63 protein-coding genes, 2 pseudogenes and 2 riboswitches (1 of these 67 cut by a window edge) are annotated in these 54901 nt (G+C 45.1%); of the genes and pseudogenes, 50 read left to right on the top strand and 15 right to left on the bottom strand.

Annotated elements, in window-relative coordinates:
- The 4 genes and pseudogenes from ACM6JA_RS06800 to ACM6JA_RS06785 form a co-directional block, all read left to right on the top strand.
- Window positions 1-534, top strand: the 3' portion of a protein-coding gene (locus ACM6JA_RS06800) for a sensor histidine kinase (protein WP_414851705.1). 468 nt of this gene lie to the left of the window's left edge; 534 of the gene's 1002 nt are visible here — the last part of the coding sequence; the start codon falls outside the window, past its left edge; its stop codon occupies window positions 532-534.
- An 85-nt stretch (window positions 535-619) separates the two neighbouring features.
- Window positions 620-1303, top strand: a complete 684-nt coding sequence (locus tag ACM6JA_RS06795) for an ABC transporter ATP-binding protein (protein ID WP_414851704.1) — start codon at window positions 620-622, stop codon at window positions 1301-1303.
- The gene (locus tag ACM6JA_RS06790) at window positions 1300-3897 is read left to right on the top strand and encodes an ABC transporter permease (protein WP_414851703.1); all 2598 of its coding nucleotides are present in this window, start codon (window positions 1300-1302) and stop codon (window positions 3895-3897) included. Before ACM6JA_RS06795 ends, ACM6JA_RS06790 begins: the two co-directional genes overlap by 4 nt.
- Before the next feature lie 92 nt (window positions 3898-3989).
- Window positions 3990-4136 (top strand): annotated as a pseudogene (locus ACM6JA_RS06785) (winged helix-turn-helix transcriptional regulator); the annotation flags it as partial.
- Between the two features lie 85 nt (window positions 4137-4221).
- On the opposite strand, the gene ACM6JA_RS06780 reads toward ACM6JA_RS06785, so the two are convergent.
- A complete protein-coding gene (locus tag ACM6JA_RS06780) occupies window positions 4222-4749 on the bottom strand; it encodes an isochorismatase family protein (protein ID WP_414851702.1) in 528 nt (175 codons plus the stop codon).
- Window positions 4750-4866: 117 nt separating this feature from the next.
- Here ACM6JA_RS06780 and ACM6JA_RS06775 point away from each other — a divergent pair, with 117 nt between their 5' ends.
- From ACM6JA_RS06775 to ACM6JA_RS06710, 14 genes are all read left to right on the top strand, one after another.
- On the top strand, window positions 4867-5508 hold the full coding sequence (locus ACM6JA_RS06775; protein WP_414851701.1) for a hypothetical protein: 642 nt from the start codon (window positions 4867-4869) through the stop codon (window positions 5506-5508).
- Between the two features lie 104 nt (window positions 5509-5612).
- A complete protein-coding gene (locus ACM6JA_RS06770; RefSeq protein ID WP_414851700.1) occupies window positions 5613-5972 on the top strand; it encodes a YmaF family protein in 360 nt (119 codons plus the stop codon).
- 129 nt (window positions 5973-6101) lie between these two features.
- Window positions 6102-6803: a YjjG family noncanonical pyrimidine nucleotidase gene (locus tag ACM6JA_RS06765; protein ID WP_414851699.1), complete on the top strand. Its 702-nt coding sequence runs from the start codon at window positions 6102-6104 to the stop codon at window positions 6801-6803.
- 73 nt (window positions 6804-6876) lie between these two features.
- Window positions 6877-8706 (top strand): UbiD family decarboxylase, encoded by a 1830-nt coding sequence (locus ACM6JA_RS06760; protein WP_414851698.1) that lies wholly within the window; start codon window positions 6877-6879, stop codon window positions 8704-8706.
- Window positions 8707-8922: 216 nt separating this feature from the next.
- A complete protein-coding gene (locus tag ACM6JA_RS06755) occupies window positions 8923-10893 on the top strand; it encodes a BglG family transcription antiterminator (RefSeq protein WP_414851697.1) in 1971 nt (656 codons plus the stop codon).
- A complete protein-coding gene (locus ACM6JA_RS06750) occupies window positions 10853-11998 on the top strand; it encodes an amidohydrolase/deacetylase family metallohydrolase (RefSeq protein WP_414851696.1) in 1146 nt (381 codons plus the stop codon). Before ACM6JA_RS06755 ends, ACM6JA_RS06750 begins: the two co-directional genes overlap by 41 nt.
- Before the next feature lie 104 nt (window positions 11999-12102).
- Complete coding sequence (locus tag ACM6JA_RS06745) at window positions 12103-12360, top strand: hypothetical protein (RefSeq protein WP_414851695.1); 258 nt, start codon at window positions 12103-12105, stop codon at window positions 12358-12360.
- A gap of 32 nt (window positions 12361-12392) precedes the next feature.
- Complete coding sequence (locus ACM6JA_RS06740; protein ID WP_007727312.1) at window positions 12393-12755, top strand: glycine-rich SFCGS family protein; 363 nt, start codon at window positions 12393-12395, stop codon at window positions 12753-12755.
- A 3-nt stretch (window positions 12756-12758) separates the two neighbouring features.
- Window positions 12759-13097, top strand: coding sequence for a DUF4312 family protein (locus ACM6JA_RS06735; RefSeq protein ID WP_069844825.1), 339 nt, complete (start codon window positions 12759-12761; stop codon window positions 13095-13097).
- 21 nt (window positions 13098-13118) lie between these two features.
- Window positions 13119-13907, top strand: coding sequence for a DUF4311 domain-containing protein (locus ACM6JA_RS06730; protein WP_017249035.1), 789 nt, complete (start codon window positions 13119-13121; stop codon window positions 13905-13907).
- Window positions 13907-14557, top strand: coding sequence for a DUF4310 family protein (locus tag ACM6JA_RS06725; protein WP_007727318.1), 651 nt, complete (start codon window positions 13907-13909; stop codon window positions 14555-14557). Before ACM6JA_RS06730 ends, ACM6JA_RS06725 begins: the two co-directional genes overlap by 1 nt.
- A 40-nt stretch (window positions 14558-14597) precedes the next feature.
- Entirely contained in the window at window positions 14598-15713 is a 1116-nt protein-coding gene (locus tag ACM6JA_RS06720) for a DgaE family pyridoxal phosphate-dependent ammonia lyase (RefSeq protein WP_414851694.1), read from the top strand.
- 5 nt (window positions 15714-15718) lie between these two features.
- Window positions 15719-16441: a KDGP aldolase gene (locus tag ACM6JA_RS06715; RefSeq protein WP_414851693.1), complete on the top strand. Its 723-nt coding sequence runs from the start codon at window positions 15719-15721 to the stop codon at window positions 16439-16441.
- Between the two features lie 33 nt (window positions 16442-16474).
- Window positions 16475-16732, top strand: a complete 258-nt coding sequence (locus ACM6JA_RS06710) for an HPr family phosphocarrier protein (protein ID WP_409174101.1) — start codon at window positions 16475-16477, stop codon at window positions 16730-16732.
- A gap of 68 nt (window positions 16733-16800) precedes the next feature.
- Here ACM6JA_RS06710 and ACM6JA_RS06705 read toward each other — a convergent pair whose 3' ends face one another.
- Window positions 16801-17487, bottom strand: a complete 687-nt coding sequence (locus tag ACM6JA_RS06705; protein ID WP_414851692.1) for a DUF4386 domain-containing protein — start codon at window positions 17485-17487, stop codon at window positions 16801-16803.
- Window positions 17488-17726: 239 nt separating this feature from the next.
- Complete coding sequence (locus tag ACM6JA_RS06700) at window positions 17727-18071, bottom strand: YkgJ family cysteine cluster protein (RefSeq protein ID WP_414851691.1); 345 nt, start codon at window positions 18069-18071, stop codon at window positions 17727-17729.
- Window positions 18072-18832: 761 nt separating this feature from the next.
- On the opposite strand from ACM6JA_RS06700, the gene ACM6JA_RS06695 reads away from it, so the two are divergent.
- Window positions 18833-21844, top strand: coding sequence for a hypothetical protein (locus ACM6JA_RS06695; RefSeq protein ID WP_414851690.1), 3012 nt, complete (start codon window positions 18833-18835; stop codon window positions 21842-21844).
- Window positions 21845-22374: 530 nt separating this feature from the next.
- Here ACM6JA_RS06695 and ACM6JA_RS06690 read toward each other — a convergent pair.
- From ACM6JA_RS06690 to ACM6JA_RS06680, 3 genes are all read right to left on the bottom strand, one after another.
- On the bottom strand, window positions 22375-22698 hold the full coding sequence (locus ACM6JA_RS06690) for a GNAT family N-acetyltransferase (RefSeq protein WP_414851689.1): 324 nt from the start codon (window positions 22696-22698) through the stop codon (window positions 22375-22377).
- Window positions 22699-22775: 77 nt separating this feature from the next.
- Window positions 22776-23267: a GNAT family N-acetyltransferase gene (locus ACM6JA_RS06685; RefSeq protein WP_414851688.1), complete on the bottom strand. Its 492-nt coding sequence runs from the start codon at window positions 23265-23267 to the stop codon at window positions 22776-22778.
- Between the two features lie 173 nt (window positions 23268-23440).
- Window positions 23441-24115 (bottom strand): O-methyltransferase, encoded by a 675-nt coding sequence (locus ACM6JA_RS06680; RefSeq protein WP_414851687.1) that lies wholly within the window; start codon window positions 24113-24115, stop codon window positions 23441-23443.
- A gap of 615 nt (window positions 24116-24730) precedes the next feature.
- Between ACM6JA_RS06680 and ACM6JA_RS06675 the strand changes: the two genes are divergently transcribed.
- Window positions 24731-25183: a YhcN/YlaJ family sporulation lipoprotein gene (locus tag ACM6JA_RS06675; RefSeq protein WP_414851686.1), complete on the top strand. Its 453-nt coding sequence runs from the start codon at window positions 24731-24733 to the stop codon at window positions 25181-25183.
- A 135-nt stretch (window positions 25184-25318) separates the two neighbouring features.
- On the opposite strand, the gene ACM6JA_RS06670 is transcribed toward ACM6JA_RS06675, so the two are convergent.
- Window positions 25319-25555: a hypothetical protein gene (locus ACM6JA_RS06670; RefSeq protein ID WP_414851685.1), complete on the bottom strand. Its 237-nt coding sequence runs from the start codon at window positions 25553-25555 to the stop codon at window positions 25319-25321.
- A 178-nt stretch (window positions 25556-25733) separates the two neighbouring features.
- Here ACM6JA_RS06670 and ACM6JA_RS06665 point away from each other — a divergent pair, with 178 nt between their 5' ends.
- Window positions 25734-26708: a bile acid:sodium symporter family protein gene (locus ACM6JA_RS06665; RefSeq protein WP_414851684.1), complete on the top strand. Its 975-nt coding sequence runs from the start codon at window positions 25734-25736 to the stop codon at window positions 26706-26708.
- 309 nt (window positions 26709-27017) lie between these two features.
- A complete protein-coding gene (locus ACM6JA_RS06660) occupies window positions 27018-27266 on the top strand; it encodes a YolD-like family protein (RefSeq protein WP_238543336.1) in 249 nt (82 codons plus the stop codon).
- Window positions 27267-27482: 216 nt separating this feature from the next.
- Here ACM6JA_RS06660 and ACM6JA_RS06655 read toward each other — a convergent pair whose 3' ends face one another.
- The gene (locus ACM6JA_RS06655) at window positions 27483-27716 is read right to left on the bottom strand and encodes a hypothetical protein (protein WP_414851683.1); all 234 of its coding nucleotides are present in this window, start codon (window positions 27714-27716) and stop codon (window positions 27483-27485) included.
- 175 nt (window positions 27717-27891) lie between these two features.
- On the opposite strand from ACM6JA_RS06655, the gene ACM6JA_RS06650 reads away from it, so the two are divergent.
- On the top strand, window positions 27892-28446 hold the full coding sequence (locus ACM6JA_RS06650) for a GNAT family N-acetyltransferase (RefSeq protein WP_414851682.1): 555 nt from the start codon (window positions 27892-27894) through the stop codon (window positions 28444-28446).
- A gap of 190 nt (window positions 28447-28636) precedes the next feature.
- Here ACM6JA_RS06650 and ACM6JA_RS06645 read toward each other — a convergent pair whose 3' ends face one another.
- Together ACM6JA_RS06645 and ACM6JA_RS06640 are read right to left on the bottom strand one after the other, a co-directional pair.
- A complete protein-coding gene (locus ACM6JA_RS06645) occupies window positions 28637-28822 on the bottom strand; it encodes a hypothetical protein (RefSeq protein WP_015891438.1) in 186 nt (61 codons plus the stop codon).
- Between the two features lie 72 nt (window positions 28823-28894).
- On the bottom strand, window positions 28895-29902 hold the full coding sequence (locus tag ACM6JA_RS06640; protein WP_414851681.1) for a glycerophosphodiester phosphodiesterase family protein: 1008 nt from the start codon (window positions 29900-29902) through the stop codon (window positions 28895-28897).
- 165 nt (window positions 29903-30067) lie between these two features.
- Between ACM6JA_RS06640 and ACM6JA_RS06635 the strand changes: the two genes are divergently transcribed.
- Window positions 30068-30313 carry a hypothetical protein gene (locus tag ACM6JA_RS06635; protein ID WP_007727153.1) on the top strand — a complete coding sequence of 82 codons (246 nt, stop codon included), beginning with the start codon at window positions 30068-30070 and terminating at the stop codon, window positions 30311-30313.
- 19 nt (window positions 30314-30332) lie between these two features.
- Entirely contained in the window at window positions 30333-30683 is a 351-nt protein-coding gene (locus tag ACM6JA_RS06630) for a DUF952 domain-containing protein (protein ID WP_414851680.1), read from the top strand.
- A 3-nt stretch (window positions 30684-30686) separates the two neighbouring features.
- On the opposite strand, the gene ACM6JA_RS06625 is transcribed toward ACM6JA_RS06630, so the two are convergent.
- Window positions 30687-30902 (bottom strand): hypothetical protein, encoded by a 216-nt coding sequence (locus ACM6JA_RS06625; RefSeq protein WP_106780456.1) that lies wholly within the window; start codon window positions 30900-30902, stop codon window positions 30687-30689.
- Window positions 30903-31026: 124 nt separating this feature from the next.
- Here ACM6JA_RS06625 and tlp point away from each other — a divergent pair, with 124 nt between their 5' ends.
- The 4 genes from tlp (at window position 31027) to ACM6JA_RS06605 (ending at window position 33400) form a co-directional block, all read left to right on the top strand.
- Window positions 31027-31245, top strand: a complete 219-nt coding sequence (tlp, locus tag ACM6JA_RS06620) for a small acid-soluble spore protein Tlp (RefSeq protein WP_007727168.1) — start codon at window positions 31027-31029, stop codon at window positions 31243-31245.
- A 139-nt stretch (window positions 31246-31384) separates the two neighbouring features.
- On the top strand, window positions 31385-32497 hold the full coding sequence (gene mnmA, locus ACM6JA_RS06615) for a tRNA 2-thiouridine(34) synthase MnmA (protein WP_414851679.1): 1113 nt from the start codon (window positions 31385-31387) through the stop codon (window positions 32495-32497).
- A gap of 21 nt (window positions 32498-32518) precedes the next feature.
- The gene (locus ACM6JA_RS06610) at window positions 32519-32848 is read left to right on the top strand and encodes a hypothetical protein (RefSeq protein ID WP_007727172.1); all 330 of its coding nucleotides are present in this window, start codon (window positions 32519-32521) and stop codon (window positions 32846-32848) included.
- A gap of 39 nt (window positions 32849-32887) precedes the next feature.
- Window positions 32888-33400: an ACT domain-containing protein gene (locus tag ACM6JA_RS06605; protein ID WP_414851678.1), complete on the top strand. Its 513-nt coding sequence runs from the start codon at window positions 32888-32890 to the stop codon at window positions 33398-33400.
- A 31-nt stretch (window positions 33401-33431) separates the two neighbouring features.
- Here ACM6JA_RS06605 and ACM6JA_RS06600 read toward each other — a convergent pair whose 3' ends face one another.
- Window positions 33432-34253 carry an alpha/beta hydrolase gene (locus ACM6JA_RS06600; RefSeq protein ID WP_414851677.1) on the bottom strand — a complete coding sequence of 274 codons (822 nt, stop codon included), beginning with the start codon at window positions 34251-34253 and terminating at the stop codon, window positions 33432-33434.
- Window positions 34254-34421: 168 nt separating this feature from the next.
- Window positions 34422-34622: riboswitch (cobalamin riboswitch) on the top strand.
- A 160-nt stretch (window positions 34623-34782) separates the two neighbouring features.
- Between ACM6JA_RS06600 and nrdI the strand changes: the two genes are divergently transcribed.
- From nrdI to ACM6JA_RS06560, 8 genes are all read left to right on the top strand, one after another.
- Window positions 34783-35142 carry a class Ib ribonucleoside-diphosphate reductase assembly flavoprotein NrdI gene (gene nrdI / locus ACM6JA_RS06595; protein WP_414851676.1) on the top strand — a complete coding sequence of 120 codons (360 nt, stop codon included), beginning with the start codon at window positions 34783-34785 and terminating at the stop codon, window positions 35140-35142.
- Window positions 35129-37213 (top strand): class 1b ribonucleoside-diphosphate reductase subunit alpha, encoded by a 2085-nt coding sequence (gene nrdE, locus ACM6JA_RS06590; protein ID WP_414852223.1) that lies wholly within the window; start codon window positions 35129-35131, stop codon window positions 37211-37213. Before nrdI ends, nrdE begins: the two co-directional genes overlap by 14 nt.
- Window positions 37214-37268: 55 nt before the next feature.
- Window positions 37269-38219 (top strand): class 1b ribonucleoside-diphosphate reductase subunit beta, encoded by a 951-nt coding sequence (nrdF, locus tag ACM6JA_RS06585; RefSeq protein ID WP_414852222.1) that lies wholly within the window; start codon window positions 37269-37271, stop codon window positions 38217-38219.
- Window positions 38220-38305: 86 nt separating this feature from the next.
- A riboswitch (cobalamin riboswitch) is annotated at window positions 38306-38505 on the top strand.
- 144 nt (window positions 38506-38649) lie between these two features.
- Window positions 38650-40932 (top strand): 5-methyltetrahydropteroyltriglutamate--homocysteine S-methyltransferase, encoded by a 2283-nt coding sequence (metE, locus tag ACM6JA_RS06580; protein WP_414851675.1) that lies wholly within the window; start codon window positions 38650-38652, stop codon window positions 40930-40932.
- A 14-nt stretch (window positions 40933-40946) separates the two neighbouring features.
- Entirely contained in the window at window positions 40947-41444 is a 498-nt protein-coding gene (locus ACM6JA_RS06575; protein ID WP_414851674.1) for an acyl-CoA thioesterase, read from the top strand.
- Between the two features lie 86 nt (window positions 41445-41530).
- Window positions 41531-41953, top strand: coding sequence for a MarR family winged helix-turn-helix transcriptional regulator (locus ACM6JA_RS06570; protein WP_414851673.1), 423 nt, complete (start codon window positions 41531-41533; stop codon window positions 41951-41953).
- 171 nt (window positions 41954-42124) lie between these two features.
- Entirely contained in the window at window positions 42125-42499 is a 375-nt protein-coding gene (locus ACM6JA_RS06565; protein WP_414851672.1) for a YybH family protein, read from the top strand.
- Window positions 42396-43169: a nitroreductase family protein gene (locus ACM6JA_RS06560; protein WP_414851671.1), complete on the top strand. Its 774-nt coding sequence runs from the start codon at window positions 42396-42398 to the stop codon at window positions 43167-43169. The genes ACM6JA_RS06565 and ACM6JA_RS06560 overlap by 104 nt, the downstream gene beginning before the upstream one ends.
- On the opposite strand, the gene ACM6JA_RS06555 is transcribed toward ACM6JA_RS06560, so the two are convergent.
- Window positions 43166-43303, bottom strand: a complete 138-nt coding sequence (locus tag ACM6JA_RS06555) for a hypothetical protein (protein WP_414851670.1) — start codon at window positions 43301-43303, stop codon at window positions 43166-43168. The genes ACM6JA_RS06560 and ACM6JA_RS06555 overlap by 4 nt on opposite strands.
- A gap of 286 nt (window positions 43304-43589) precedes the next feature.
- On the opposite strand from ACM6JA_RS06555, the gene ACM6JA_RS06550 reads away from it, so the two are divergent.
- From ACM6JA_RS06550 to ACM6JA_RS06525, 6 genes are all read left to right on the top strand, one after another.
- Window positions 43590-44060 (top strand): DinB family protein, encoded by a 471-nt coding sequence (locus tag ACM6JA_RS06550; RefSeq protein WP_414851669.1) that lies wholly within the window; start codon window positions 43590-43592, stop codon window positions 44058-44060.
- 211 nt (window positions 44061-44271) lie between these two features.
- Window positions 44272-44826, top strand: a complete 555-nt coding sequence (locus ACM6JA_RS06545) for a GNAT family N-acetyltransferase (RefSeq protein WP_414851668.1) — start codon at window positions 44272-44274, stop codon at window positions 44824-44826.
- A gap of 307 nt (window positions 44827-45133) precedes the next feature.
- The gene (locus ACM6JA_RS06540; protein WP_414851667.1) at window positions 45134-46021 is read left to right on the top strand and encodes a MurR/RpiR family transcriptional regulator; all 888 of its coding nucleotides are present in this window, start codon (window positions 45134-45136) and stop codon (window positions 46019-46021) included.
- A 39-nt stretch (window positions 46022-46060) separates the two neighbouring features.
- Window positions 46061-47362 carry a CapA family protein gene (locus tag ACM6JA_RS06535; RefSeq protein WP_414851666.1) on the top strand — a complete coding sequence of 434 codons (1302 nt, stop codon included), beginning with the start codon at window positions 46061-46063 and terminating at the stop codon, window positions 47360-47362.
- A 46-nt stretch (window positions 47363-47408) separates the two neighbouring features.
- The gene (locus tag ACM6JA_RS06530) at window positions 47409-48668 is read left to right on the top strand and encodes an MFS transporter (RefSeq protein WP_414851665.1); all 1260 of its coding nucleotides are present in this window, start codon (window positions 47409-47411) and stop codon (window positions 48666-48668) included.
- A 63-nt stretch (window positions 48669-48731) separates the two neighbouring features.
- On the top strand, window positions 48732-50240 hold the full coding sequence (locus ACM6JA_RS06525; protein WP_414851664.1) for a fatty acid--CoA ligase family protein: 1509 nt from the start codon (window positions 48732-48734) through the stop codon (window positions 50238-50240).
- Between the two features lie 346 nt (window positions 50241-50586).
- Here the strand turns inward: ACM6JA_RS06525 and ACM6JA_RS06520 are convergent.
- Window positions 50587-51453: pseudogene (locus ACM6JA_RS06520) on the bottom strand (IS110 family transposase); the annotation flags it as partial.
- Between ACM6JA_RS06520 and ACM6JA_RS06515 the strand changes: the two are divergent.
- Complete coding sequence (locus ACM6JA_RS06515) at window positions 51427-51648, top strand: HD-GYP domain-containing protein (RefSeq protein ID WP_414851663.1); 222 nt, start codon at window positions 51427-51429, stop codon at window positions 51646-51648. The pseudogene ACM6JA_RS06520 and the gene ACM6JA_RS06515 sit on opposite strands and share 27 nt — an antisense overlap.
- A gap of 121 nt (window positions 51649-51769) precedes the next feature.
- On the opposite strand, the gene ACM6JA_RS06510 is transcribed toward ACM6JA_RS06515, so the two are convergent.
- Window positions 51770-51886, bottom strand: coding sequence for an MBL fold metallo-hydrolase (locus ACM6JA_RS06510; RefSeq protein ID WP_414851662.1), 117 nt, complete (start codon window positions 51884-51886; stop codon window positions 51770-51772).
- 199 nt (window positions 51887-52085) lie between these two features.
- On the opposite strand from ACM6JA_RS06510, the gene ACM6JA_RS06505 reads away from it, so the two are divergent.
- From ACM6JA_RS06505 to ACM6JA_RS06480, 6 genes are all read left to right on the top strand, one after another.
- Window positions 52086-52400, top strand: a complete 315-nt coding sequence (locus ACM6JA_RS06505) for an integrase (RefSeq protein ID WP_414851661.1) — start codon at window positions 52086-52088, stop codon at window positions 52398-52400.
- Between the two features lie 73 nt (window positions 52401-52473).
- Window positions 52474-52719 (top strand): spore gernimation protein GerQ, encoded by a 246-nt coding sequence (locus ACM6JA_RS06500; protein ID WP_414851660.1) that lies wholly within the window; start codon window positions 52474-52476, stop codon window positions 52717-52719.
- 13 nt (window positions 52720-52732) lie between these two features.
- A complete protein-coding gene (locus tag ACM6JA_RS06495; RefSeq protein WP_414851659.1) occupies window positions 52733-53101 on the top strand; it encodes a spore coat protein in 369 nt (122 codons plus the stop codon).
- A 17-nt stretch (window positions 53102-53118) separates the two neighbouring features.
- Window positions 53119-54255: a zinc-dependent alcohol dehydrogenase gene (locus ACM6JA_RS06490; protein ID WP_414851658.1), complete on the top strand. Its 1137-nt coding sequence runs from the start codon at window positions 53119-53121 to the stop codon at window positions 54253-54255.
- A 31-nt stretch (window positions 54256-54286) separates the two neighbouring features.
- Entirely contained in the window at window positions 54287-54481 is a 195-nt protein-coding gene (locus tag ACM6JA_RS06485; protein ID WP_414851657.1) for a hypothetical protein, read from the top strand.
- 16 nt (window positions 54482-54497) lie between these two features.
- Complete coding sequence (locus ACM6JA_RS06480; RefSeq protein WP_414851656.1) at window positions 54498-54791, top strand: spore coat protein; 294 nt, start codon at window positions 54498-54500, stop codon at window positions 54789-54791.
- Window positions 54792-54901 lie beyond the last annotated feature (110 nt).

The following is a 54901-nucleotide window of genomic DNA, read 5'->3' as shown; positions in this document are numbered from 1 at the left end:
AATCAGTTGAAGCGTATTGAATGGCTCGTGACTTCATTGCTCAAGCTGTCCAAAATCGAAGTGCAGAGCGTTATTTTCAAGAAGGAATTCGTATCTGTCAAAAAAATGATAAACAAGGCATTAGAACCACTCCTTGTCCCCATAGAATTAAAAAATCAGGAGCTTTCTTTTTCCTGTAAAGAAGACCTTTTCGTGTATGGAGATGAAAACTGGACGGTAGAAGCCATTTTGAACGTAATTAAAAACGGGATTGAGCATACGCCGGTCGGGGGACGTATTACTATTTCGTGTGAGGAAACAGCATTGTATACACAAATTGTCATTGCCGACAGTGGCAAGGGGATTAGCCCGGAAGATGCTCCACACATTTTTGAACGTTTTTATAAAGGGAAGAATGCTGGAGCGGATAGTATTGGAATAGGGCTAGCCATGTCTAAAACAATCTTGCAAAGTCAAAACGCCGATGTGTTTATGGAAAGCCAGATTGGTGTAGGAACAACATTCAAAATCAAATTCTACAAGCAAATGATTTAGATGACAAAATTGTAAGATTGAATGTCACCGACGAGACATCTTTGGCAGCTATTCTATACGTAATAACGAATCTAGGAGGATCATGATGGAGATTTTACGAGTAGAGAACCTGTCAAAGACGTACGGTGATGGCGAAACAGCTGTTACTGCACTGAACGATATCTCGTTTTCCGTACAAAAAGGGGAGTTTGTGGCGATCATTGGACCATCTGGTTCAGGTAAGTCTACCCTTCTGCATATTCTGGGGGGCGTTGATACGCCCACATCCGGTAAGGTGATTGTTGACCAGACTGATATATACGCGATGGATGAAACGGCACTGGCCATCTTCAGACGCAGACAGATTGGACTTATCTATCAATTCTACAATCTAATCCCTGTCCTTACTGTAGAGGAAAATATTACCTTACCATTGCTGTTGGACGGTAGAGAAGTAAATCAAGAAATCTTTTCCGGTATCGTAGAGACTCTAGGTCTTCAACAGCGATTAAAGCATCTGCCAAACCAGCTTTCTGGAGGTCAGCAGCAGCGTGCGTCCATTGGCCGTGCCTTGATTAGCAGTCCCGCCATTGTATTGGCTGACGAGCCTACGGGGAATCTAGACAGCAAAAACAGTGCTGAGATTGTGAAGCTCTTGAAAAAACTACACAAAGAACGGCATCAAACCCTGATTGTTATTACACATGACGAAAACATTGCCTTACAAGCGGACCGTATTATTGGCATTTCGGATGGCAGGATTTCTAGAGATGAGGTGATCCGGCGATGAATATCGTAAATCAGCTCACATTACGCTATATGAAGCAGAATAAGAGCCGTACCCTTGTTACAATCATTGGGGTTGTCATTTCTGTCGCAATGCTTACAGCAGTATTTTCGATTAGTAGTTCTTTCATGGATATGATGCAGAGAAACGCGATTGCCTACTCTGGTAAATGGCAGGCAGCTTTTCTTGATGTTGCAGGAGAAGATGTTGCGGTTATTACAAATACAGAAGCGATTGAAAGATACGACATTGACCAGAAGCTCGGATTTGCACGACTTTCTAACTCTCCAAACAGCGTGAAGCCCTATTTGTATATTACTGGACACAGTAATCACGATGTAATAGGGGTGAGCCTAATTGATGGGCGTTTGCCTCAGAATGAAAATGAACTGGCACTTTCATCGCAGTATCTTCGAACCGCTGGTGTAAGCTTGAAGGTTGGAGAGGTAGTCACATTAAATTTTGGTAAACGTAGCTTGAATGTGGATGGGAAGAGCGAGACGTTGGGCAACAATGATGTCTACCAATCAAAGGAAGTCTTTACGCCTACAAAGACGAAAACATACACGATTACCGGGATTGTTCAAGCACCAGATAAAGAGCAGGAAGTAATGGCTGCATACCGTGCATTTAGTGGTCTTTCCGAGGGTGATTTAGCGGAGGGTTCTCCCTATACGGTAAGTGTTGAATATAAGGATTTTAAAGGTTTAGGGAATGACATTTACGAAACGAGTGACACGATTGCTAGTAAGGTAAGCGGAGTAAAGGATCAAGTTAAATCGAATGGAGTAAAAATCAAGTACAATCGGGACCTGTTGCTTTATTCCGGGATTTCGAATGATTCCCACTTTCTTAACACGATGTATCTGGCAGTTCTTACCGTTGGAATTATCATTCTGATTGGATCTGTCTCACTAATCTACAACGCGTTTGCGATCTCGCTTTCAGAGCGTAGTCGAACTTTAGGGATGTTATCTAGCGTAGGGGCGACTAAACAACAAAAAAGGGCTTCTGTATTTTTTGAAGCTGCTGTGATCGGGGTCATAGCTATTCCAGCTGGGTTGTTTTTTGGGTCCATTGGCATTGGTGTTACTCTCCATTTGCTCAGCCCATTCATTCAAAAAATGTTTGTAGTTAGTGAACCGATGCGATTGGTGATAGAGCCGTACAGTATGATTGCTGTCATTTTGTTTTCCATTTTGACACTGCTCATTTCTGCATGGTTTCCAGCAATGAGGGCATCGAGAATTACGCCGATAACTGCGATCCGCCAGACAAAGGATATCGAAATAAAAGAAAAAGAAGTTCGTACATCCCAAATGACCCGTAAGTTGTTTGGATATGAAGCGGAACTAGGATTAAAAAATCTGAAAAGGAATAAACACCACTATCGCTCAACTGTCTTTTCTCTTGCGATCAGTGTAATCTTGTACCTAGCAGCTTCTTCCTTTTCGTTGTATATGGATAAGTCCTATAATATGGCACAAGCACCGCTACCATATGATCTGTCAGTATACGCAAGGGGAGCCGATCTGGAAAGGGTAAGGTCATTAACAATTGAATTGATGTCTGTCCAAAACGCAACAACAAAAGTGAAGACCCAAAATATCGGTGCTGATCTATTCCTCAACGAAAACGAGGTTACCACAGACATCTCCAGTCGCCATACTCTTAATCCAGATGGGAAATACTTCATGTCTGCAAACATTGTTTCTCTTGATGAAGCCTCTTTTGCAGCGTACCTGCAATCTGCGGGGATTGATACAAAGAAATTGGAAGGTGACGAGATTTCTGCAATACTTGTCAATCAGTTCACCTTGAAGGAAAAACATAATTTTACAGATATCTCTCAACTCACAGTCCAAGAGGGATCAGAACTACCTCTCACTTTGATTGAAGGAGCTAAAGTCCGAATTGCTTCTATCACGGATAAACGTCCACCTTTTATGCTACGCTACCAGGAAGATGCTTTTATGGTGACATTTGTTGTTTCTGAACGAGGCTTTGACAAGCTACGAGAACGAGGTAACGCTATGCTGTCTGAGCAAGTTACCAGCGAGGTTCAATTTACAACAGAGCAGTCTGCGGCATTGGAAAATGAAATAAACCAGATTATTAACGAATATCCAGATGTACATGTCTATACTACCAATCTGATTGAGGAGCGTCAGGATGCAATGAATCGCGCCACAGTCACATCCGTATTCCTTTATGGGTTTGTGGTTCTCATCGGACTCATTTGTATGGCAAATATTATCAACACGATTTCGACAGGGATGGCCTTGAGAAAACGTGAGTTTGCGATGTTGGCTTCCATTGGCATGACGCCAAAGGGCATGAAGAAAATGCTACGCTTCGAAGGATTCTTTTATGGAATGAAGTCGCTTATTTACGGTTTACCGATTAGTTTATGTGTGATGTTTTTCATCTACATGAGCCTTAGCCGTAATTTTGAATTTGCTTTTACGGTGCCTTGGGCGGATCTCATAATTGCAGGGATAGGTGTATTTTTCATTGTGGGTACATCAATCCTCTATGCGACTAGAAAACATAAAGAACAGAATATCGTTGAATCGCTGAAGAACGAAAATATCTAATTTAGAGCACAAAAACAGCTGGTTTACACGATATGGTGTAACCGGCTGTTTTTAGACTAAATCCGGGAACATGGTGTGCAAAAAGGTACCAAACCAATCGGGAAGATGGATTAGTCAGCCGAGCCGTCTATCATCAGGTTCCTTTAAAAGTCGAGTATTCACTTAGTGAGGAAGGTGAGAGCTTGCGGACGATCTTGAATCTGATGTGTGAGTGGGGGGTAGCGCGTATCCATAAATAAAATGACATATATGAAAAACTCGCCATTTAATCCCCGTTGGGAAATCGACGGCGAGTCCTCGGATAAAAGGTACAACCTGCTCACATCATTTGTATTTTTCAGCGTACTCGGCGTAGTTTACTACTTCAATGACACTCGACCAACGGAGAACGGTTCCTACAAACTGTTTAATGTCTAATCCTTGCATGCCGTATGATTCGGCAGTATTGGTTGTACCAGTCGCGTCCTTAATGAAAGTCACTTTATATCCGCGATCATAGGCAGCGATCGCCGTAAACATACAACAAAATTCCGTTTCAAAGCCAATGATAAAAAGATGATCGACCCCTAACTTTTCTAAAGTCTGTGTGAGTTCAGTTTGGAAGAAGGAACTAGGGGTTTGCTTCTCGATCGAGTAATCGGAATAGTCTTTTAATGAAGGGTGTATTTCAGAACCGATAAAGCTTCTATTCAGTGGACTTTCTTCTGCATCATCGATATGTCTGATAAAAATGACAGGACGATTGCTCTCTTTAAAATCTTTGATCACCTGTTCCATCAAAAAAAGTGCCTCTTTGTATTCCCCACAACTCACAATTCCGTTTTGCACATCAATCACTAAGAGTGCGTTCATTGCTTCACCTTCCTTCTACCATGTAGAGAGATAATTCGGAAGGAAAGAGTGTACTTCCTGCAAGGTAAATACCATGAGATAATGGAGGGAAGGAAATAATAGGAAAGGTTGAATTAGATGAGAGTTTCATTTTACTATGCATTCATACTTGTTGCCTTTATTCTCGTTACAGGATGTGGTTCAAACAATTCAAGTACTTCATCCGTGTTTTCCAATTTAGCCACGCAAGGCTCTTCTTCCACGAGTGAAGGTACAGAGGCAATTGCGGAATCAGAAAATAATGCCGCTACGTACCTTTCGTTGGCTGTACTCGCCTTACATGAAGTGAATGGCTTTGAAGCTGGAGAAGAATTTCCACCGGAATCCAAAGCGTTTTTGGCAAAGCATGCTCATCTGTTTCCGGCAACCGGGGATAAGGTGAAGGAAGCCCAGCAATTAGTCGATCAAAATGTACAACCGAAACATATCAATAAAAATATTTCCAAGTATCATGCCTCGATGATTCAAGATAAAGGAACGGTGTTGAGCATCGAAGAGGAAGAAATACCAGAAATCGGGACTTTTTCTGTCTTGCATGTCGTCAATGACGAGGAGGATAGCTACCAAGTTGTTTACCTAGGTGCATTAGATATCTATGAAGATGATACGGTTGAATTTGTGGGGGTCCCAACCTTGCTCTCTGGCTTCGATAATGTAAGTGGGGGATACACGAATTCGATCATCATTGCAGGGAGCTATGTAGGAAAAAGCGCGAATTAAGCTAGGGTAGTATGGATTTTCGTAGAAAACAAGCTGTTGACCAGTTCACCTCCTTGTCTACCTGAATATTGTGGTAGCAAGCCAAGGGTGGAAGGATGGAATAAATGGCGAAAAAAAATAGGATGAAATGGAAGTTAAAACGAAAAAGTACAACGCGAGTTCAAAGACATGTTCATGAGTTTTTAGGTAGTACGCAGCTTGCAGAACAAGGAGCAGATCGACATAATCACCGTTTTGCTGGCGTCACCGGTCAAGCAATCCCGAGAGGAAACAGCCACGTTCATGTCATTCGATCTAGCACAGATTTCTTTAATCATCTGCATGGTGTGAGAATTGTTACTGGACCTGCCATTCCGGTTGGGAATGGAAAACATGTTCATTTCGTACGTGGATCGACCACGTTTAACGATGGTCATGTTCATCGATTCAAATTCGCGACGTTGATCCAGAAGCCGCTCCTCTAAAAATCTTTTACGGCCTCGAATGATACAGTTCGAGGCTTTTTGTATGCAGTTTGGCCTTCTGTTTTTGATATGATAGAAAGGTGTTAGTTTGTACGAATACTTGATCAGTAAAGATTTATGGAGGGTGACATGCGCTATCAAGTCATATTATTCGATGTAGATGATACACTTCTCGACTTCAAAACGACAGAAGAAAATGCACTGCAAAAGACGTTTTCCCAGTTTGGACTTGCCACGGGATCGTCGGATTATGGAGCGACTTACAAAGAGATCAGTAAAGGATTGTGGGAGGATTTAGAAAAGGGGCGAATCACTCTAGCAGAGCTGGGTGTAGAGAGATTTCGAAGACTTTTCAATGCTGTTCAACTAGACGTCGATGCTGCGGCGTTCGGCAGCGCCTATCTCGAATCATTGGGCAAAGAAGTGCATTTGATACCGGGAGCGGTTGAGTTGTGCAACAGTTTGGAGGATTGCCGCTTGGGGATCATTACGAATGGGTTCGCCTCTGTGCAAACGGCAAGAATTGCCGCTTCACCGCTTTGTAACTCTTTTGAGTACTTGATTATTTCCGAAGAGGTCGGCTACAAAAAGCCGGATCGGGAGATTTTTGAATACGCGTTTTCCAAACTGCAATTGACAGAGAAGGCGAACGTATTGATGGTGGGAGATTCGTTGACCTCCGATATACAAGGGGGAGCCCATTACGGGATCGATACGTGCTGGTTCAACCCTCTGGGCAAGGAAAATCAGACGAGCATTCAGCCAACGTACGAAATCAGAGAACTGAGCGAGCTTCAAGAAATTGTGCGGAAGGGTAACGTGAATTTGTAGGATCTTTCCTGTATGATTAGAGGGTATTGATCTACAGGTAAATCTAGAATCTAGTGATTGGAGCCCTATAGATATGTATCAGAATTTAGAAGAGTGCATCCTGGACTTGGAAAGGCACGGACATTTGGTCCGTATTCGCGAAGAAGTAGATCCCTATCTGGAAATGGCCGCGATTCACTTGAAGGTGTACGAAGCTGGGGGACCAGCATTGCTGTTTGAAAATGTAAAAGGCTCAAAATTTCGTGCGGTATCCAATCTTTTTGGCACAATCGAGCGCAGCAAGTTTATTTTCAGAAGCACCTGGCAAGCCGCTGAAAATATAATTGCCATGCGCAATGGTCCGATGAAAGCGCTAAAGCAGCCATTTAAAAATATCGAGAACGGCTTTGCTGCTTTGAAAGCATTGCCTGCCAAAAAATCCACTAGCATGCCAGTAACTGCGCAGGAAATCAACATAACCGACCTTCCACTCATCCAAAGCTGGCCAATGGATGGCGGAGCTTTTGTCACGCTGCCCCAAATCTATTCGGAAGATCCGGACAAGCCTGGAATCATGAATTCCAATTTGGGTATGTACCGTGTGCAGTTGACTGGTAATGAGTATGAAGTAAACAAAGAAATTGGCTTGCACTATCAAATCCATCGTGGAATCGGTGTCCACCAAGCCAAAGCGACCAAAATGGGGATGCCGCTAAAAGTAAGCTGTTTCGTTGGCGGGCCGCCAGCACATACTTTATCGGCTGTCATGCCGTTGCCAGAAGGCTTAAGCGAAATTACTTTTGCAGGCTTGCTTTCTGGGCGTCGTTTTCACTACAGCTATATCGATGGTTACTGCATAAGCAATGATGCGGATTTTGTCATCACAGGAGATATTTATCCTGGAGATACGAAACCAGAAGGACCATTCGGCGACCATCTCGGCTATTACAGTCTGATCCATCCATTCCCTGTGATGAAGGTAAAAAAAGTGTATGCCAAGCCGAATGCCATCTGGCCATTCACAGTTGTGGGACGACCGCCACAAGAAGATACGTCATTCGGTCAACTGATTCACGATTTAACGGGCGATGCGATCAAGCAAGAAATCCCAGGTGTAAAAGAAGTCCATGCTGTAGATGCTGCCGGTGTGCATCCGCTGCTGTTTGCCATCGGAAGCGAGCGATATACGCCTTATCAGCAAGTCAAACAGCCGACGGAGATGCTCACCATAGCCAACCGCATTTTAGGGACTGGCCAATTGAGCTTGGCCAAGTATTTATTCATTACCGCAGAAGAAAATCGACCATTGACGACGCATGATGAAGTTGATTTTATGACCTATATTTTGGAGAGAATCGATCTGCATCGGGATGTTCATTTTTATACGAACACGACTATTGATACGTTGGATTATTCGGGAACAGGCTTAAACAGCGGCAGTAAGGTTGTCCTCGCTGCTTACGGCGATCAAAAACGAGACCTGTGCAAAGAGGTGCCGGATGAGCTGAAGGATTTGCGAGAGTTTGAGAATGCACGCTTGATCATGCCAGGTGTGGTGTCGATCCAAGGTCCTGCTTTTACCGATTACACCAGTGCGCAGCAGCAATTACAGAATCTGTGTGACGCGATTCAAGCGAGAGGGCCGATCCCGTCTTGCCCGATGATCATCCTTTGTGATGACAGTACCTTCATGAGCGCGTCTCTTCAAAACTTCCTGTGGGCAACCTTCACACGCAGTAATCCATCCCACGACATTTACGGCGTGAACAGCTACTACGAGAACAAACATTGGGGTTGCGATAATTTGATCATTGATGCACGTACCAAGCCCCATCAAGCACCACCATTGGTACCAGATCCAACTGTCGAGAAAAATATCGAACGACTGTTTGTCAAAGGTGCGAGCTTGGGAGGAATCCTTTAAGTAAGCTCTTTCTAAAAGTAGAGGTCCGTAACCTTTCGTTGCGGGCTTTTTTTCCTATTTTCATCAGGGTCATCTTTTTCATTCATGTCGAATCGAACTGATAATTGCAAAGATTGCACGATCGATGGGGAAAGGAATCGTTCTTTACCATCAAGAAAGCGTTTTCTATAATGAATCTCAAGCAAGGACACAGCTTTTTATGGAAAGGAGAAAGGAATGGTCTTTTTAACCACACGTTCCCATGCATTACTGAAAGTGATACTCGACAGCTACTATCCGCTGAAAATTAAGGACGTCGCGCGCGATTTCCAGGTAAGCGAACGTACCGTCAAGTACGATCTGGATAACGTCAGGCAATGGCTAAAGGAACGAAATGTCATCCTCCATTCTCAACCGAATAAAGGGCTGTGGATCACGGAAGAACAAGAGCATCGAAATGCTTTGAAGGAAAATTTGCAAAGTGATGACAGCAAGACACTCATTCTGCCGCAAAAGGATCGGGTCAAGCATTTTTTGTTCATCCTTCTGCTGTCAGAAGGGTATCAGCGGATGAACGATTTGGCCGACCATATGGGAGTCAGTCGCAATACCGTCGTGGCTGATGTCAAGGACGCGGAAAAGCTGCTCGATGGCTGGCGTCTCGAGCTCGTCGCGAAGCAAAGGTACGGTGTACGGGTGGACGGGAGTGAGCGGCACAAGCGGTATGCTCTCGAAAACTTGATTCACGATCTGTTGGATGGAATCGACATGTATCGGATGGTACAAGGGATGTTTTTAGAAAATGGACAAGAAGCGAGAACAGGTCCGTTATTGGAGAAATGGCTGATCAGCCGGACAGAGTTAGGGGAGATCATTCATAGCATCAAAGCATGGATGAATGCTGCTGCGGAGACGCTGGCAGACCGAGCACTGATTAGTTTACTGATTCGCTTATGCATTGTCGTCCATCGTGTACAGCGGGGCCAATTGGTCACTGCGGATGATGCTGAGATGGGAGAAGCGAGGCATTGGAGCGGGTACGAGCTGTTTTCACACGAGGTTCGAGCATTATGTCAACGATTGAACGTCGCTATTCCCGAACACGAGATTGCATATGCGTGCCTTCCGCTGTTAGGGACCGAACAGGTGCCAAGAGAGGCGCGTGCAGGTAGGATTGTTTTGGATGTTTTCCAGGCAACCAAGGAGCTAACGGAAGCGGTTAGTAGTCGGATGCTGGCACCGTTGTACGAGGATCAGGAGCTGCTCAGACTGCTTTTTGCTCATCTGGATGACAGTTTGAACCGTTATCGTCAGGGCGTTCTTTTTGCGAATCCACTGACGGAGGAGATTCGCCGTTCATATGCACGGATGTTTGATGCAGTTAAACGCTCTTGCGAAGAAGTATTTTGGCATCACGGGGTCTATTGGCTCGATGCAGACATTGCTTACTTTGTACTGCATTTCCAAGCAGGTTATGATCGATGGCTGGAGCAGAAAAAGGCAGATGCGCTCGTCGTTTGCGGAACAGGCAGAGGGACTTCACGGTTTTTGAAAACGTACTTGGAAAGCGAATTGCGTTCACTTCGGGTCGTAGGCCTGTGTTCCAGCACAGAGGTAGAGAAGTATTTGGCGAGTCGTCGCGTAGATGTCATCATCAGCGTATTGCCGATCAAAGCAGAGGTGCCTGTTGTGATGGTTAGTCCTCTTCCAACACGCCAAGATATCAACCAGATTCAGAACTGTCTGGAAGCTTTGCAAGTGGAGGGAGGAAATCGACAGCAGGCTGTGAATGCTCGCAAGGAAGCTTGGTTTCCTACGCTGACTGCTGATCTCAACCCGTCAGATTTGCCCGTGGTGGAGAGACTGTCCCAGGACGTTATCTGCAAAGGGTATGAGATCAGTCAAAAAATCGTGACTGCTTTTCGGGAGTACGTAACGGAACAAACGGCAAGTGGACTGACGCTGCACCTGCTGCTGATGGTGAATCGACTGGCTTTTGGCTCACCCTATCAGGAGGAGTGGGAATCGTCGGCGGAGGCAGAATCGAAAGAATGGAAGGCATGGCGTGAAAAGCTGAACCAATTGATGGCTGAGGCAAACCTCCAAGTTCCGCCTAGTGAAGTGACGGCCATTATGCGCTATTTTTCAGGAAAGGGGATGGTAGAGAGTGAAAGTGGATCTACTCATACGCAACGGACGGGTCATTGATCCTTCCCAGAACCTGAACGGGCACTATGATCTTGCCATTCGGGAAGGGCGGATCGTTGGGTTGTATGAGAAAGGGAAGACAACCGATGATCAAGGGATGAATCTGGAAAGCAAGGAGACGATCGATGCAGAGGGATATGTGGTGACACCCGGTCTGATCGATCTGCACGCTCACGTTTTTCCGACAAAGACGAGTTTGGGTGTAGCCGCGGATCGGGTCGGGGTCGAGCAAGGAGTGACGACCGTAGTAGATGCTGGTAGTGTCGGGCTATGGTCGTTTGATGCTTTTCTTGAAGAAGCCGTGTATCCTTCTGTCACTCGTGTTCTGGCATTTCTGAACATTTCAGGGGATGGCTTGTGCACAGGCGGCGGGGAGCTCGCAGACATGTCGCGGTTAACCCCGAGAGAAGCGGCAGCCCTCATAAGAAAACAACCGATATTACGAGGGATAAAAGCCCGCATGAGCGGTTCTGTCGTCAAGCAAAACGGGATCCATCCCTTGCTCATAGCCAAGGAAGCGGCGAGGGAAGCGGGCGTACCCATGATGGTGCACATCGGAAACGCTCCGCCAGAACTCACGGAAATATTGCCTTTACTAGACCGAGGAGATGTGGTGACACATGCGTTTCACGGGAAAAAAGGAGGAATGTTTGACGAACGAGGCGAGTTGATTCCAGAGGCGCAAGATGCGTTGGAGAGGGGAGTCTTACTCGATATCGGGCACGGCGAAGCGAGCTTCAGTTTTCAAACACTGCGTCATGCACAGGCCCAAGGTATTATGCCATATGTCATTAGCACGGATGTTCACCAGCGCAACATCGATGGTCCTGTGCACAGCTTGACGCACACACTCACGAAGTTTCTCGCTATGGGCTACTCGCTCGACGATGTGATTGCGGCGAGTACGCTTGCGCCCGCACGAATTCTCGGGCTAGAAAACGAGATCGGGACGTTGAAAGTAGGGTCATGCGCGGACGTATCCATTTTGCAGATGAAAAAAGAGCCGACAATTTTGACGGACAGTGAACAAGAAACGGTGGAGACAAAGGAAAGAGTAGTGGCTTATCAAGCGATTACTTCGGGAAAGGTACTGACATGCAAATGATTGATGACATCCTCAAGGAATTGACTGAGACAAAATCGGATTATTTAACTGAAATTTCTGAATCAAGAGAGATTCTCCGAAAAATTGAGGAGGAGTTCCGCCTCATGGAGATTCATATACCGCGAGAGCGTTGGCTGGCCATCGGAGCTCATGTACTGGCATTTGTACGACGGATGACAAACGGTGAAAGGCTGCCCGTGATTGAAGCGGAGTTATTCGCCGAAATTCATCCCGATATGGTTACGCTCTCGCACAAAATCCTCTCGGAAGAAAAGAGTGCGTGGCAGGCAGATGATACAGAAGCGTTTCTGTTAGCGGTTCATTTTGAAGCGATCCGTGCCATGCAGATGGGGCCATCGTAAAAAATCGCTATGAAAACAAGGAGGGCATGTATATGTCTAAGGTAAAAATCGTGATTGGTGATCGTCTTGGAAAAGGACAGAACATCGCAAAAGGAATCGAAGCTGCTGGCGGGACTGCGATCGTCATTCCAGGTGTTGGCGCTGATATGAAGGTAGGAGATGTCATGGTTAGCGAGAGTGCAGATCTCGGGCTGTCCTTTTGCGGAAGTGGTGGGGCAGGGGCACTGACTGCCAAGACCAAGTATGGTTTTCCGGTCGAGTACGGCTTGCGCTCAGTAGATGCTGGTATTACTGCCTTGCGTAGCGGCAAAAAAGTGATTGGCTTTGGCTTCATGGATACAGAAGAGCTGGGCAGACGCATGGTGGAAGAATACATCAAGCTGGGAGGGAAGTAATCCATGTACACGGAGACGACGCAGACCTTGCGATTATCCGGCAGTGGGGATACGAAAGAGGGGGCCTTCAACAAGATTTTTTCCCAAATCAAGCATGTAGTGGCGAGACAGACGAGTGATTTGGTCGTGCGAATCGAACCTGTAGGCGTTTCTATTGTGTCTGCGACAGAAACAGTGAAGCATGAGCGATTTTTTGGATTGTTCTTCCCACGCAAGCGGACGCGGTATGACATTACCGTAGATATTCAAGTGAGGCTAGGGCTGGTCCAGGTAGAAAACATAACATTTCAGCAGCAGACCGAGCAGACTGCGGGTATGGGGCAGTTGGTTCGTCAGCGATAGAAGCAGACAGGGGGTAGGTTCATGGTTACTTTGATGATTGTGTTGAAGTCGATCGTCATCGGGGCATTGGTCGGCTTCGGTGTTGGTGCGGGGGCAGCGAGGATGTTCCATGCACCCAATGTCCAAGGGATGGGAGCATTCCGGACTTTTGGAGAGCTGAACGCATGTGCGGGCGATCCCATTTCCCACTTTTCATTTGGGCTTGGCTTTTTGTTTAACTCATGGGCATCTGTTGTCGGTGCAGGTGCGTTGACGCAAGATGTGGATCATCGCGTCATCCCGAACTGGGCGGCGGCCGTGTTGCTCTGGCGCAACAAGAATGTTGCAGAGACGTTGCATAATCCGAAGCAAATGGCGATTGCCGGAGCAGCAGTCGGTGTCGTTGTGGTCACCTTATTGAATTCCACAGCAACGGCGATTCCTGAATCGATGCAGCTCGTAGCGACGAAGGTACTGGTTCCAGCTGCGAACTGGTTGATCAACCCGATCATGCCGATTGTGTTCTGGATGGCGGCAATGGATGCAGGCAAACGGACAGGGATTTGGGGAACAGTCTTGGGCGGTTTGTCGCACTTGGTCATGGGGAATGCGGTACCTGGAATCGTCTTGGGTATTTTGATCGGCAAAGGCCTAGATGACAGTGGTTGGAACAAAATTACGAAATCCATGTTTATTGCAGTCATTCTCTTGTTTGTATTCAGTGGCTTCTTCCGCGGTTTTGATGTCGCACTCTTGAAGAGTATGTACGTGGAAATTCCACAGTGGTTGATAGAGCTTCACGAAACATTCGGATCGGTGGTGAAAAAGTAATGGGTGAATTGCAGGCAAAAGGATTTTGGTATTCAGAATGGGCATTTCCCCTTTTTGTTGCGTGCTTGTCTTCAGGAATTTTTGCGGGTACTCATCTTTACTATGTGTATCATGTCGGTGCCTTTAACGATATCGCCATCGTTGCGATGCTGGAGGCGGGGATCAAGGGTGGCGGATACGGTGCGGCTGCTGCGTTTGGTGCGAGCTTTTTGTTCGCCCGCATTTTGGAGGGACCGCTGGTTGGGATTCTCGATATTGGCGGCTCGTTGCAAACAGGTATTGGGATTGGCGTTCCAGCGTTGATGCTGGGAGCAGGCTTTACAGCTCCATTGACTTCCTTTCCTTTGGCGCTGGCGACAGGTGCACTCTTGGGCTTCATCATTGGTACCGTGATTATTATGATTCGGAAGTACACGATCAACGCATCGAACTCCACTTTTGGTGCGGATGTCATGATGGGAGCCGGAAACGCAGCAGGTCGATACTTAGGTCCATTGATTGTCATTTCTGCGATAATGGCTTCGATTCCAGTTGGACTCGGCGCAACAGCAGGAGCAGCGATTTTTTACTATTACAACAAACCGATTGCGGGTGGTGCGATTATCGGAGCCATGATCCTCGGGGCCATTTTCCCAATCCCGACACAATGAGAGAAGAGTGAAGAGTTTTCACAGGAAGGATGGGCAAACCATGGGAATCTATCAGCAGCTAGGGTTGAAGCAAGTCATTAACGCAAGCGGTAAGATGACGGCACTGGGTGCAAGTGCCGTCCATCCTTCTATCGCACAGGCCATGGGAGAAGCCGCCATGGATTACGTAGAAATTAGCGAGCTGATGATTGTGGCAGGTCGTCATATCGCAGAGGCGACCGGAGCAGAAGACGGTTGTCCTACCTCGGGAGCAGCTGCAGGCATTGCCATTAGTGTAGCGGCAGTCATAGCTGGTTGCCATCTGAGTTTGATCGAGCGGCTTCCTTTTTCGGAAGGGTTGAATAACAAGATCATCATCCAAAAAGGACACGCGGTGCACTTCGGCGCTTCCGTTCCACAGATGATTGCACTGGGTGGTGGGAAAGTCGTAGAGGTCGGGCAGGCGAATCACGTAGAAGAAGACCATTTGCGTGAAGCCATTGATGATCAGACCGCAGCGCTGCTCTATGTCAAATCTCACCATGCGATTCAAAAAGGGATGCAGTCGCTAGACACGATGCTTCAACTCGGCAGGGAGTTTGGAATTCCTGTAATTGTGGACGCAGCTGCGGAGGAGGATCTGCGGCGCTATGTAGCGATGGGTGCCGATCTGGTCATCTACAGTGGCGGAAAAGCAATCGGCGGACCAACGTCTGGGTTTATCACAGGTCGTGCCGATCTAGTAGCCGCATGTCGCGCGCAATATAAAGGCGTCGGTCGTGCCATGAAGGTAGGAAAGGAAGCCATTGCGGGTTTGCTTGCAGCACTTGGACTGTACGACCCCGAAAAACAAAATGTTCCCGAGCAGCGTAGGCGAGTGGAGTGGCTGGCAGGGGAACTGAACAGCTTGCCCGGTGTGAAAGCAGTGATCGCACAGGATGAGGCAGGCCGGGCGATCTATCGTGTGCAAGTTCAGCTTGACGAACGAGTGACGAAAATGACGGCGCGGGAGCTTACACGCCAGCTGGAGCAAGGAAATCCAGCTATTTTTACCCGCAACCATTATGTGAATACGGGAGTGATTGCCTTTGATCCACGACCGTTTCACGAAGGGCAAGAGCACATCATCGCAGCGCGAATGAGGGAACTGCTGCAAAAACAGAGTGAAGGAGAATAACAAAAGTGGGCACACCGAAAATTCGTTTAAACGTTTTGGCAAGGGATGTAGAAAACGCAAAACAAATATGTTCCATAGCGGATGGCCGGGCTCTGGTCGGGATCTTGGTCAAAGGATTTGCGTCCGTAGAAGCAGCAATAACCGCAGTTGAACAATATCAGCAAGCAGGTGTACCAGTGTCTGTAGGGCTGGGCGCAGGTGATCCTACTCAATGGAAAAAAGTCGCTGAGGTCGCGGTGCAGACACAACCGGATCACGTCAATCAGGTATTTCCGGCAGCAGGCTATACGCTCGGGGGGCTTCAGGCAGTCGGCAACACACATACCATCGTGAATGCATTGATTGCCCCCGGCGGACAATCAGGAAAGGTTCAAGTCACCACGGGACCAATGAGCAACAAAGTGTCTGAATTGCTCTCTTGCGATGCAGCCGCCGCGATGCTGGCGGAGATTGGGGTACACTCGGTCAAATTTTATCCAGTCGACGGGCTAGAAAGGCTGAATGAAATCAAGGCTATGGCAGAAGCAGCCGTACGTTACGGGATTCCCGTTTTTGAGCCGACTGGCGGGATAGATGCCGCTTCGATTCGTCCGATTGTGGAGGTATGCCTCGCCGCAGGTGCAAAGCAGGTCATTCCGCACATTTATACATCGATCGTCGACAAGGAAACGGGATTGACTCGTTTGGATCAAGTAGAAGAACTGCTGACTGCTATAGAAGGCCTGTAGCGATATTACCAGAAAGGGATAGGAGTGAATCAGATGAGAGAGAGACAGGTCATCGTCGGGTTGGCACAGGGATTACACGCGCGTCCGGCTACTTTGTTTGTGAAAGTGGCAGCTTCCTTTTCCAGTGAAATCGGATTGAACAAGGATGAGAAGAAGGTCAATGCCAAGAGTATTATCGGCGTCATGTCCCTTGCTATTTCAAAAGGACAATCGGTCGTCTTGACTGCGGATGGTGCAGACGCGGAGCAGGCGTTGGATGCGTTGGAGAACGTTTTGGTAAGTGTGGAGTAAAGGGATAAGTGAATGCGTGTAAAAGAAAAAGGGATGTCTCCAGTGAAAAGTCGGGAGACATCCCTTTCTCAATCCTGTTCCGTTGGGTTGAATCCTTTCATGATTAGCCATATAGCCAAAACCAATTGTTGAAAGGCTATTGGAATATTCAACATCATGTAGATTGCATCCAGGCCGATGAAGCGAATCATAAAGAATAAGCTTGCCAATATGGAAAATGTAGAACCAATAAGACCCCAAATAGACAACCAACGTGGAACTAATTTTGTTTGGTAAAAAATGCAGGTAAACAAGAACATAGCCAAAACAAACGCTAGTGTCGTTGCCACATGGTTTACCAAGTCACGTCCATCCCGTAATAATCCACCCAGGGTCTGAAAATACGATACATGCAAAGTTCCAACTTTTGCAAATTCGTGGCTTGCTGTCAATAGCAACAGAAGAATGATTACACCAAGAATAATGAACACACCCGCAATGATGCCAAAAGCAACTGATCCAAGAGCTAAATCTTTATTATGCTTACTTAAAATCGGGTACATCAAAATAGGAATCCCAACATAGGCAACAATCATTAACAACTGAAAAAACGCTCCAAGTAGTACCTGGTTCTCATTTGTAGAAGCCTCGACAAGGTAGTTTGCTCCATCTATAACAGGAACAACACTAAATATACCTGTAACCAACCCGACTATGAATAATACTCCAGTCATTACTGCTGACCTTCTCCATGCATTTGTACTCTTCCTCAGCATAATTAGCCTCCTTCTAATACACTACCCTTGGCGGATGAAGTGTTGCTGCCTTCCTCGGCATTTTTTATCCCGTATCAAGTGTAGAGGGTGAAGATGAGTATACTGCTTAATAACAGGTACGTTTCTGAACGAACGGGAACGATCGCTCTTTGAGGCAGTCTATAACATTATTATTCAGTCGATATCCATGATTTGCTTTATTCTGAAAGCAAAACCGCATATCTCCGAACTCCGTTTCTTTAAAAATGCTTCCAAGTAAAATCAATACTCAAATACCCAATCTGTTTCTCCTTGAAGGTCAGCGTTTCCTTTGTCGCCAATTTTGGTTTGCGAAAACAGACAAGCTCTTTGTGATACCCAAAAGCGCGACACACTTCCGGTCGAACGCTATGGATGCCACACTGATCTTTGTGCATGTCGTAGAAGATACAAGTCCCAAACAGTCTCGGTTGATTTTTCAGATCGTCACGGAGCTTAATTGGAAGCGCTTTCAATTTCTTGTTTATCATTTTATATTCCTTCTCTGTTATAGGAACAGGACCACAGCACAATCCTTTACAGCCTTGGCAAGGCAATGCTTCCATATTATCTACAACCTTTCGTCATGTGATGTTTGCTAGAAAGAACAAAAAAGATGATCCTCGTTGATTCAGGAGATCATCTTAAGAACTACCGCATTCAATTGTGTTGATTATTCAAAAATTCGGTAAGAAGAGAATAATGTCCTTTTATTATAACACATGTAGGAAGATTTTGACGAATGCTTTCGAAAGAATAGCGTGTTGATCGTTGGAAAACGGCTTATGGTACGCTTTATCGTCAGGAAATTTCCCAGGGATACTGTCATTTGTAAAAAAGACGAAGTCAGAATCTCCATAACATATTATATAAACAAATTTTACATAAAACAGTGAATTAAGGACGACTAAAGCTCTAAGGGGTCTGCTAATTGTACAGCTAGTAATGAGAATGATAAGGTATTCAAAAAGAAAACCAGTTGGGAGAAGTGTTTGATGAGGTATGGAATGGTTTGGAAATATTTCGACTATTAATAATAGGAATAATGTATAAATATTAAAACAGTAACTATAAAAGACAGAATTTCTTGAAGAAATGAGTTAAGAAAGTCTGTCTTTATTTTGCTTAGTACAAGTATATGGTAATATTAGTTAGAGAAATTAGAAAGAAAAGATAATTAACTGGATTCGAATATCTTATCCTATGAATACAAAGGTAGAACATAGTCCTTTTTACTACTTAAGTGTTTAATCGTTGAAACCATTCAGCTATACAAGTTACGTAATTCTTGAAATAACAGAAAAGGTGTGAAAACAATTTGTCTTCAGTGATGTATCTCAGAGATGTGTCTGATACGACCTTATGGAAGTTGCTGAGAAATAATTTTGATGGGGATGACAGATTAATTGCTGAAATGTTATCAAGTAACTTAATTCAAATTTGTGAAGAGGCAAGCGATAGGATGAAGATTTTCCCCAGCTTGCATTCCCAGTATACTCTCCATGATGAAAAACATTTCTTAAGGGTTACGGAATTAATGGCAAAGATAATTCCAGCACCAGTTAGAAATAATTTAAATCCAATCGAAATAACCCTTTTGATACTTGCTGCGTATTATCATGACCAAGGCATGGTTATGGATAAAGAAGAGATCGAGCAATTCAAGCACAATGAAGAATACATTCTATTTAAAAGCAATTGGGAGCTTGACCATCCGAATATAAATGACATCAGATCAGCATTGAAAATAGCTGATAAAGCGGATTTAAATAATTTACTTCGGTTAGAAAACAACCTTTATAGTGCAATGCTCACTGATTTCATTAGACAAAGTCATGGGAAAAGATCGGCTGAGTTTGTAAATAATAAATATTCCTCTGACCAGAGATGGAATGCTTCAGGTGTTAATTTGTCAAGACTAGTAGGAAAACTGTGCTATTCACATGTGTGTCCCGCCGTAGAAATAGATAAAAAGAATGGTTTTTACTATGACGAATCAGTAGGGCAATATCTAGTGAATATGCAATATCTTGCAATCATTCTTAGATTAGCGGATATTTTGGATTTCGATAGAGACCGTACACCTGATTTTCTTTACCGATCTATTCATTTCACAAGCAATGTAAGCTTAGATGAGTGGAATAAGCATCGTTCAGTGGAAGGATGGATTATTACTCAAGACGAGATTCGCTATACATTGAAATGCGACCATCCTATTTATCATAAGTTAGCACTTCAGTATATGAATTGGATTGATGAAGAATTACAATATGCAAAAATTATTGCAGACAATTTTCCAGCAAAAATTTCCTCTAATTATTTTTTAGCTCTACCACAACGTGTAGATAGAAGTAGGATTGAACCCAAAGATAATTCGTATGTTTTCCACGACCTAGAATTTTCATTATCTAGAGATGAAGTTATAAAGTTACTAATGACTGATAAATTATACAATTCACCAAGCTTGTGTGTTAGAGAATTGTTACAGAATTCACTGGATGCATTGAGATATCGGAAGTCGGTAATAAAAAGGGATAACGGGTCTGAATTTGTTGAAGGAAATATATTTTTTGAACACACAATTGATGAGCACGGTTATCAATTGATTCGTTGTATAGATAACGGAATAGGTATGGATGAAGTCATCATTGAAAAATATTTAACAAAGGTAGGAAGAAGTTATTACAAGTCTCCAGAATTTGCGAGAGAGAGAACTACTTTTCAAAAAGAGAATGTAGATTTTGATCCGTGTGGTCAGTTTGGCATTGGATTTATGTCTTGTTTTATGTTGGGTGATCAAATAAAGGTGCAAACAAGACGTGACTATGGGCCAAATAAAGGGTTAGGTAAACCATTAATCGTTGAAATTAATGGGCTAGGTGGGATAATTGTTCTTAAGGAAGGACCATCAAACCAAAAAGTTGGCACTAATATAGAAATAAAGAGTAGAAATAAGGTACCTGAATTCTTCGATGAGTTGGAAGATGAGGTGAAATTATTAGAGTTTTTGAGAACGGCTGCTTTAAATACTGAGTTCCCTATTATAGCAAGATGCAATATTCTACAGCTGGAAGATGAATTAGTGATATCACCAGATGAGCAGAAACCTGTTACCATGTTGGAAAGGATTGGGATTTCTTCAATAGTAACTTTTGAAAAGGATTTTTCCGAATTTAGCCCCCTCCTAAAGGGATATGCACGGGCAAGCTTTCTAGTCGATTCAGCAGGATTAATCACTACTTCCAACAATGAAGCACATTGGGATAAGGGGAGACGCGGATATAGAAGTGCTTTAGTAAAGAAAGATTCTACAGAACATTTTCCATTTCGTTACCAATCTCAGGCTATATGTATTGATGGAATTTTAATTTGTGGTATACATAATGGAGAAGAAGCTTTCTTTTTTGAATCCAATCTTGAAACTGACCTTGATATAAGTGACACATCATCATTTATCCTTGATATTAGGGGGGAATTAAAACCAGAAGTAACACCTGCTCGTTCGCTACCTTGGAGCTATAGTTGTAGGTGGGACAGAATTTTTGATATTATTGAAAAAGCGAATGGATATATATGGGAAAAAGTTGTTGCTTCCTGCCCTGATCCAAGTGATTTTTGGTTTCTTTTAGCTGCTTATGGTGGCGACTTGCAGTATGTTAGAAAGAAAATACTATGGTCTCATCTAGTTGTACCCTTGCTCACACCAGGAAATGAGTTGTTATGGAGAAGTTTAAAAGATTTTGAAATACTATATATGTCCAAAGGAAAAGAAGAACAAATAATACTTTATGATAACGAAAGAAATGTCATTACTAATTTGAATGAATCTAGCTCGATTCCAGAATTGTTAATTGCTATGTCAGAAATAGAAGTTAGTGATTGCGGAACATGCCTCAAATTTTCAAAACCTACAAATGATAATGAATGCGTGACGGACTATAGATCAAATTATAGAATTAAATTTCTACCTTTTGTGGGTCTTGACACTGAAGTAATTTCTTTGCAACTGCCTTTCGCTAACATAAACAGAAACCACCCTTTATCAAAACTTGCCATTGATGCAAAATACAATGTTAATCCTTCAAACCTTCAACGTTTCGCGGAATTAGTTATAACGTGTCTTAGCAAATCAAAAACACAAGAGAATTTATTTAGTAAATCACCACCTATCATTTCTAAAGAAATGAGCTCCGTAGCAAGAAGATATTTAGCTTTAGATTGGGAAAAAATTGATAAGCAATATCATCCACCTTATACATTAATCTCCGAAAAACTTGAAAAAGTACAATTGAATGTTAATGATTTTAGATACTGGGCCTTGAACTACAGAAATGAATGATTTGTAGATGGAATGATAGAAGAATGTGATTTATACACTTTCATCCTGAGTTTATGGTTTCAATAACGAGTGGGCGAGGATAATAGGTAGAGTAAGGAACATTGATTCCACTAATAGTTTATCTTCTCAGGGTAGATTTTTTTGCCCTTCTGTCTTATGTAGGTGCAAGTAAGAATGAAGTTTTCTTAAGTATTTTAAAGACAGACTTTTCTTGGAGGGTTAATTCAAGGAAGTTTGTCTTTATTTTGTTCAGTTCGAACATATGAAAATATTAACCTGATAACTCTGAATGTTTAAAAAACAAGATGCTTTTAGGTGTAAACCGTGAAATGCCAAAAGAGAGACAGGGATACTATGAAGGTAGTACTTGTTTTGAAAGCAGTCACGTCTTCGCGAATGAACTAGTCAAAACGATTGCCAACGAGGTCCATCACCGGTCATCCAAGATCTGGGGAATCATTGACTGAGCAGGTTACCATTTTTTGCTCTTCCATCTCTACCATGGCGCTCTGTGACCGGATTTTACATGTTCAAAAAGGGAAGTGAAGGGGCTGCCATACAGCAGGCCCCTTTTTGTATGCAATCTTGTTTATTTCATCACTGAACCTACCAGTAGCCTTTTCGCGTATGGCCACAGAATATTTAAAAGGCTTGTCAAAAGGGGTGTCATAACTGCTTCGTAGCCAGTGAAATAAGCGTTTGTAGTTTTCCAGAGGCATTACGTCCATGTGCAGGTAGGTAAACAACTCAGGGTTTTGCATCAGTTCAAAAGATTCCATCAAATCATCTTCTGCGTAGGGACGGATGATAAGGCGTTCGGTTTCTAAGTGCATGGTAGAGATCGTTGCTGGCATATAGGATGTTCCCTTTCGATTTAGAAATGATCATTGGATAAAAAGAGGAGAAGCGCTGACGGTAAGCGCTTCTGACCTCATGTGTGTTTAATCAGAATGAGTTCTTCCACTTCTTCGCCTCGTGCTTCCGAAAATGCCCGATCGACACCGAAAGACTGAAAACCGTTTTTTTCTAACACACGAATGGATGCGATGTTGTCATGGGCGACACGCGCATAGACAGGACGTGTTTGGAGCTCCTCTAAAAAGAGAGTAAGTGCATTTGTCGCGATTCCTTTGCCCCAAAAGGTTTTGTCAATCCAGTATCCAATCGTAGGTAAGCCAAACAGCTCAAAGCACAAAACATTACCGACAATCTGCCCATTCATGACAATGGCTCTTTTCACAATCGAATCATTGTTCAAAATTCTTGTCCAATGAGCGGTGAATCCCTCTCTATCTTCAGGGTCCTTGACAGTAAAGGCTGCCATCTTATGAGCAGATTTGTCCAATTGCTGGGTGAAAAATATAGGGAGATCCGCCTCTGTTACTTTTCGTAAATCGAGGGACCGATCACGCAATGCCTCCAAGGAAAAGCACCTCCAAAAAACACAAGCTATTCTCTCTTCACCAACACTTTGATAATCAACGATAGTACCGCGAGAACCAAAATGACATTAGCGATGAGCATAAAGCTAGGTAAACCAAGCCTAAACAAGATGTACACACTCCTACTCGTTACAACCTTTGAAAGTGAAAAAGACTAGTTCTCCCCGGTGACAAGCATGATCGCAAAGCCATCATAGCCCTTGCTGCCAACTGTCTGTACAACGGTTCCACTGACACGATGCTCTTCAGCTACCATATCGGTGAATTGACGTACACCGACAATATTGGGATCCGTGCTTGTTTCGTCCACGACTTGACCACTTCGTACAACATTATCCGTGATAATCACAGTACCTTTGCGAGAGAGCTTCAATGCCCATTGGAAATAGTCGGGGTTTCCTTTTTTATCTGCATCGATAAAAATAAAATCAAAAGGACCCTGATTTTCTTTGTGAAGTTGGATGAGAGAATCAAGGGCAAGACCGACTTTCACTTCCACGATCTGATCCAGTCCTGCGCGGGCAATGTTCGATTGTGCAACCTCTGCATGCTTCGGATCATATTCGAGAGTAATGAGACGACCGTCTGCTGGAAGTGCGCGGGCTAGCCAGATGGTACTGTATCCACCGAGAGTGCCAATTTCCAATATCGAACGAGCGCCTTGGATCCGTGCTAACAGATGAAGGAATTTACCTTGATTGGGTGATACATCAATAGCTGGAAGCCCTGCAGCTGCGTTCTCTTGAAGAACTGTGTCTAGAACGGAATCGGCTTCCAGTAATTTATCCGTAAAATAGTGATCAACCGCTGTCCATTGCTCTCTATTCATGATCTCAACTCCTCAAGATTTTACAGGGATATCATAACATGATTAGCAACTTCTGGCTGGCTTTTTTGTAGCTTTTAACACATTTCAGCGGTGGGCTTCTATGGTCGATTAAGACTTATAGGTAATATTTTCACCTGTTACCATTATTTTCGCATAGCGTGAACGATGAGTTTTCAAGATAATAGAAAAGTAATCCAAGCTAGCTAGTATAATCCAACCTTGGGGATTCTATTCTACGCGTTCGACTAAATGATGCAGTCAAAGTCGGCGCAATTTTTTTATGCCATCTATAGGTAAATGTGCCTAGTATTGTTCGTTGTCAACAGAAATGAAGTCCTATAAGATAATATCATTCACGTATGATAAATACGCGTACTACCCCGTACGCCCCAACCACTTTTTGTTGGTTGGGATTTTTTTTGTTCTATTTTATATCCAGTTATCTCCTATCGCGTTTCTATGCGATTTTTTATATCCTTGTATATAGGACTCGAAACGTTCTTGGGGTCCGCGGTGACTCAAATTATGCAGAGGAGTCACCGCTTTTTTCTTTACATACTTCCTCCGAACCAGGTCAAGCTAGTAACAGGTGATTTTGGTCAGGAGGTGTTTTGTGTGCGGGCAACTTTCGTGGTGCTGACACTAGCTTTTGCTTTGACCGTAACGGGGTGTACGAAGCAGTCTGGTACAGAGACCAAGCAAAAAACGGAAGCGGAGCCGTTGTGCATGCCTGTTCCCGTCAGACATTATCAATGGGAAGAGCGGGCGAGATCGATTACAGCTAGCGTGAAGGGCATAGACAAAATAGTGGTTATGCAAATCGATAAAGAGCTCGATGTGGCTATTCAAGTGACGAATTTTAATCGGTTCAAGCTGGAATCGATTCAAAAAGAAGTCGGAAAGAAATTAAAAGAGGCCTTCCCAGATGCCAATATTCATGTGACAGCTGACAAGCGATTGATAAAAGATTTGCAAAGGCTAAGTGACGAACAGTGGCCAACTGATGTAAAAGCGGCATGCCAGAAGAAGAAATCCTTAAAAGAACTGGAAAAGAAAATGAAGGGATAGCCTGTTTCCCAAACCTCACACACTACATGGGTAGAGTGAGGTTTTTGCTGTCTATTTTGGTAGAACGATCAAAATGTAGTGATTATTCTGTGATTTCACGATAGAGAAGAACTCCCTGACTGGGAGTCTATATGGCTAGTGGTGATCATGATCGTAATAATGCGCGCGTTCTCGATCCCGATGGAAGTCGATGCCGCGTAATTCTCCCTTTGCTTTTTCCACAAGAACTTGATAATCTCTGACCACTTCCGTTAAGGTCGTAACGGATTCTTTATAGTCGGGATCATTACAGATTCCATCTATCGCTCGATGGAGGTGATACATCTTATCTTCGGTTTTTCGGATAAATTCTACCCAATCCATTCCGTTCATAAAATACCTCCTTTCCGTCATAGGCTTTACTCCCATGCTCGAAAGTATGCAAGGTGAAATTGCGAATAAATGATGCGTATGCAATCTAATAATGAACTTTGGTCTTGTAACAATAATCTGTTCATGATAACATACCTCACATCAATAGCATCAAAGGACGAGACTTGAGGTGTATCAGATGAACGGGTTAGCCAAACTGAATCGATCGCTTGAGAAAATCATGCCCATACTAACGCCGAGTAGTGTTGCCATTGGCGTAATAGCCGGGACACATTTACAACCGTTTGCTTTTTTGTCTCCTTGGGTGTTTGCCTTCATGACATTTGCCGGCAGTCTGGGTTCAGGATTTAAAGAATTTGCAAAGGTACTGACCAGACCGCTTCCTTTAATCGTCAACTTGTTGATTCTTCATGCGCTTATGCCGCTTGTTGCTTGGTCAATGGCACGGTTATTTTATCCAGATGATATCCATGTCATCACGGGCTTTTTGTTGGCGGCCTTAATTCCCACAGGGATCACGAGCTTTTTGTGGTCATCGATTTATTTCGGGAACATCGCACTGACACTATCCATTATTTTGTTGGATACGATGCTCTCCCCATTGATTGTTCCGCTGGGGATGTCCTTGTTTTTAGGGGCAAAAGTCGAGATGGATTTAGCTGAACTGATGAAGGGTTTGTTTTATATGATTGTGTTGCCGTCTCTTGTCGGTATGCTGCTCAATCATTTATCAAAAGGGGACGTCAAAAAAACGCTGGCACCAAAATTAGCGCCATTTTCTAAGATGGGAATGGGGGTTGTCGTCGCGATCAACAGCTCGATGGTCTCTTCTTACTTTCATATGATGGACGCTAAGCTGGTGGGAATGGCGGTCCTCGTACTGGTTGTAGCCATTTTGGGTTATGTAATGGGGTGGGGGATAGCGCGGCTATTCGGATGGGAGCGTGATATTATTGTCACGTTAACCTTCAACAGTGGGATGCGAAACATTAGTGCAGGGGCAGTTATGGCGATCACGTACTTTCCTGCGCCTGTTGCACTTCCCGTTGTTCTCGGTATGCTTTTTCAGCAAATACTCGCTTCTACCTTCGGAAAGTTTTTGGAGCTGGTCGAGAAAAGACCGCAGCATCAACCACAGGAACTATCAAGATAAAAGCAAGAGCCGTTTTCCAAAACCAATGGGAAAACGGCTTTTTTCTTACAGATTCTTACCAAAGAACGCTGTGAATTTGGCGCCCTCGACCCAAAACAATTCCTTTGGTCCAATTGACAATGCGAACGCTCAATTCCGCATCAAGACTTGGCAGAACAAATGGGGAGACTTTTCATGCGGTTCAAATGAAGAAATTGAAAAAAGGGTTGCGAACTTATGTTCGTAATCACTATAATGTAATTACAATTTCCCACACATGATGAGTATCTGGATATCAAATGTTCGTAATTAGGCGGGTGGAAAAGCGTGGTGAACGGCAATTTTGAAGTAACGAACGAAGAAAGAGAGGCATTTATGTACATGCTGCGAGATTCGGCAAGAGAGAATTATCCCTTGAATGTGAGCTGGTGTGTGTCCTTTGAGGGGGAGCGGGGGAATACGTGTAGCATGTGGGGTGTGGTCAAATGGGTAGACCCGAAGGCGAGACGTGTTCAATTAGCAAACCAAACGGGTAGTCAATGGATCGAGATGGAGAAAATTATCAATGTTCATGCATAGTGTGTGTATAGAAACCTTACGTGAAGTCGACTCGTCGTAAGGCTTCTTTACTTTTTTGCACAAAGAAGGAAGTGTATATGTCATAAAACCTAACGTAAAGACGCAGAAAATTCGAAAAGTTGATTGTATTTTAGTTTTGTTATGTTAGAATATATTACATAGCATGCATTCTCTCCACTTCCTATTTTGACCCAATCATTGGGTCCTTTTTTTTGCCTATGTTCCATTCTTCGGATATGGCTTCCCATCCGTTTGAAATAACTTGCTCACCATTCCATAAAGACGACCTGACATGTTAGGAAAAACGAAGGTGTATTCATTCGCTCCTTGATTCAGCAAGACGATCGGAGCTTCCACGATGTAGGGGATTTTCATTAGATCGAGCATCTTCTTATATTCCTCTACCTTGGAATGGTCGACCGTATAATAAAATGATTTGGAAAAATTCATGCGAGCACGCTCCTTTCCCATATTGTAGCATATCCACAGTTTGCCGTATAAATGAACATAATAAATATTATGTAAACAAACTTGTTCCCTCTTTTCTTATGAAGAGAGAATATTCCCAAAAACTTCTACCTATGATAGAATAAAAGACCAAAATTTTACCAATAGGAGAAAAATGATGATAATCAGCCAACAACTACTTTCTGTGAACGGGTTATCCTACACGATTCGCTCTGCAATGGAAACAGATGCACAACAGTTGTCAGAACTGCGACTGCAAATCGATGGAGAGACTGAAAATTTGGACAGAGAAAGAGGAGAGGCTTTCATCGATGTGCAAGGATTCGAACACATCATCCATACGGATGCAGAAAGTCCAAGAAACTTGTTTTTAGTTGCTGTTGTACAGGATCGGATTGTCGGGTTTTCCAGATGTGCAGGTGTTTACTTAAACAGATTTGCGCACAAAGTAGAGTTTGGTGTATGCGTCTTGCAAGAGTTCTGGGGTCACGGCATTGGGAAAAATCTCTTGCAAGAATCGATTGCCTGGGCAGACGCCAACCACATTACCAAAATGACGTTGAATGTAATAGAAACGAATGAGAAGGCAATTGAGCTGTACAAACGGCTTGGCTTTGAAATCGAAGGGGTGCTCAAAAACGACAAAGTTCTTTCCGATGGAAATTACTACAGCACAATTATTATGGGAAGATTCAAAATGACAGGAGAGTAGCTTATCGGGAGAGGTATCCCGGGTACGTAAAATGCGATTACGGATGTAAAAGGAGTGCGGGTCGGCCAGAAAAAAAGAACCGTACATGCATTGCCACTGGATCGTTTCGTAGAAATCATGTCTCGTTAAATGAAAAAACTCCGCTAGTGATAGCAGAGTTTTGTTGTCTGATCATCTGTTAAACAGTTGTTTAACTGCTGAAGAAGCTACGGCTGGAGCGCTTTCTTTTATAATGAGAGCTGCCGTAATGGGAATGTCCGTACCGGTTGCTAGAGCTGTATTTTCTACGATGCTTGTAATCGCTGCTGCTGTATTTCCGGTGTTTGTGCGAAGATGAGTGATTACCGAGTAAATTTTTCAAAAGCTTCTTGAGCATATCAATCACTCCTAATTAGGTTGGAAGTCTATTCCGTATAAGTATATACGAATATGTTGGGGAATCGTTTCATTATTTTTCTACGTTTTCGTGAAAGGCAGGACCGATCAGATCAATCCGGTTCGTCCATATTCCTCCTGTAAAGCTTGCTGGCACTCTTTTTAAATCAGTCGGAACATCAAAGCCTTGCGACACATCTCCACTCCCTGCGACTAGGATCACGCGGGTGTCTTTTGCTTCCATTCTTGCCATGAAACGATTCGGCCAACCCCAGAGCCATGGGGCAATCTGATCGGGGATATGTAGCTGAGACTGTGAACAGGCATCGGGCACATATCCGGACCACCCTACTGCCATGTACGGAATGAGACAGCTTTTTAGTGATGCTTTGGACATGACACGCAGCTCTGGCATTTGCTGTTTCAATGTCTCGATCGGCTTGTCACCGCCATAAACAGAGAGCTGTGCCAGTCGTTCGGCAGGCAATGCTGCCAATACATCCGCTAACGCTTTCCCTTCGAGTGGGTCATTGCTTTTGATATGGATAAGCAGCGAGCGATCAGGGAATGTTTGTAGCACATCATCGAGAGAGGGCATCATGCCAGTCCCTTTTCCACGGAAGGGGAAGGTTTTCCCTTCGTCCGCTGTATAATGGTAGCCAATGTCGAGCTGTTGTAATTCGGCCAAGGTATAATCTCTCGTGACTCCGGTACCATTTGTCCGACAGTCGAGTGTCCAGTCATGAAACACGGCAAATCGATTGTCTTTCGTCCATTGTACATCGAGCTCGACAACGTCCGCGCCTGCATCAAAAGCCGCCTGCATGGACGGAATCGTATTTTCTAGGTACGGATGCTCCGGTGGATAAATCCGCTCCGCCGTACACGTTTCATTGGTGATGTTCTCCATATGAAAGGTTTGTGCCATCCCGCGATGAGCAAGCAAAAAAGGCTCGCCTTCTGGCTCTTTTGCAAGATAAGAGCTGTTACACAGGAACAGGAAAGCGATGAAAAGAAGGGGAATCCAGATACGTTTTCGCTGGAACCATTTCTTTCGTGGTTGATCTCGTTGTTTTGACATGATGGGATACCGCCCCTTCCTTCAAATACTCTGTTCATTGTAGCAAAACGCAAGAGAGGAAGGTACATCCTTTGGGAGTAGGGCTTGGGGCTTGGCATCATTCGAAAAGACTGGCACAATAGACGGAAGATAAGATGTATCCCATGAAGAGCAAGGGGAGGTTCCATGAAAATAGCTTTACACCAAATCGCTTATCAGATCGGTATGCACCCAACGGAGATGGCGAAGCTTGTCTACGAGGGTGAAATAACGGGAGAGGTACCTGAACACAATCCGCAAGCGAAGGATGCCTGGGTGGATTTGCACTCTCTGCGTAACTTCATTCAATGGCGATACGATCAGGGGCGAGTGGACCAGATGTTCTATGATAAAGCTATGCGTCACCTGAACAAAGCAATGCCAAAAAAATAATCGAATTCGGAGGAGAAATATGCGAGACTCTATCATTTACTGCATGGTACCAAAAACATACTGGGAAAAGTGGATGGACAAGGATCACTACTTACCGCGCGATTACGAGCAGGAAGGCTTCATTCACGCAACAAAAGGGGACGAACTGCTTGAAAAGGTAGCAAACCGCGTCTACGCACAGTTTGATGAGGAGTTGTATGTACTCGTTGTCGATGAAGCAAAAACGACTTCGGAAGTCAAATACGAGGCTGCGAAGGATGGATTGCTGTATCCGCACATCTATGGACCGTTGAATCAAGATGCGATTGTAGATAGGAAGCAAATGAATCGGATAGACGGCCAGTGGCGTCTGGGAACGTCCATCCGCTAATCTCTACCAGTTAAACCATTTGAGTAGCGCAAGCACTTCTTGACGCTTGGCCTCAGGTAGCTTGTCGAGTCTGCGCAAGAGAAGATCGATTCGCATGCGCTGTTCCACTTCGGATTCAGGTGCCTTTTGCCCCTTCACCCATTGTCGTTTCAGGCGGACGGGATCTATATCAGATATGATCCGAAGCAGCTTTCTTTCCAACAAATCTAAGGAAGCCATAGTTGAAACCCTCTTTATTATTTAATCCGTTTCTTCTATTATAACACGGGTACATAAAGAAACCATGATTGGCGCACAATGGTAAAGGTGTTGAATATAACCCTTTGTAGGAGGCGTATCGATTATGGCGAAGCCGGATGACCGTTCTGACAACGCAGAAAAGCTTCAACAGATGATTTCCAATACGGAAGAGAACATTCGTGAGTCCGAAGATTACCTGACGGCTCATGCTGGGGAGATTTCTGCTGAGGAAAAAGCAACCCTCGAAGCAAAAAATCAGCGTCGTGAAGAAAGCATCGAGGGATATCGCGCGGAAATCAAGGATGAATCTTCGCAGGCTTAACCTTGCTACCAAACGTCTGGCGCCAACTACGCGTCAGGCGTTTTTTCATTCTATCAGGCAAAAGTGCAACAAAACATGATTTGTTTTGCGAAACATGGTAATCTGTAAGGGTACAAATTGAAAAAGAGGAGAAAGACTTATGAAGCGACCAGAAGATACACGCGTCGTTGTCGGCATGTCCGGCGGAGTCGACTCCTCCGTGACGGCTTACCTGCTTAAGCAACAGGGATATGACGTCATCGGCATCTTCATGAAAAACTGGGATGATACCGATGAATTCGGCCACTGCACGGCGGAAGAAGACTTCCAGGATGTCCGGCGCGTCTGTGAACAGATCGGCATTCCATATTACACGGTAAACTTTGAAAGAGAATACATGGACAAGGTATTCCAGTATTTTTTGGATGAATATAAACGGGGACGTACACCGAATCCGGATGTCATGTGCAACCGTGAAATCAAGTTCGGTGAGCTTCTCGCCAAGGTCATGGATCTAGGGGCAGATTATATTGCAACTGGCCATTACGCGCAGGTCAAATACATCGACGGCGAGTACAAGCTGATTCGTGGTGCTGACAACAACAAGGACCAGACTTACTTCTTGAATGTATTGGGCCAAGAACAGCTATCCAAAACGATGTTCCCGATTGGTCATCTCCCGAAACCTCAAGTAAGGGAGATCGCAGAGAAAGCAGGGCTCTATACAGCGAAAAAGAAGGACAGTACAGGGATCTGCTTTATTGGGGAGCGTAACTTCCGCGACTTCCTGCAAAACTATTTGCCTGCCAGACCAGGAAATATCGAGACCGTAGATGGAGCGGTCATCGGTACGCACGACGGACTGATGTACTATACATTGGGTCAACGACAAGGCTTAGGAATAGGCGGAGGTCATGGCACGAGCGGACAGCCTTGGTTTGTTGTAGACAAAGATCTGGAGCGGAATGTCCTGATCGTTGGTGAAGGCTCTGATCATATCCGTCTGTACTCGAAGAGCCTCTTGGCGACCAACGTGAGCTGGGTGAGTGATAAGACTCCTTCTGAAACGTTTACTTGTACAGCGAAATTCCGTTATCGCCAGCCAGATCAGGGAGTAACCGTTCACCTGCTGGAGGATGGTACCGTAGAAGTTGTATTTGATCAGCCGCAAAAAGCAGTGACACCCGGTCAGGCTGTCGTCTTCTACGATGGGGAAGTATGCTTGGGTGGCGGTACGATTGACAAGGTACGCTTAGTCGATAAAGAGAACTAAGATAGACGGGGGAAGCACTCGGTGGATGCTACGAAAAAATCAAAAGTGATTATCGTTTCGTTTTTGGCGGGAGCGGTTCTCTTGGCGATCATCTCTTATTTCGGGATGGCCTCCTTGGGTAAAGAGCATATGGCGACGATCCAAAACGTCATCAAGGAGAACGGTGGGGTTGTTACCGCAGGTGGAGTGACAGCGGTTCCGCTGGAGGAAAGTCCTTTTACTAACAGCGGAAAAGGCAATACCATCTACCGAATCTACTATACGAAAGAGGGGCAAACGTTGACGGCTTGGTATCGTGCTGATAACGAATCCTCCATCAAGAAAGAGCCGGAAGCATGGATTCTGCCGTAAAAACAAGGATAAACCTGACTGGGAGAGTGAAGGCATCACATGACCCAACATGCTGGACTGCGTGAGCTGGCTGAACTGATTCGAAGACTCGAGCCAGAATTAGCGGGTGCACAATTAAGTATTCTTGCTCATGAAAATAAAGAGGGAATCGCAACGCTGTTAGTGGAAGGACTCGGGACGAAGGTTGCTGTCCAAAACAGCTCCGGCGAATATGCGAATCATTTGGCGGTTTTGCGTGTAGGAGCGAACAAGTACACCTTCGCGCAAGATTGGAGAGAAGTGTACATCAGTGAAATCAATTACTGCGCGTGTCGCATACCTCCGGGGGCACATGGATTGTTGGTTCGCCATATCGATTATCCAGGCGTGATTTATGATGTCTCACGAAAACTGGCCGAACATCAAATCAATGTTTCCAAATTGAATGTATCGCGCGAGCAAAAAGGGAAGAATGCCCTGCTTATCTCTGTGACCGATGAAGAGATTACACCGACGATTGTATCTGCCATCGAAGAGCTACCCCAAATCACCAAAGTGATATCTCTACAGTAAGCGAGTCATGATAAACAAAAACTGCCCGTTTTTAGCGGGCAGTTTTTTTCGTAGCGAATTTGAGTCCTTGGTTAATTAAGACTGGCAAGACGGACGAATGATTTTCGTCAGCAAATTCTTTAAAGGAAGCCTTGATCTGACCTTTGCCTATGGAGGACAATCGTTCGATCATCGCCAGAGATTTTTCTTTGACCAAGAATCGCCCATCGTTTTCCAACTCTCCGATGGTGAGAAGAGCATGGACGTCGAGCTCATCTGTCAGCAGGCCCGGCAATTGACTCTCCTTCGCAAGCAGTACGCTCTCATTCCAGTGGATCGAGGGACTGCCAGCGATATAACGCTGAAAAGCGTGTGGTCTCGACAAAAGTACATGCAAGACAAACAAGCCACCTAACGAATGCCCAAAAATCGCTTGCTGCGTCCGATCGATGGGGAAGTCGTTTTCGATGCTAGGCTTGAGCTCCTCCTCCAAAAAGGTGAGGAACTGCTCCGCTCCCCCCATCTGAGGCCAGTCAGCTCCTTTTGGGTTGCCAGGAAGCTCCGAGACAGGAACTTCATACGTGTAATCAAAGAAACGGGCAGGATGGTACGGACCGTCCGTTGGATACCCAATCCCGACGACGATAGCAGGATACACGCCAGTTCGTTCAGGACTGCGTGATTGTATTCGTATCGCTTCGGTCATGGTTGCAAAAACAGAGTTGCCATCTAGCAAATATATGACGGGAAAGCCTGATTCCGGAGGGGGATCGGCAGGTATACTTACGAAAATGTGATAGTCCCGCTCTTGATAAGTCATGATTTTACTGTAAGATCGAGGAATGACGACAGGTTGATAGTCGGTGCTTTTCATGAGGGCTACTCTCCAATCTCTCCAAGGCTAACCAACACACAAAATCTATTATATGAACGAGAACCAGAGATTGGCAATAGCCGAAAAAGGAGAATAGTTAGTTTTCGAAAAGAGCGCATACTGAGCTTGACTCCTACGATATATTGAGGTAAAGTAAGTTTTACCAACTACATATTGATGCGGTGAGGTGTTTACCAGCCAGATTTGGTAGACTTAATAGGGAAGTCGGTGAGAATCCGACGCGGTCCCGCCACTGTAATGAGAGAGTTCCATTTGCGAAAGAATGCCACTGATCATGAACGATCGGGAAGGTGAAAATGGAGCGATGATCCAAAAGCCAGGAGACCTGCCTAACCGCTTGCACTGTTTAACCTACGGGAGATAGGGAAGTGTTCGAGCGCGCAATTCGCATTGGCGAATTGCTAGATGGAAGTCATCACGCGCATTCGGCATGTAAACGTCGGATGCGCTTTTACTTTGGCTAAATATCATACATACAGAGTAAAAATAGCAGGATAGGATGAGGGACATGCTAATCGCTTATGATTCAAAAACAGGAAACGTCCGAAGATTCGTCAACAAAATTAATTTGCCACATGTGGAAATTAATCAAGATATGGTGCTGGACGAGCCGTTCATTTTGATAACATACACGACGGGCTTCGGACAAGTGCCGGAGAAGGTGGAGACGTTCCTGAAGCGAAATCATGTCAATCTGCGCGGAGTATCCGCCAGCGGCAACCGCAACTGGGGAACCAGCTTTGCCAAAAGCGCGGATACGATCGCGGGCCAATATGGCGTTCCGGTGATATCTAAATTTGAACTGTCCGGTACCGGCCGTGACGTGGAACAATTTACGAGTGGGGTGGCAGCAATTGCGGCATATTGAATTGAACAACGAACTGATGCAGCGTGGCAACGACGGATTTTATCAACTGGAAAAGGATCGGGAAGCGGTTGCGGTCTTCATGGAAGAAGTGCAGTCCAATACGATGACTTTTGGCAGTGTCAAAGAACGCATGGACTATTTGATCGAGAATGACTTCTATGAAAACGTCTATGAAACATACACTGTTGAGCAGGTCGATGAAGTTTACCGTTTGGCCTATGACGCTGATTTTCAATTTGCTTCGTACATGGCTATCTCCAAATTTTATAAAGATTACGCCTTGAAAACGAACGATAAATCGATGTACTTAGAGCAGTATCCAGACCGGGTGGCCGTTGTGGCACTGTCCCTTGGACAAGGTGACTTTGAGCTCGCCAAGCGTTTAACAGTATCCATGATGGATCAACGCTTGCAACCAGCGACACCAACCTTCCTGAACGCAGGCAAAAGCCGCCGTGGAGAAATGGTCTCCTGCTTCTTGCTTGAAATGGATGATTCACTGAACTCCATCAACTTTATTTTGGGAACATGTATGCAGCTATCTAAAATTGGCGGCGGTGTGGCCGTGAACTTGTCCAAGCTCCGTGGACGAGGAGAGCCGATCAAAGGCGTCGAGGGCGCAGCAAAAGGTGTCATGCCAGTTCTCAAGCTGTTGGAAGATGCGTTTTCCTACGCGGATCAAATGGGGCAACGCAAAGGCTCAGGTGCAGCGTACTACAACATCTTCGGCTGGGATATCAACGAGTTTCTCGATTGCAAAAAGATTAATGCGGATGAAAAAGCACGCATCAAAACGTTGTCCATCGGCCTGATCGTACCAAACGTGTTCTACAAGCTGGCTGAAGAAAACAAGCCATTGACTGTGTTTGCTCCGTACTCCGTGTACAAAGAATATGGCGTGCATCTGGATGATATGGACCTCGATGACATGTACGAGGAGCTCTTGGCAAACGATCGCATCAAGAAAAAGACCGTCATGAGCGCACGCGAGATGTTGACCAAAATCGCGATGATTCAAATGGAATCGGGCTATCCGTACATCATGAACAAAACGAATGCGAACAACAACCATGCACTGAAAGATCTTGGTTCAGTGAAAATGTCCAACCTGTGCACGGAAATCTTCCAGCTGCAGGAGACTTCGACGATTAGTAATTACGGAGAGATGGATATCATCCGTCGCGATATTAGCTGCAATCTGGCATCGCTCAATATCGTCAACGTGATGGAGCGCAAAATGATCCGTGAATCCGTCCACGAAGGAATCGAAGCCATTACAGCCGTGAGTGACATGACGCGTGTAGAAAACGCTCCAGGCGTTCAAAAGGCAAACCGTGAGCTGCACTCAGTAGGGCTCGGTGCGATGAACCTGAACGGTTATCTGGCAAAGAACAGAATCGCTTACGAAAGTGAAGAAGCCAAGGATTTCGCTCGTACGTTTTTCATGATGATGAACTTCTACTCCTTGGAAAAAAGCATGGAAATCGCCAAGGAAACAGGCAATACCTTCTTGGGCTTTGAACAATCGGAATATGCAAAAGGGACTTATTTTAACAAGTACTTGACGAACGATTACAGCCCGCGGACGGAAAAAGCAAAGCTTCTCTTTGAAGGAATGCACATTCCGACGCCAGAGGATTGGGCAAAACTACAGCAAAAGGTGCAAAAGCATGGCGTTTACCATGCGTACCGTTTGGCGATTGCACCGACACAGAGCATTTCCTACATTCAGAATGCGACTTCTAGCGTGATGCCAATCGTTGAGCATATCGAAACGAGAACATATGCCAACTCGACGACGTATTACCCAATGCCGTACTTGTCGCAGGAAAACTATTTTTACTACAAATCGGCGTATGTGATCGATCAATTCAAAGTGATTGATCTGATTGCCGAAATTCAAGAGCACATCGACCAAGGAATTTCGACTGTGCTGCACGTGAACAGCAATATTTCAACCAGAGAACTGGCTCGCTATTACATTTACGCAGCGAAAAAAGGTCTGAAGTCACTCTACTATACGCGTACGAAGCATTTGACTGTAGAAGAGTGCATTAGCTGCGCTGTTTAGTGAACTCGATTTATAAATGGAAAAGCATCAAGCAAAAAGAGAAGAGGAACGCCATATGAAAGCAGTCAATTGGAACAGGCCGGACGACGATTTTACGATGACGTTTTGGAATCAAAACATCATGCAGTTCTGGACGGATGATGAGATTCCACTGTCAGATGACAAGATGTCCTGGATGGAGCTCAGTGCGACTGAACGCGACACATATAAAAAAGTATTGGGCGGTCTCACCTTGCTGGATACGGTTCAGGGTGGAGTAGGGATGCCGAAGATCATGGAGCATGTCGATGGACTGCAAAGAAAAGCGGTTCTCGCCTTCATGGGCATGATGGAGCAAATCCATGCCAAATCGTACAGCAGTATTTTTACAACGCTGGCATCGACTGAAGAGATTGACGGTATTTTTTCGTGGGTAGAAAACAATCCACATCTGCAAAAGAAAGCGGCCCTCATCTCGAAACGCTATCAAGAAATTGAGAAACCGAAAGACTTGTACATGGCGATGGTAGCGTCCGTCTTCCTGGAAAGCTATCTGTTTTACAGCGGCTTCTTCTATCCGCTCTATTTAGCGGGTCAAGGCAAGATGACAAGCAGCGGGGAAATTATCGATCTGATTGTTCGCGACGAGAGCATCCACGGACTCTATGTCGGCGTTCTCGCGCAAGAAGTCTATCAAGGCCTAAGTGTGGTCGAGCAGACCGCAGCAAAAGAGGAGCTGTATGCCCTTTTGCATGAGCTGCAAGAAAATGAAGAGGCCTATACGACTTCGTTGTATACGGAAATCGGATTGGCTGAAGAGGTTCATGTGTACGTGCGCTATAACGCGAACAAGGCTTTGATGAATCTGGGGCTGGACCCGCTATTCCCGGAGGAAGAAGTGAACCCGATCGTGCTGAATGGCATTCGCACGCAGACGAAGCAGCATGACTTCTTCTCGAAAAAAGGAAATGGTTATGTCCGCACGCTAAACGTAGAGCCGTTGACCGATGATGATTTTACATTTTAGTATGACAAAAAATGGATTCTGTGTTACTGTATGAACAGTATGCTGCCCTGCTCGTTTACTGGGGCACTTCACAGAACCACGATAATTTCATAAGAGTGGGAACAGGTTCTTTGGTTATCAAGATCAACCAAAGATGAAAAGGGAAGTCGGTGAGAATCCGACACGGTCCCGCCACTGTATGAGGGGAGTCGGCACATTTATCAGCCACTGATCCAAACGGATTGGGAAGGCATGTGCAGATGATGATCCCAAAGTCAGGAGACCTGCCTGTTTCGACGACACTGCTTAACCTACGGGAGATAGGGAGGTGTTAGGATGCTGTGATCTCAGTGCTTATTTGGCATTTCTAACGTTCTTTTTGATCGTTGGAGATGCCTTTTTTATTGGGCGGATTCAAGTCAAGATCGAATAAAGAATGGAGAGGAAGCTCATGAAAAGCAGCAATTTGGGATATCCACGGATCGGGAAGAACCGCGAGTGGAAAAAGGCATTGGAAGCATTTTGGGCAGGCACCATCGATGAGGCAAGCCTGGTACAGCAAATGGAGCAAATCCGTCACCATAACCTGTTGCGTCAGCAGGAAAAAGGGGTCGAGCTGATCCCTGTGGGTGACTTTACGTACTACGATCACATGCTGGATATGGCTGTGATGTTTGGGATGGTCCCCAAGCGTTATGAATACGAGGGAGGCCCGGTTTCATTAGCCACATACTTCGCCATGGCTCGTGGTTCGAAGGAAGCTGTCGCCAGCGAAATGACGAAATGGTTTAACACGAACTACCATTATATCGTCCCGGAGTTTGGTGCACGACAACCAGCCATAACCGAGAACAAGCCTCTCCAGGCATACTTGGAGGCTAAAGAAAAGTTTGGCATCATCGGAAAGCCCGTCATTGTAGGCCCGTATACGTTTGTCAAATTGTCCAAAGGATATGAGAAAAACGAATTTGAAATCGTCGTGGATCAACTCGTTCCGCTTTACATAGACGTTCTCCGCGAGTTGGAGCTGCACGGCGTGGAATGGGTGCAAATCGATGAGCCTGCATTTGTACTGGATGTATCGGAGCATGATCGCGCCATCATCAAACGTATCTATGCACAAATCGGTCAAGCACTACCACATCTACAGTGCATGCTGCAAACCTATTTTGAAGCGGTGGATTGGTACGAGGAGCTGATTCCCTTACCGGTAAAAGGAATTGGTCTTGATTTTGTACACGGAGCGAAGCGCAATCTGACCAATCTGAAAAAACACGGGTTTCCAGCAGACAAGATTCTCGGAGCGGGAATCATCGACGGTCGAAACATATGGCGTGCGTCCGTTGAGGAGAAGTGGGAGCTGGTCAAAGAAATTTCCGAGATCGTTCCACTCGAAAAGCTGTGGCTGCAGCCGTCCAGTAGTTTGTTGCATGTACCTGTAACGGTTGAAGCAGAGAGCGACTTGCCAGAGGAAGTCATGCCTGCATTGGCGTTTGCCGACGAAAAACTTGGGGAAGTACAGCTCTTAGTCCAAGGACTCCGATACGGTAAGTATGTCATTTCGAAAGAGATCGCCCAAAATGAAGCGGACTTGCTGAAGCTGGCATTATCTCCAGCGAGGAATCGTCGAGAAGTGCAGAATGCTTTACGTCAAATAGCTGCTGCAAAACTTGAAAGAAGTGTTCCTTATCTCGAACGTCGAGAGATTCAACAAAATACGTGGAAGTTGCCACTGTTGCCAACTACTACAATCGGAAGCTTCCCGCAGACAGCTGAGGTTCGCCAAGCCCGACAGCAGTTTAAAAAAGGTAACTGGACAGTGGAACAATACGATGCTTTCATTCAGGCGCAAATCAAGGAATGGATAGAGATACAAGAAGAGCTCGGTCTGGACGTCCTCGTTCATGGGGAGTTCGAACGAACAGATATGGTTGAGTATTTTGGCGAAAAGCTCGATGGCTTTTTGTTCACGAAAAACGGTTGGGTGCAGTCATATGGCTCGCGCTGCGTGAAGCCACCTATTATTTACGGAGATGTGGAGTTTGTAGCACCGATGACGGTCAAAGAAAGTGTGTATGCAAAATCATTGACCGCCAAACCAATGAAGGGTATGTTAACTGGCCCAGCAACCATTCTGAATTGGTCGTTTGCTCGAGTCGATGTCTCCAGACAAGAGGTGTGCGAGCAAATCGCATTGGCATTGCGAAAAGAAGTAGAAGCATTGGAAGAAGCGGGGATTCTCATGATTCAAGTCGATGAACCAGCGCTGCGCGAAGGATTGCCGCTCAAAAACGAAGAGCAGGCAGCTTATCTCGAATGGGCTGTCAGAGCGTTTCGTCTAGCGACCTCCACCGTTGCACCGAGCACCCAAATTCATACACATATGTGCTATTGCGAATTCCATGATTTCATGGATGTCATCAGCGAACTCGATGCCGATGTGATTTCGATTGAAACTTCCCGCAGCCATGGAGAGCTCGTGTCTGTATTCGAAACAGGTACGTATGACAAAGGCATCGGGCTTGGCGTATACGATATCCATAGCCCCCGAATTCCAGCTGTCTCAGAAATGGAAGATATGGTAGCACGAGGTGTACAAGTACTTCCACCAGATCAATTTTGGATTAACCCGGATTGCGGGCTGAAGACACGAGGGAGAGAAGAAACCGTTCAGTCATTACGAAACATGGTTGCGGCAACGAAGGCGATTCGGAGTCGTTTGACAGCCCAGTAGGGAAGTTGCACACGATGAAAGGAGCCACACCACAAATGATGACTGAAGCACGACCGATCCAACAATCGAGAACCTTTTTGACTGATCTCGTCTTTCCACCGGATACCAATCACCACCACACCATTTTCGGTGGGAAAGTCATGGCATATGTAGACAAGATCGCCTGCATCGCAGCCATGCGACATTGCCGTAAACCTGTTGTCACTGCGTCCAGCGATTCCTTCGATTTTCTCGCACCAATCAAGACAGGAGAAGCGATCAACCTGGAGGCTTATGTCACCTGGACTCATAAGACATCGATGGAAGTATTCGTGAGAGTGGAAGCGGAGAACTTGTTGACAGGGGAAAAGCGCATGACAGCACGCGCGTATCTGACAATGATTGCCCTCGACGATCAAGGAAAGCCGACGCTTGTCCCGAATGTCATTCCCACCACAGAGGAAGAACGTAATCAGTTTGAAAAAGCAAAGGAACGACATGCGTTACGAAAAAGGCGGAAAGCAGAGTTGTAAGGAGCAAAACCCCTCGTCCTAAATGGGATCGGGGGGTTTTGTCTCACTCGCTTGACAATACTTAGATATCGAACTATACTGATCTCATGATAAAAGGAAATGCAGCTTCACTCATTAGCCATATTAGAGATGTAGTCAATAAGCTCATTATTTCTGAGCTTGAGAAGCATGGTGTAGAAGGAATTGTACCTTCGCACGGTGACATTCTCCTTTGTTTGTATAAACATGACAATGTGACCATGAAGGAATTGGCTGAGTACATTCATCGAACGAAACCAACGGTAACTGTCCTCGTCAACAAACTGGTTGCGTGTGGTTATGTAATTCGCGAGAAGGACGTCAACGACAACAGAATCACTTATATTAAGCTCACACAAAGAGGAATGGAACTACAACCGATTTTTCAAGAGGTATCCAATCGTATCCGGGAAATGATGTACGGTGGATTATCCGAGACAGAAGGTGAGTTGCTTGAAAACCTTCTGGAGAAGGTGTTACAACGTTTTTAGAACTTCTCTATTGAAATAGAGAAGTTCTCCTTACACCTATAGTTAGATATCTAACAAAAACAAATGCTAAAAGTTAGATATCGAATCTTTTTGAAAGGGGTGATGCAAGCGAACTCATTAACTAGTTTCAACCAGGAACGAACAGACAACAAATACGAGGAGGATCATCAAATGTCAATCGAAACGGTAATCAAAACTTACGAATCTGCACTAAATGCCAATGATATAGATACCATACTTGCTCTTTACAGTACTGAACCTGTATTCATGCCACAACACGCCCCGGCACTATTCGGGCGCGACGCAGTGCGCGCTGGGTATGAGCATGTATTTAACACCATCAAGCTCAACGTCCGCTTCGAAATTTATGAAATCGAAGTGACAGGAGACTGGGCTTGGGCACGCACGAGTTCTGCTGGACGCATACACATTCTCTCAGCAGATGTCGAGGTTGAGGAAGGAAATAACGAGTTGTTCGTATTCCGTCGTGAAAACGATGAGTGGAAGATCCATCGCTACTTGTTTTCGACTAATCGTCCACTTTAAGCATAAACATGAAAATGTTAGGCAGATCATCACTAAACCATTTGGAGGAAGCATGATGAATTTTCAACAATTATTGCAAGCTCGTCGTTCTGTGAATCAATTTGATCCAAACGCTACCATTAGCCGTGATGATTTGGAAAGTATGATTGAGAGTGCAACACTCGCGCCGTCATCTTATAACCTGCAACATTGGCGTTTTCTCGTTGTCGATGACAAAGAGCAGAAGCTGAAGCTTAAAAAAGCGGCGTTTCATCAACAAAAAGTAGAAGACGCTTCAGCTGCCATTGTGATATTAGGGAATCTTCAAGCGCATAAAGATGCTGAGCGAATTGCTGATGATTTGACCGAAAAAGGTTATCTCCCAGCGCAATATAAAGAGAATGTGATCAATCAAATCGAAGGGCTTTATAGCAACGAATCTATGCAAAGAGATGAAGCGATTCGTGGTAGCTCTTTGGCTGCTATGGCACTCATGCTTGCAGCAAAAGAAAAAGGGTATGGATCTTGCCCGATGATTGGATTTGACCCGCAGCTCGTCCGACAAGAATTCAACATTCCCGAGCACTTGATTCCTGTTATGATGATTACAATTGGTACGGATTTGGACCCCGAGATGCCGCGTAAAATCCGTTTCGCCGTTGAAGAAGTCACTACCTATAACGGTTTTTAAAAATACGAAAGATGCCACTGGTGAGCTTGCTTGCAACAGGTCACCGGTGGCATCTTTGTTTTATTCGTATTCCAGCATGTGATTAGTTGCTCATAAAGGGTGCGGATCGCATTTTCGCTTGTTGTTTCTTGCATGTATGTTTCCTCCTGTTGTCCTATTGGAAAATAGCGTATCATATATGATCTTTTACATGAAAAACAGCCGCTGTCTACTCAGCATGCAGATTGATAGCAAGAATCTTTTGTTTCATCTGGGAAAGAAGTAAAATAATAGCATGTTGATAAAGAGGGAGCATATATTCTTGATCGGCAAAAATGAAGGTTATTATTGATCAAAAACCAGAAGGTACTTGTTTTCTATCAAAGAATAATAGTATCAATGGCTACCAGCCACACGAATTATGATGAAGGAGAGGATCGGATGGAAAAGTTGATCGAGGAGTACAGCCAAGACTATGAGCTGCTGCGTGAAGCCGTTGAAGGATTGTCTGAGGAGGAGCTGCGTTTCCAACCTGCACCGGACAAATGGAGTATCCACCAGATTCTTATTCATGTAACAGATTCCGAGATCTTAGCGACACATCGGCTGAGAAAAGTCTTGGCGGAGGAAGAACCGCTTCTGCTATCTTTTAATCAGGAAGCCTGGTCTGATAACCTGGAATACGAACGGTTGGACCGCGAGCAGTATATGCGCCTGTTTCAAATGCTACGGGTCAGCATGCTGCCACTTTTGGAAAATCTGACTCCCGAGCAACTTGCGCGGGTTGGGAAATATCCCGATGGAGTGAGGTACACGTTCAAAGAGCTGCTGGAATTGCGCGTCCAGCATGTCCGTGACCACCTCGCTCAGATTGAGCGGGTAAAGCAGGCATTTTCGGAGGATAGGGTTTAACCCTATATGTTAGTTGTGATGAAACTAACGGGCTTAACTATTAAAAGCTGTAGCACCTGCTAAGCAATGATTGTACAATTATCTAGAGATTCTTACATGCTAAATAATAAGAGGAGGTTCTGAAAATGACGGAGCAATATGTATTCCGTTAAGTCCGTGGTCCCCCCTTTATATCCCTATTCTCACCTTATAAAAATAGAGGAGGACGAATATGGATATTTTAATTAGAGAACTGAGGGCAGAGGACGATGAGTGTGGTTCAAACATTGATGGGAGCTTTATCGTAGACTCTACCCTTGTCTTGCAACTAATGGGACAGCGAATCGGATATATGGTGAAGGAGAGCCCTCTTAGGAATAAAAACTACGATGATGAACAGCTTGAAGAAGATACTGTTGAGGATTATTCGAACTATATCGGCAATCCAGATCAAATCATTTATTTAACGCTCGTAAATAATCAAGTGGTGGGTCAAATTGTTTTGAAAAGAAATTGGAACAAATTTGCCTATGTGGAAGATATCAAAGTTGATAAGCAATATAGAGGATACGGTCTCGGTAAAAAACTAATCGAACAGGCTAAACGCTGGACGAAGGATGGCGGTATGATGGGAATCATGCTAGAGACACAAAGTAATAATGTCCGCGCATGTAAATTCTACGAAAGTTGTGGTTTTGTCATCGGAGGTTTCGATTCCTACGTCTACAGAGGTCTAGATAAAGATAGTGATGAGATAGCAATTTATTGGTATCTCATGCTTGATTAATAAGTGATTGATCCTCAGCTATGTCTTAAGAAGCCGAAATAATGGCAGCTTCTTTAAGACATTCCTAAACTTGAGGAACGATTGTTCAATGAAACAGCGGGGAATGCGGCTGGATTCCAAATGAATGTCTTAGTACAGAACAATAAAGAGAAGGGGCCTTCCAACTGTGGAGGGCCCTTTTTACAGACTGCCATACACCAAAATGAAGCAGAAACTACATTTTTGTAGAAGTGTTGAAGTGAATCATTGCAAGAGATATACTATTCTCAAAATTAAAATAAATCCGAATGATAAAGGAGCTTCAGGCATGGCACAACTCGTAAAAGAACGGATTCGGAAGCAGTATGGAAAGCTGACAGCAAGTCAAAAAATCATCTGTAAGATCGCGATCGAAAAGCCAAGCTTACTTGCGATCCATACCGCCAAAAAAATCGCGGAGTTTACGAATACCAGTGAAGCGACCGTCATTCGCTTTTGTTACGCATTGGGTTACTCCGGATACACAGAGCTTCAGGAAGAAATCAAAAAGTCTCTTTTGATAGGAGACCAAAGGAAGGGGCCGATCCAGAAATATCGAGACACCGAGGTTACGCTCGATCTAAGCAATTATGCACATCAAGTGATGGAGAGTGATATTGCGTATCTCCAACAAGGCTTACAGCAAATTGACTACACGTTGCTCCAAGAGGTGGTCAAAAGCATCGTGCAGGCAAACCGAATCGTAGTGGTAGGATTTCGTTGGTGCCATATTCCTGCAAAATGGTTGTTCTCAGCGTTGAATGCCATCAAAGGAAACACACATCTATATACGGGAGCCGTTGATAACGCCGATTATTTTCTCACCGAACGAGATCAAGAATGGCTGGTCATTGCGATATCATTTCCTCGTCATCCAAGCGAGACGGTTGCAATGGTCCATTCAGCAAAAGAGCTGGGAGCGAAGATTTTGGCGATTACGGAAGGCGAGTTCTCCCCCATCAGCCAAGTCGCGGATCATCTTCTGAAAATCACCACACCCCAACCCGTTGCCACTAGCGGTATGCCCACATTATTCTCCATGCTAAATGTCTTGATCAAAGGCGTCATGCTCCACGACGCGGAAAATGTCCAGAAACGATTGCAGCACTATGATGAAATCAGCTCGAAGCTATACTCGTTTGTCGGAGAGGATGAGGAAGACTTCTCGATCTTTTGAAAGTAGAAAAATGAGAAAAGGGAAAGGGGAATCATGCCAATGACCAAGCCGATTTGGTTCACCGCGACTGGCGACAGCTTTATTACACGCAATCTGCCATACAGGGAGCAAGCTTTTCAAGAGGTAGCAAGCTTGCTCCACCGTGCGGACGTACGCATTGCGAATCTGGAGACGACCGTACACGATAATGAGGGCTATCCCAGCGCGCAAAGCGGAGGCACGTGGGCGATGTCACCACCTTCCGTTTTGCAAGTCATGAAAGATTATGGCTTTAACATGATTGGCTGGGCGAATAACCATACGCTCGATTATTTGTATGGGGGACTAGAAGCAACCGAACGATATCTCAATGAGTATGGCTTCGTCCATGCTGGCGCAGGCAAAAATCTCGCAGAAGCAGGCGCTCCACGTTATCTCGAATGCGAAGGGGCCAGAGTAGCCTTGATCGCTGCGACATCGACTTTTCATCCATGGTGGGCGGCCGGAGATCAGCGTTCGGATAGTATCGGCAGACCAGGGATCAATCCGATGCGCTATGTCATGACACACCACATTACAGAAGAAAAGCTCGCTGATTTGCTAGCCATTGCGGAGTCGACGGACATTAACGCCTTCAACAAGCTTCTAATCGAGGAAGGCTTCATGAATGATCCGGGCAAGGAGATCTTTCTCTTCGGAAATGCACGTTTCATGGTAAGCGACGAAGAGGGGACGACTACCCAACCGCATCCGCGCGATCTGAACAGAATCGTCAAGACGATTGAGGAGGCAAACAGGCGGGCTGATTATGTCATCGTGAGTATTCACGCGCATGAGATGAAGGGGGATGCGAAAGAAGTTGCGGCTGATTTCTTGCCTGTTTTCGCAAAAGCTTGCATCGATGCGGGCGCACACGCAGTGGTGGGACACGGCCCCCACTTATTGCGAGGCATTGAAATCTACAACAATCGGCCGATCTTTTACAGCTTGGGAGATTTTATTTTTCAGACAGAAGCTGTTACGAGTCAGCCCGCTGATTTCTACGAGCACTACGGCCTCGACCATACCCATAATGTGGCAGATGCCTTGGAAGCGATGAGTGCCAATTACACACGCGGACTCTGTGTGCACAAAGAAGTGTGGGAGTCGGTTATTCCCTTGTGGAAAATGCAAGATGGTGAGTTGCTCGAATTGGAGCTGCATCCGATTGAATTAGGCTTTGATCTGCCTGTACATCGTATGGGGTGGCCGAAATTAAGCAGGGATACCTCGATACTGGAGGGGCTCAAGACTTTGAGTGAACCATATGGCACAGTGATTGAGATCATGGATGGAATTGGGCGCGTGAGACTTACAAAATAGCGGGGAGTAGTGACAGTCTATTTCCTACACAAATGGAGTGATTCACATGATGGCCAGAATCACAATGGTTATGTTGTTTGTGCTCTACATGATCAATTATGCGGATAAAACGATTGCGGGATATTCTGCCGTGCCGATTATGGCTGAATTTTCTTTGAACGAGAAGGAATGGGGACTTGTTGGAAGCAGTTTCTTCTGGCTTTTCTCCATTGCCGGGATTGTAGGCGCGGCATTGTCGGACCGCATCGGGACGAAAAAAATGCTGGCGATCATGGCGCTGTCCTGGACAGTCATTCAATTTGGCGCTTATGCGATCGCGGGTTTGCCGATGCTTGTCGTTGCGCGGGTATTGCTTGGTATAGGCGAAGGGCCATTTTGGGCAACGGTTGTCAGCCATTTGAATAAATGGTTTCCCGAAGAAAAGCGTGGACTGGTTTATTCAACCGTGAACTTCGGTGCTTTCGTCGGTGCGGTGGCATCCGCACCGATGATTGTCGTGCTAATTGATAGCTATGGATGGCGATTTTCCTGGGCGTTTATGGGCGCACTTAGTCTGATATGGCTCTTGGTCTGGCTATGGATTGGAAAAGAAAAACCACTTGTCAGCGTCGCTCCTGCAAAAGTCGAGGCTCCAACCTTGTCAAAAGCGAAATGGTCGGATATATCCGGTGTCTTGCTCTCATCCACATTTCTATTCTGTTTTTTAATCTATTTCGCCCAAATATGGGGGACGACTTTCGCATCCGTATGGGAGCCTGTCTATCTCGTCAAGGTCTTCCAGTTTACGAATCAGGAAATGGCCTATGCGATTGCTGGCACAGGACTTTTAGCTGGACTGATGACCATTCTGATTTCATCGATTGGCGATCGTTTCTTTAAAAAGCATCGCAGCTATCGCAAATCATACGTTCTGGTTGGCGGTGTTTCGATTATTTTAGGAGGACTGTGCTTTTACGGTGTTACTCTTGTTCAATCTACGGTACTTGTTTTGATCTTCCTGTGCCTAGGAAAAGGGTTTGCATTTTCTGTTGGTACAGCTGCCTCTGTCATTGTCAGCAGCTTGTTACCGGAACGCACGGGATTTTTGGTAGGCGTGTTGTCCAGCCTGGTTACATTGGCAGGGATCATCTCGCCGTTGGTAACGGGCTCTATCGTTCAGTCAGCTGGGGATATTGGTACTGGTTTTGGCAACGCCATGATCGTCAACGGGTTGCTCTTTATCATTTGCGGCGTGCTTTTCCTGCTCTTTGTGAAGCGCAATGAACAAGTCAGTCAATCAGTCCCGCCAATCTCCCATGTTTCCTAAAAGTAATACTTTATAGGCTTGGCTTTAGATGTTAAAATTTTCTGAAAAGGGGGTAGGTGTGCGATGTATCATTTGAATGAAAGCCTCATGCAGAGCGCGAAACAGTTTGCTGATCGTCCAGCCTTTGTCTTTATGGGAGAAACGACGACGTATGCACAATTCAATCAGCAGGTCGAACATCTCGCAGCTGGACTTGCCCAGCACGGGATTGGAAAAGGGGATGCTGTCGCCCTGCTCATGGATAATCGGCCGCATTTTGTTAGCGCTTACTATGCGATACTCCGCGTAGGAGCAGTCGTTGTTCCCATGAACCCTATCTATACGGCGCGCGAAATTAGCTTCATTCTATCGAACAGTAAAGCAAAGGCAGCCATTGCCTTATCAGCGTTGCAGCCGGTACTAACCCCGATGAAGGACCAAATAGAAGATTTGCAGCTTCTCATCTACACGGAATCCATTGAAAATGAAATAACGATCGATCAACTTGTACAGGAAGGGCAAGAGTCAGAGGCAGGCTACGCGGAGCCGGAACGAAACGAAGATGACCTCGCTGTTATTCTGTACACATCAGGTACGACTGGCCAGCCAAAAGGAGCGATGCTCTCCCACCGCAATATGGCATCGAATGCGGATGCGATGGGGATATTGTTCGAGTTGGTGCCAGAAGATCGCATGGTCGCAGTACTCCCGATGTTTCACGTCTTCTGCATGACGGTGTGCATGAATGGCCCGATTCGCACGGGAGCGGCGATTATTATTGTGCCAAAATTTCATCCGGTAGACGTCCTCCAAACGGTTCGGGAGCAAAAAGCCACATGTTTCGCAGGTGTTCCGACCATGTACAACTATCTGCTACAGCTGCCGTCTGCGACAAAAGAAGATTTTTCCTCCATCCGGATATACTGCTCGGGAGGTGCATCCATGCCTGTTGAGCTCCTGCACAAGTTCGAAGCGAAATACGATGCCAAGGTACTGGAGGGCTACGGTTTGTCAGAGGCAGCTCCAGCTACAACATTTAATCCATTGCACGGTACCAGAAAGCCAGGATCGGTTGGGGTCGATATCCCGCTTGTGAAAAACAAGGTCGTCGATCCCGAAGGAAACGAAGTCGCACGTGGAGAAGTGGGCGAGCTGGTGGTACATGGGCCCAATGTCATGACAGGGTACCTCGGTTTGCCAGATGATACGGCCGCGGCGCTCCGAGATGGTTGGCTGTATACGGGAGACATGGCTCGCATGGATGAAGAAGGATATGTGTACATCGTTGACCGCAAAAAAGACATGATTCTCGTTGACGGCTATAATGTGTACCCGCGTGAGGTAGAAGAAGTTCTTTACCAGCATCCTGCGATTATCGAGGCGGCTGTGATCGGGATTCCTGACGAGGTGCATGGCGAAGCAGTCAAGGCATTTGTGGCATTGAAGGAAGTTGCGATTTCCCAAGAGGATATCATGGCATTTTGCCGTGACAAGCTGGCGAAATACAAAGTTCCTCGTCAGGTAGAATTCGTAGCAGAGCTTCCCAAAAACAGTACGGGGAAAATCTTACGTCGATCGTTGCGCACCTCTTAAACCATCGCATGATTAAATGAAAAGAGCCAGCTCACAATGATCCTTTTGTTGTAAGCTGGTTTTTTCGTGTAAGGAAGCTGTACAACTTTCAGCTTGCTATGTGCATTACGGGATGTGGAGGTGTTAGGATTGCTGCGTTTGATTCATGCAACAGAGGATTATGAATACGATCAAGTACGTGAACTTTTCTTGATTGACGATGCGTCATTACGCTAAACCAGCTAATAGGATGTCAACATTTTTCAATAAAACGTGTTTTGTTTCATTGTTATACTGAAAATGAGCATGGCAAATATCCATCCAACGTCGTGATGGAAGGCTTTTTCTCTATTGTTGCTTATTGGTATTAAGCGATATCAAGGAAAGTCTCTTTACGCTTTAACAGGGTATAAATCCAGTGAATCAGTTTGTTTACACAAGCAATGATGTTGACTTTAAACGGCTTTCCTTCAGCGCGTTTTCTGTCATAAAACTCTTTTAGCTTCTTATTGCGCGAACTTCTGATGCCACATAGGACAGCCATATATAAGGCATGTCGCAACTTGCTGGAACTTCTTTTCGGGATTCGATTAATGGTTGCAGTAAACTTACCAGAAGAATGCACACTAGGATCGATTCCGGCAAAGGCAACAAGTTTTTTAGGGTGATTAAACCGCTCTATCTCACCAATTTCAGAGATAATCGTTGCCGCGATTTTTTCTCCGATACCAGGGATAGATTGGATAATCTTATATTCTTCAATTTCTGATGCGAGAGCATCAATTCGGTGCTCCAAATTGGACAGGTGCTCTTGATATTGAAGAATCATACGAATATACATCTCAAGACTAATCAAATGACTTTCGTACACTGCTTTTTGAAATGGATTGCGGCTTGCTGCCTCCATTATTTTTTTCGCCTTTTCTTGGGCCCAAGCGTTGGAACGGCTGATACATATAGCTTCGATTCGTTTCGTCAATTCAGATTCCCTAGCTTTTATGACCTCTTCCGAGGTAGGGAACTCCAGTAAAATGTGCAAGGATACCTTCGAAAACAAGTCTCCAAATACAGTTCTAAACTCAGGGAATACTTGGTCTAAAATGGCATGGAACTATAATTTTGCTTGCATGCAAAGATCAGTTAGAGCACCATGCTGTCTTGTTAGATTACGGAGGTTTAACAGCTGTAACCCTCTCTTCTTATAAGGTTGAAGTTCCTCCTTGTAATACAGCTCATCAAAGGGGACGAAATTGGGTTACAGGCGCGCATTATCGCGGTATGTGATGTGTGGGACGCATTAACCTCTGATCGAGCCTATCGGGATGCTCTACCGAAACATGTGGCTTTGAAGATCATGGAAGAAGGACGGGGTACACAATTTGATCCGATAATCTTGGACTATTTTTTTAGCATTATAAATGAGGACTAGTATCCAGAAAGTCAGGGATAGCACGAAAAACAATGTGTTTGACAGGCTTTTTTATTGTAAATCTATCAGGTTCCGGGTAATCTTCCTCTCCGGTAAGGAAGGGCAGTTCCTTCTGATGGGTTTACACAGGGACGACCCACATCTTCAACAAACCCTCGAGCGAGTCAATATGATCGAAATGCGCATGCGTCAGTACAAGTGCTTTCGGTTTGGCCGATGGAATTCGATTTTTCCCCACTTCGGAAATGTGGTCTATGCATTTTGCTTCAGGGACCAAATTGAAATAACCTGAATCAGGATTTGGGAAGCGAGAATGTCATGTGCAACGATGAAGGCAATCTGCATATTCGGCTGCTTTACTCTGCTAACGGTTAGCTAATACAATACTACCGATTTAGACCTTCCATTGGATGCAAACCTAGATGGGAGGTTTTTTTATGAAATTCAATGAATTATGGAGGATGTATGAAGCAGATAACCGACTTCAGGGAAATTGTTTTAACCTATTTAAAGCGTATGTTTTGCATCTAAAGTTGCTGGTGGATGAACTGCGTGATCTTGAATTCGGCGATGTCTCTTTACAGTTGCTAAAGGAATATTTGGCTAAACAAATTATAGCCAATCTTTTAGGACACTGTAGTCGTTTTGTACGTTACCTTTTTCGCTTGTTTCGGCAACGCTTTGGTAGATACATTCGATTGGCTACAAAAATACATCAAATATTGGAGGGGACCAAGCGAACGACTCGGTAGGTATCTCTGAATACCAATATGCGCAGAGGACAGAATATAACTGTTCATTTAACTGGAAGGAGGTGGTTACATAATGGATAGGCAAACACTGGCTGCACATGAATCACTTGAAATCCATGAAGCACTCAACTTCAAGACACTCTGCCTTGCCAAGTCTAAATTGATGCAAGGCATCGTATTTGATCAGGATCTAAAAGCATTGATGCAAAAAGACGTAGAACAAACGACGCAAGCAATTGCCGAGCTACAGGCAGTCTATGAGAAAGCTCCATTCCAAGTCCCGGTTCCGCAAAATCGACCTACTCCAATATTGAATTGAAGGTGATACTCGAATGAATAACGATTATCAAGATCCGATTAATGCGTTACACATGCCGGAGATGGCGGATATGACGCTTGCCATGGACTTCCTCGTCCGTGCCAAAGAGGGCGTCCGAAACACGGCAATCGCCCTGACAGAAACAGTATCCCCTGAGGCTAGGGCGGTACTTCGCAAGCAGCTCCACCAAGGGATCGCTTTCCATCAAGAAATTGCTGAGCTCATGATTAGTAAAAAATGGTTCCACCCTTACGAACTCAATGAACAATATCAATTGGACCAGCTTTCGGCCTTGAACACCATCCAAATTGGGCAAATGAAGCTTTTCCCTGAGGATACCTCGCGCAAAGGTATGTTCGATCGGACGCCAGATGAACAATAGTATTGGAGGAACAATGGATGAAAGCTGTTACATATCAGGGCATTAAGAACGTCGTGGTAAAAGAAGTTCCAGATCCAAAGATCGAGAAACCCGACGATATGATTATCAAGCTGACCAGCACAGCAATTTGCGGATCTGACCTGCATTTAATCCACGGAATGATTCCGAATTTGCAAGAAGACTATATCATCGGCCATGAACCAATGGGTATTGTTGAAGAGGTTGGCCCGGGCGTAACTAAGCTGAAAAAGGGCGACCGCGTCATCATTCCGTTCAATATTGCCTGCGGGGAGTGCTTCTACTGCAAGAACCAGCTAGAAAGCCAATGCGATAATTCAAATGAGAATGGGGATATGGGCGCTTACTTCGGCTATTCTGGCACGACTGGCGGTTATCCTGGAGGACAAGCCGAGTATTTACGGGTGCCCTTCGCGAATTTCACCCATTTCAAGCTCCCTGAAAACTGCGAAGTGGAAGACGAAAAGCTGTGTCTGATCGCCGATGCCATGACGACTGCTTACTGGAGTGTGGATAATGCCGGTGTGAAAAACGGAGATACAGTCATTGTTTTGGGCTGCGGTCCAGTGGGACTTCTCGCACAAAAGTTTTGCTGGCTGAAGGGCGCAAAACGTGTAATCGCGGTCGACTACGTCGATTACCGCTTGCAGCATGCAAAGCGTACGAACAATGTGGAAATCGTAAACTTTGAGCAAGAGCAAAATATTGGAAGCCATCTGAAGGAAATGACAAAGGGTGGCGCTGATGTTGTCATCGACGCTGTCGGCATGGACGGGAAAATGTCCGATTTGGAGTTTCTCGCGAGTGGCCTAAAACTGCAAGGGGGCGCAATGGGTGCGGTGGTCATTGCTTCTCAAGCTGTTCGGAAGGGTGGCACGATTCAAATTACCGGTGTCTACGGGGGACGATATAATGCGTTTCCTCTTGGCGACATCATGCAACGCAATGTCAATATTCGTTCGGGACAAGCTCCAGTCATCCACTACATGCCGTATATGTACGAGCTCGTGACGTCAGGCAAAGTGGATCCCGGCGACATCATCACCCACGTTATCCCTTTGAGCGACGCGAAGCGCGGATACGAAGTGTTCGACACGAAGACGGACAACTGCATCAAAGTTGTTCTAAAGCCTTAACTAGAATCGTGGAAAGGGAGGCTGTCCTTCGATGGCATACGGATTGCACGAACAGCTGGAGGTTCATGAGATTGCTGCTTTTAAAACCATCTGCTTGACCAAATCCAAGACCATGCAAGCATTGGTTACGGACGAAGCGTTAAAACAAATTTTAGCCGATGATGTTCATGTATCTACTAGACAGCTTCAGGAGCTGAGCTCGTTGCTAACAAATGCAGCTACATAGGAGGTGAAGACAAGATATGGCTGGTATTCTTCAAGATATGATCGGCATGGGTGGCATGACGGATCAAGTAGTGGCAATGGACTTGCTAATCTCAGCCAAGAGTGGTGTGAGAAATTACGCCATGGCTCTAACCGAAACAGGCACTCCGGAAATAAAAGCTACGCTTACCAAACAATTGGAAGAAGTGATTGATTTGCACGAAAAAATTAGTACGTACATGATCGAGCAGGGCTGGTACCATCCTTGGAATGTTAACGAGCAGATTAAGTTGGATCAAGAGAATATCCAGACAGCGTTGAATTTGCCATAAAGCACCCTTCGAAGGGTGCTTTTTCTCACAAGAAGACCAGAATGGGCGTCATTTCTACGGTTGCTGTAATGGAAATTCCTGATAGAGATGTTTTCGTATGGATTGGAAAA

The sequence above is a fragment of the Brevibacillus sp. IT-7CA2 genome (genome assembly GCF_949767855.1).
Classification (GTDB): Bacteria; Bacillota; Bacilli; order Brevibacillales; family Brevibacillaceae; genus Brevibacillus.
The sequence above is the reverse complement of the archived record's forward strand: the minus strand, read 5'-3'. Positions and strand labels throughout refer to the sequence as shown.

Excerpts from the sequence above, each read along its gene's own strand:
- ACM6JA_RS06500 (WP_414851660.1), top strand. The coding sequence starts at position 52,474 with ATGGATAGGCAAACACTGGCTGCACATGAATCACTTGAAATCCATGAA.
- ACM6JA_RS06795 (WP_414851704.1), top strand. The coding sequence starts at position 620 with ATGGAGATTTTACGAGTAGAGAACCTGTCAAAGACGTACGGTGATGGC.
- ACM6JA_RS06755 (WP_414851697.1), top strand. The coding sequence starts at position 8,923 with ATGGTCTTTTTAACCACACGTTCCCATGCATTACTGAAAGTGATACTC.
- ACM6JA_RS06670 (WP_414851685.1), bottom strand. The coding sequence starts at position 25,555 with ATGAACGGAATGGATTGGGTAGAATTTATCCGAAAAACCGAAGATAAG.
- ACM6JA_RS06740 (WP_007727312.1), top strand. The coding sequence starts at position 12,393 with ATGTCTAAGGTAAAAATCGTGATTGGTGATCGTCTTGGAAAAGGACAG.
- ACM6JA_RS06485 (WP_414851657.1), top strand. The coding sequence starts at position 54,287 with ATGGCATACGGATTGCACGAACAGCTGGAGGTTCATGAGATTGCTGCT.
- ACM6JA_RS06655 (WP_414851683.1), bottom strand. The coding sequence starts at position 27,716 with ATGAATTTTTCCAAATCATTTTATTATACGGTCGACCATTCCAAGGTA.
- ACM6JA_RS06535 (WP_414851666.1), top strand. The coding sequence starts at position 46,061 with ATGACCAAGCCGATTTGGTTCACCGCGACTGGCGACAGCTTTATTACA.
- nrdI (WP_414851676.1), top strand. The coding sequence starts at position 34,783 with ATGCTAATCGCTTATGATTCAAAAACAGGAAACGTCCGAAGATTCGTC.
- ACM6JA_RS06735 (WP_069844825.1), top strand. The coding sequence starts at position 12,759 with ATGTACACGGAGACGACGCAGACCTTGCGATTATCCGGCAGTGGGGAT.
- ACM6JA_RS06770 (WP_414851700.1), top strand. The coding sequence starts at position 5,613 with ATGGCGAAAAAAAATAGGATGAAATGGAAGTTAAAACGAAAAAGTACA.
- ACM6JA_RS06575 (WP_414851674.1), top strand. The coding sequence starts at position 40,947 with ATGAAAGGAGCCACACCACAAATGATGACTGAAGCACGACCGATCCAA.
- ACM6JA_RS06530 (WP_414851665.1), top strand. The coding sequence starts at position 47,409 with ATGATGGCCAGAATCACAATGGTTATGTTGTTTGTGCTCTACATGATC.
- mnmA (WP_414851679.1), top strand. The coding sequence starts at position 31,385 with ATGAAGCGACCAGAAGATACACGCGTCGTTGTCGGCATGTCCGGCGGA.
- ACM6JA_RS06680 (WP_414851687.1), bottom strand. The coding sequence starts at position 24,115 with ATGAATAGAGAGCAATGGACAGCGGTTGATCACTATTTTACGGATAAA.
- ACM6JA_RS06640 (WP_414851681.1), bottom strand. The coding sequence starts at position 29,902 with ATGTCAAAACAACGAGATCAACCACGAAAGAAATGGTTCCAGCGAAAA.
- ACM6JA_RS06650 (WP_414851682.1), top strand. The coding sequence starts at position 27,892 with ATGATAATCAGCCAACAACTACTTTCTGTGAACGGGTTATCCTACACG.
- ACM6JA_RS06550 (WP_414851669.1), top strand. The coding sequence starts at position 43,590 with ATGGAAAAGTTGATCGAGGAGTACAGCCAAGACTATGAGCTGCTGCGT.
- ACM6JA_RS06710 (WP_409174101.1), top strand. The coding sequence starts at position 16,475 with ATGAGAGAGAGACAGGTCATCGTCGGGTTGGCACAGGGATTACACGCG.
- ACM6JA_RS06565 (WP_414851672.1), top strand. The coding sequence starts at position 42,125 with ATGTCAATCGAAACGGTAATCAAAACTTACGAATCTGCACTAAATGCC.
- tlp (WP_007727168.1), top strand. The coding sequence starts at position 31,027 with ATGGCGAAGCCGGATGACCGTTCTGACAACGCAGAAAAGCTTCAACAG.
- ACM6JA_RS06570 (WP_414851673.1), top strand. The coding sequence starts at position 41,531 with ATGATAAAAGGAAATGCAGCTTCACTCATTAGCCATATTAGAGATGTA.
- ACM6JA_RS06600 (WP_414851677.1), bottom strand. The coding sequence starts at position 34,253 with ATGAAAAGCACCGACTATCAACCTGTCGTCATTCCTCGATCTTACAGT.
- ACM6JA_RS06495 (WP_414851659.1), top strand. The coding sequence starts at position 52,733 with ATGAATAACGATTATCAAGATCCGATTAATGCGTTACACATGCCGGAG.
- ACM6JA_RS06555 (WP_414851670.1), bottom strand. The coding sequence starts at position 43,303 with ATGCAAGAAACAACAAGCGAAAATGCGATCCGCACCCTTTATGAGCAA.
- ACM6JA_RS06545 (WP_414851668.1), top strand. The coding sequence starts at position 44,272 with ATGGATATTTTAATTAGAGAACTGAGGGCAGAGGACGATGAGTGTGGT.
- ACM6JA_RS06480 (WP_414851656.1), top strand. The coding sequence starts at position 54,498 with ATGGCTGGTATTCTTCAAGATATGATCGGCATGGGTGGCATGACGGAT.
- ACM6JA_RS06775 (WP_414851701.1), top strand. The coding sequence starts at position 4,867 with ATGAGAGTTTCATTTTACTATGCATTCATACTTGTTGCCTTTATTCTC.
- ACM6JA_RS06700 (WP_414851691.1), bottom strand. The coding sequence starts at position 18,071 with ATGGAAGCATTGCCTTGCCAAGGCTGTAAAGGATTGTGCTGTGGTCCT.
- ACM6JA_RS06725 (WP_007727318.1), top strand. The coding sequence starts at position 13,907 with ATGGGTGAATTGCAGGCAAAAGGATTTTGGTATTCAGAATGGGCATTT.
- metE (WP_414851675.1), top strand. The coding sequence starts at position 38,650 with ATGAAAAGCAGCAATTTGGGATATCCACGGATCGGGAAGAACCGCGAG.
- ACM6JA_RS06690 (WP_414851689.1), bottom strand. The coding sequence starts at position 22,698 with ATGCCAGCAACGATCTCTACCATGCACTTAGAAACCGAACGCCTTATC.
- ACM6JA_RS06730 (WP_017249035.1), top strand. The coding sequence starts at position 13,119 with ATGGTTACTTTGATGATTGTGTTGAAGTCGATCGTCATCGGGGCATTG.
- ACM6JA_RS06705 (WP_414851692.1), bottom strand. The coding sequence starts at position 17,487 with ATGCTGAGGAAGAGTACAAATGCATGGAGAAGGTCAGCAGTAATGACT.
- ACM6JA_RS06760 (WP_414851698.1), top strand. The coding sequence starts at position 6,877 with ATGTATCAGAATTTAGAAGAGTGCATCCTGGACTTGGAAAGGCACGGA.
- ACM6JA_RS06490 (WP_414851658.1), top strand. The coding sequence starts at position 53,119 with ATGAAAGCTGTTACATATCAGGGCATTAAGAACGTCGTGGTAAAAGAA.
- ACM6JA_RS06745 (WP_414851695.1), top strand. The coding sequence starts at position 12,103 with ATGGAGATTCATATACCGCGAGAGCGTTGGCTGGCCATCGGAGCTCAT.
- ACM6JA_RS06635 (WP_007727153.1), top strand. The coding sequence starts at position 30,068 with ATGAAAATAGCTTTACACCAAATCGCTTATCAGATCGGTATGCACCCA.
- ACM6JA_RS06540 (WP_414851667.1), top strand. The coding sequence starts at position 45,134 with ATGGCACAACTCGTAAAAGAACGGATTCGGAAGCAGTATGGAAAGCTG.
- ACM6JA_RS06560 (WP_414851671.1), top strand. The coding sequence starts at position 42,396 with ATGTCGAGGTTGAGGAAGGAAATAACGAGTTGTTCGTATTCCGTCGTG.
- ACM6JA_RS06765 (WP_414851699.1), top strand. The coding sequence starts at position 6,102 with ATGCGCTATCAAGTCATATTATTCGATGTAGATGATACACTTCTCGAC.
- nrdF (WP_414852222.1), top strand. The coding sequence starts at position 37,269 with ATGAAAGCAGTCAATTGGAACAGGCCGGACGACGATTTTACGATGACG.
- ACM6JA_RS06605 (WP_414851678.1), top strand. The coding sequence starts at position 32,888 with ATGACCCAACATGCTGGACTGCGTGAGCTGGCTGAACTGATTCGAAGA.
- ACM6JA_RS06780 (WP_414851702.1), bottom strand. The coding sequence starts at position 4,749 with ATGAACGCACTCTTAGTGATTGATGTGCAAAACGGAATTGTGAGTTGT.
- ACM6JA_RS06525 (WP_414851664.1), top strand. The coding sequence starts at position 48,732 with ATGTATCATTTGAATGAAAGCCTCATGCAGAGCGCGAAACAGTTTGCT.
- ACM6JA_RS06790 (WP_414851703.1), top strand. The coding sequence starts at position 1,300 with ATGAATATCGTAAATCAGCTCACATTACGCTATATGAAGCAGAATAAG.
- ACM6JA_RS06645 (WP_015891438.1), bottom strand. The coding sequence starts at position 28,822 with ATGCTCAAGAAGCTTTTGAAAAATTTACTCGGTAATCACTCATCTTCG.
- ACM6JA_RS06505 (WP_414851661.1), top strand. The coding sequence starts at position 52,086 with ATGAAATTCAATGAATTATGGAGGATGTATGAAGCAGATAACCGACTT.
- ACM6JA_RS06720 (WP_414851694.1), top strand. The coding sequence starts at position 14,598 with ATGGGAATCTATCAGCAGCTAGGGTTGAAGCAAGTCATTAACGCAAGC.
- ACM6JA_RS06630 (WP_414851680.1), top strand. The coding sequence starts at position 30,333 with ATGCGAGACTCTATCATTTACTGCATGGTACCAAAAACATACTGGGAA.
- ACM6JA_RS06625 (WP_106780456.1), bottom strand. The coding sequence starts at position 30,902 with ATGGCTTCCTTAGATTTGTTGGAAAGAAAGCTGCTTCGGATCATATCT.
- ACM6JA_RS06665 (WP_414851684.1), top strand. The coding sequence starts at position 25,734 with ATGAACGGGTTAGCCAAACTGAATCGATCGCTTGAGAAAATCATGCCC.